Origin of the sequence: Serratia sp. BIGb0163 (genome assembly GCF_024809935.1) — a bacterium.
GTDB lineage: Bacteria > Pseudomonadota > Gammaproteobacteria > Enterobacterales > Enterobacteriaceae > Serratia > Serratia quinivorans.
Genome location: NZ_JANUDZ010000002.1, coordinates 1 through 57,671, shown reverse-complemented (window position 1 = coordinate 57,671; position 57,671 = coordinate 1). Strand labels below are relative to the sequence as shown.

Here is a 57,671-nt window from a genome sequence, read left to right as displayed (position 1 = left end):
ATTACCACCATTAATTAGAATTAAAATCCAAATCAACAAGAAAAATTAAAACCTAACACTCCTTTAATTTCAAAGACATCTAGGTGGGAAAATAATTCTAATGAAAGGTGTTGACGGGCGGTGCGGAACTCTCATAGATTCTATTAATCGCAAGATAAGACTATTCTTATCGTTAATTGCTTTGTTGCTTACATACGAGGAATGACCGGGTAACCACATGAAATACATAATAAATCTAACTATAGTTTTCGACCCGGAAGGTCGACTATTAATGCTTAGAAATAATAACCAACTAACAGTAGGGTTATCTAACCCGGCAACGCGTTTGTTAAGTGAGTTGATAAAAAATAATAAAATCGAATTGCCGCGCGAAACGCTAATCAAGCACGTCTGGGAGGACTATGGGTTTTCCCCCTCCAGCGCTACGCTAAGTAATCATATAAGCGAGTTGAGAAAAGCCTTTGAGGCGCTTGGGGTAAACAAAAATATTCTGGTCACCGTGCCGCGAATAGGTTTCAAAATGGAAGCGGAAATCCACCCCGAGACCAAGGGACCGAAAGAACCTGCCGCGATTGAAAAGAGCGAGAATGCCCCCACACCCCGAGAGCCGGAGCCAGAAAGAAATGCCGGCCCTTTATTAATAGACGCTGAATCAAAGAAAACACCGCGCAGGACAAAAAAGCCGGTGTTTTTTCTCGGCCTTGCGCTGATAACCATTGCAACAGCGGCAACATTCGTTGCCCTGACCAAGGATGACAAACCAACGTTGGTCGGTGTTCAGGATAAATGTAATATTTATACCCTGGATGATAGTAAACAAGGTATCGAACAGTCCGATAGGGCGCGAAAGATGCTGGCCAGAGAGAAGATAGATTGCACACAGAGAGCTCATGATATCTTCTATATGGAAGCTCGCCCCACCAACGAGTTGTTCAAAGTTCATTTTATGGCCGCGTGCACCAAAAATGACAATGTGAATTACAAAAACTGCAACAACTACAAATCGGTCGAGTAAGTTGAAATGAAAAGAATTATTATCGGGCTTTCCGTTTTCTTCGTCGTCATCCTGAGTGGTGTTGCACTTTACGTTAACTACGCGAGCTGGAAACCTTTTCGCTGTAATACCCACGCGAGTTCGCACATTGTTTCCATGGATGGCAGGAAACTTGAGCTCAACCTGGATATCAGTGTTGTCACTGCCCAGGAAGGCAGAAGTGAAGTGCTCGCGGTGGGTTCCCTTAAAGGGTTAAATAAAAATTATGCTATTTCCAGGCGGATGTTCGTTTCCATCAAGGATTCTGACTTTAGAGGCTTTACTAAGGCTATGATTACCCGGGAGGAACGCCAGCCCATCGATAATATTCCGGACGATATTTGGCAGAAGTACGTTCTGCCAGAGGCCCCCGGCGTCGCGTTCTATATGGAAACGAAGCGATTGAGTAAAAACCTTTTTCTTGTTAAAGGGCTAACCAATCCCTTTTTTGTCTGTGCCGTTATAGAGCATTAAATCCTGAGGGCATAATTGTTTATACTGTTAACGATTATGCCCCTCAGGGCCAGGTCTCATCAGACATAACATTACGGGACATATAAAAAACAACCGCAGTTAAGTCATCTAACCAAATCCAACAACATCAATCACGACAAGATAAAATGCTAACAAACAAATAAAAAAAGAATTTAAAACCACATAACCTCAGTGAAATTCATTATGTTGAATACCCGTAGTGCGTTGGGTAGCCTAATAGTGTCGCTGATTAACCGGCATTTATGTGGCCACAAACTAATAATCAATGATGTGACAGCGCCAAAGTAGCCTCCCCTTCAGGGCCATGAGGAGAGTGACGTCGAATAGCAACACCCTCAAAAAATCATTAAAACTGCAAGTCAGCATTTAAAAAATAGAGCGCCGGGAAAATGAAGAGCACGGTATATCCAATCATAAATAAAAAATTAACTATCGCCATCATAGACGATGACAATTTTTACATGGCAGGATTGATCATGGCGTTATCCACCTACTTTAAAAGTAAAAATAGGAAAATTAAATTTATTCTTGGTCGTTCAATGACGGAACCTGCGGATATTATCTTTCAGGCCATCCGCTGTGGTACCTTCATCGCCCCGCGTAGCCAATATCATGCCAACAGCGGTAAATCGCATTATTTTGCCATCGTGGATAATAGGGATTTTCACCTGCAACACCTCTATCGCGACCTGGAAAAAAACAATGTCTTTTACCGGCACCAGTCGGTGAAGACTTTACTGCAACTGATTGAAAAAAAAATTTTCCTATCGCAATCATTACCCGGGAAACATCCGCCCGAAGAACAGGTTTTTCTCCGTGAACCGCTCACCCTGCGCGAGCATGAAGTGTTGTGTCACCTCGTGCAGGGTAAAACACATGCCTGCGCGGCAAATTGCCTGGGCATCAAAGTGAAAACCATAAGCTCTCACAAGCGCGCGGCAATGAAAAAATTAAATTTCAGACGCACTAACGAACTCTTCCATTGGATGCTGCAGGGGGGTTTATCCCGCCACCAGCCAATAAAAGGACATTAAATATGAGTCATAAATCCCTCGCTGTCACCGCCGCGATGATGAGCATGCTATTACTGAGCGGGTGCCAGTCGGCCAAAAAGCCTCTGTCCAAACAAACTTCGGTGGTAACACTGCAAGACGAAAAGGTGAAACGTGAAACCCAGGATTTAAAACAATGCCAACGGAATTTAAACGCACTCGGCACGTTAAAAACGGATAGCTACCTCGCTAAAAAGAAAGTATTCGACGATCTGATGTCCGGTGCTTCCCAATATGCAGGTATTCGCGCTCAGGTTAATGAGCACACACAAGATACCGTCGATGCGCTCTACCGTTACCAGGTGAGCTACCAATGCGCCGAGATCAATCAGGCGCTGCTTGCCGAGCTGGCAAAACGCGGCGGAGCGGTGAAATGATCTCCGGAGGACAAGCCTTCAGAGCTATAGCCGCCTTGTTGGGCAGCCTGCTGCTACCTGCGGCTTCATCAGCGGCATCGCATAATAAAGCCGACATCCCGGCTTTATTACAGTTTGCCGAGCAATATAACGAGCAGACCAATAAACCTAAACAGCACTCTTCTCGTCCCCGTAGCACGCACTCTGGCGACCAAGCCGCAAGCAGTGACACAAAAACCAGCCCTGATAAGCCAACACGGCCGCGAAGCGAATACTGGCAGATCAAAGATAAGGAGATCCAACGCCAAAATACGGAAATCACTCAACTGAAAGCGCAAATCGCCCATTTGCAACAACGCCCCGCGACAACGGCGATAACGGCACCAACACTGGACTTTGCCGCTTTGGGCAAATTAGCCCAGGGGTTGCGCCAGGCTCTGGCGATTACCCCGACGGAACGCCAGGCAAAAGCCAGCATTGCACAGATACAAGAGCAGTGGGACCGGGACCGGGCGGCGTTGCAGCAACAGTTGTCCAGAGTAAAAGCGGATAACCAAACCTTGTCTGCGGCGACCAACAGCCAAAAGAATCTGCTGACGGAGGCGAAAAGCCAGGCTGTGGTGTTGCGGGAAAAGCAGGAAGAAATGAGCGCTCAGCGCCAGCTGATGCAAACCGAGTTGGACAATACAATAAAAGAGCTGGCCAACGCGCGGGCCGACTTTGCGTCTCTGCAAGCCAGAAACCCACGGCTGATCACGGGTGACGCGCTAAAAGCCACTCAGCCGCGAGAAAATTATGCCGCAGGCGTCTCTTTGGGCGAGGAAATCCTGCAAATGCAGGAAGAGCGGCACCGATGGGGGGTGACTTCGGATAAGCAAATGATCCTCGCCGGTATTGCGGATACATTCGCAGGCAAGCGGATGTTGGCCGATGATGAACTCAATAAGGTGCTGGCCGCTGCCGAAAAAAAGGTAGCTGACGCAAGAGAAAAAATCAGCGTAGCTCAACGGCAAAAAGGGCTGGCCTATACTAACGAATTCAAAAAAGATAAACGCGTTCGCCAGGCACCCTATGGGTTTTGGTACCGTATCGATTATGCAGGCGACGTGCAGATCCCCAACACAGCATCCGTCGATGTGGTAGTCAAGGAAACGCTGACCGACGGCACGGTGATTCAGGATATGGAAACCAACGGAGCAACCTTGTCACAGCCAGTGGCGGATTTCCCACCGTTATTTAAAGAAGCCATCTCGCTGTTGAAAAACCACGGCTCGATGACCCTGGTAGTGCCGCCAGAATTGGCTTACGGCGAGAAAGGTTACCCACCGAAGGTGCCGCCGAACGCCACCATGGTATACACATTGCGGATTGCAGAGATGTACCCGGAAGCCCAGGCTAAAAAACACGAAGGCTCATAGCGATCGCCGCAGTATTTTAAATACTCGTAGCTCAACGGGTCGCCGTTTTTCCATAATTCTTATAAGTTCTTAAACACAGCGACCCTTTATTAAAAACATCGACATTAATTAATTTTAAATATCAGACGTAAGAAGTAAATTAATCGACAGATTAGTAATTAAATTAAATCCATAACTGCTAATTTCACTAAAGAATCACCATGGAGATGATTATTGGAATATAGACCATAGGCCACAGCTGGCTCGCGATTACCCCCCTAAAAAACCACTAAATTATTTAATCAAAAAATTATAACTAATTATTATATAAAATTCAGACTTAACCAGCAGAAACAAGAATTTTTAATAAAAAATTAAAAACAAAAAACAAATATAAACCACTGTTTTAGTGTTGACTTTAGAAGGAGGGCCGTTATTTAATCAAAGGGAAGCACTTACCATGAAAAACAACGGCTACTTTTACCTTTCGGGTATTAGCGTATTTCATCATGAAATTCTCGTTGATCTCTATCATACCTGTGCCAATATCCGGCACTCAGGGGAAATAGGCCTGAAGTACCCTATTTTGTTGTTTACGAAAGCGGCAGCACAATGTGTTACTTCCACAATGAAAGGAGTCTTTATGTCAGATCATCAAGTAACCTGCATCCGAAAGTCTAACCGTCAAAGTACTCACGAACGTATTCAGGCTATCGGCGGCGTGAATGCCGACGGCACCCGCTGGTCTTTAACTGAGGCCGATGCCATTGCCGGGATTGAATCCGGAAAATGGCGATTTTGGGTCAGCGCCAATGGCAAATCCGTGTGGATCATCGTGTCGACCAGCGCGGCGGGCAATAAATACCTGAAAACGCAGAATGATGGCGAAGCGCCAAATAACTTGCTCAGCCTGCCTGAGTGCCCGTAATCCCCTATGCTCTCGCGATTCCACCACGGTGAGAGCGGCTATTCCCCCCGATAGCACCTGTTCCCTGCCGTTTTTAGCCTCGCGCTATTCATTATTGCGCGGATGCTGCCATTGAATGAGGAAAGTACCATGACGACACCCATTACCGTCGCAAGGAATTTGCCGACGCAAAAAAAACAACGCATTGCCGACTTACTGTCGCAAATTATTGAAACGTTGGATCTCACTAAAACCCAATACGCCAATATTGAAAGCGCCTATAACGGCGTGGGTCATTATCTTTCCGATGGGGATGACCCGTTGTTGAAAGAGGCGGTTATCTACCCGCAGGGCAGTGTGCGACTTAATACCACCGTCAAACCCAAGAACGAAGAAGAGTACGACATTGATCTGATCTGTTATCTGCCTCATGCCACCGAAACGGATTATACCGGTGTTATTACCGCCATTCGTCAGCGGTTGGAATCGCATAATACTTACAAAGAACTGTTAAGCGATTTACCCCGAGGATTCCGTATCAACTATGCCGGCGATTATCATCTGGACATCACTCCCGGTCGAGATTATCACCACTATAACGAGCGCCTGGGCCAGCCCCTGTGGGTTGTTGATGACAAAACCGACTGGAAAGAATCTAATCCCCGGGGCTACGCCGAGTGGTTCGATGAAAGTGCCAGCAAACAACCGCTCCGCATTGCCCTTCTCACGGACACAGCCAGCCGGGTCGGCACCGAGGCATTGCTTCCCCTGCCTGACCATACGGATAAGCAGCTGCTGAACCGCATTGTGCAGATACTCAAGCGTCACCGTGATGAGTGGGCGTTTGAATTGGATGAAGATACCCAACGTTGCAAGCCGATTTCCGTGATCCTCACTACGCTGGCCTGCCATGCCTACAACCAAATCATTGCCGAACGACGCGCCTACGACAACGATCTGGACGTTCTGCTTGATGTGCTTGAGCTCATGCCCGATTTCATTGATGGCAGCCAGGGGGCAGTTCATGTCAGCAACCCCCATATGCCGGAGGAGAACTTTGCCGAGAAGTGGAACCGGCGGGAAAACGGGGAAGGCCAAAAACGCCGTGATGCCTTCCAGCAATGGCACGTGGCTGCGCTGGCTACGTTCAATACACTGGCCGAGAGCATCGGCGAAGATAACCTGTTCTTAAACCTGCAGAAAGACTTCGGTAAAACGCCAGTTGAGGCCGTCCGGAGCCGCCTGTTGAACGAAGTGAAACAGTCGCGGGAACAGGGGACGTTGCATGTAGACAAGAAAACCGGCGGCTTGCTGGTCGCCGGTGCCAGCGCCACAGCCAACGCCGGTATGCCTAAAAACACGTTCTACGGCACGGAGTCGGTAAGCCAGCCCGTATCCAAAAACACCTTCTATGGTGCCTGAGATGGTTATCAAATATCACCTGCAACCGCTGACCATAGCCCAGCAATACCAAGCGCTGAAAACAAGCGGCCCGTATGAACGGCTTATTATTACCGGCAAAGATCGTACGCTGCTTTGGGAAGGGTGGCTGCAACCTTCATTATTCAGCCGGCGCTATAAAGTCACGGTGCGTTACAACCTTGGTACAGCGCCCATTTGCATAGTGACAGAACCGGATCTCTATTCATTGGCCGGCGCTAAAACCATCCCGCACCTCTATCGAAAAGATAAGCATATCCCCGGAGCCAAACTGTGCCTGTTTCTGCCCAGTTCGCAGAGCGACGACAAACGCAGTGAATGGCGCAGCCAGCTGAAAATCAGCGATACAGTCATTCCCTGGGCTTCTCTGTGGCTGTTTTATTTTGAGCAGTGGTTGCACACCGGCCACTGGGAAGGGGGCGGCAAACATCCGGCGGCCAGTGAGGTTAAGAATGAACGCTAAACAGGAATGCTTCATCTCGGTTGACGTTGAGACTTCCGGGCCAATCCCAGGAGTATGCAGCCTGTTATCCATCGGCGCCTGTGTAATCGGACACCATACAGAGCGCTTTTACATCGAATTGCAGCCGTTGAATATGCACCACGATCCCGAGGCTCTAGCCGTCACCGGCTTTAATCTGCATACCCAGATAATCCGTGGCATTGCCCCCGAGGAAGCCATGAAGCAATTTGCCCATTGGGTATCATCCGTCACCAACGCACGGGTAAAGCCGATTTTTGTCGGTTTCAATGCAGCTTTCGATTGGTCGTTTATTAATTATTACTTTCATGTTTACCTCGGGCACAACCCTTTTGGTTTTGCCGCCGTCGATATCAAGTCACTGTACATGGGAGTGACCGGATGTCATTGGCAAGAAACCAAATCCAGCCGCATCGATACCCGGTTCAACATAAAAAATCCCGGCAGCCACAACGCACTAGATGATGCTCTTTATCAGGCAGAAATGTTTATAAAAATCAGAGAGAAATCTCAAGGAGAAAGCTAACATGGAAACGTTGAAATACATTCTGATCAAGCTGGTTGATTGGAAAACACGGCAACGCAAGATCCAGTACCTTATTATGCTGCTTGGCGCGGGGATGCTGAGTGCAAACAAATATCTGGGGCAGTCTTTAACCCTTCAGAAAGGAGATCTCCAATTCGCCCTGTCGTTGTCTGAAGGCAACATTATCACGGATTACCTCGTCAATATCGCGGCTATCTTCATCATCTTGGGCGGATTTATCTGGTTGATCATCGACGCCTACCAAGAAGCTAAAATCACGGTGCGCAAAAAGGTAGTGGTGATCGAAGGGCGAGGTCTGCGCAAGGTAATAACAAACCCCTTGCATAAGACGGCAGCGAAGCACTTCACTGGCAAAAAAATAGATAGGCTGGATATCGACATTACTCAACGGATTAGGGACGGTGAAGTTATCTATCCGCTGGATACCTTTAACAATAATATCAAAACCATTGTCAGTAATATTGCGACCCGCATCGACGGTATCGATCACCAGGACCTGACGCTGGTGTACGGGGGCCTGTTGCCCGTACCGTTCACTTTCTATATTGGGACGATCCTCGACGACAATGGCCCGGTATCCGTATTTGATTGGGACAGGGCTCAGGAAGATTGGCACCTTATCGATAATAATGCCGACGATGACCATGCCAGCTTTACGATCACAGAAGAACTTCAGGATCACCCATCGCCAGCAGAGGACGTGGTGTTGGCCGTGTCAGTTTCTTACCTGGCCGATATTGCGGGCATCCGTCGCACCTTTCCCAATTATCCGATGTCGCATCTGACGCTGGACTGTATGAAGTTTGGCAACCACTGGTCACTATCCAAACAGAGCAGACTCACATTGCAATTCACTGAATACGCAAAAATACTGACCGCGAAAGGCGCAAAACGCATTCATATCGTCTTAGCCGCTCCCAGCAGCATAGCGCTTAATTTCGGCCGCCGTTATGACAATCGCAATCTGGCACAAGCTCTTGTGTACCAATACGAAAAAGATCACGCTATCACTTACCCTTGGGCAGTTGAAATTCCAGGGCATGGGAAGCGCGAAGGTTCGGTATTAATGACATCCAAACCTGCTGGTACAAGTTAACCCAGATTCAGTATTGGGTATGCACGCTCACACTGATTCAACGATAAGGGGTTTACAGCCCCTTGTTTTTCTCCCGTGCTGACGCCTAATCAACTCAGAACAATTCAATCAACCTGGTGGTTATCGTACCGCAGCAGGCATGCCATTTTTTCTGAAAAACGGTTAAGTATTAATTTAATTAAAAATTAAATACCCCTCACTCGCTTTACTGTTCATGTCGTTTGCCGTGTGTGAATTAAAAAGACAAAAAAACCGGCCTGGGCCGGTTTGGGGGACTGCTTTTATAATGTCAGCCACGGTATGGCCTGTCTAATGCCCTGGTGTTGCGGTATGTATATTGTCCACTTCCACTATAGGCACCTCAGCAACGGACGTCCAATGGGTTCGGCAGATCAATAACCGCCGATTGATCGGCCACACCGATCGTCAATGCCACATCATGCGCTATCACACTTGGGTAACCAGTCCGCCTCGCACTCTTCACTCAACGTCAGGTTGGTTTGCATACCCTGATTGGTTCTGCGTTTAAGCAATGTCAACTCATGCTCCCTGAGCGTTTGTGGTACGGCTAACCCGAAGGAGGTCAGGTTCATGGTATTTTGATGCCCGCGTGCCTCCATAAACGACAGGTAGGCGTGATAGAGGTAACGGCGCGGATTGGCCGGTCTGATATTCCCGTTCCCCATCAACATGCCCACCGGTGTGCTCAGGGTTGTCAGGTAGCCGCAGAAATCCATTAACGGGTCGGATTGGCGCTTTATAGTTAACGCCTCCTCCGAACTCTGCTGCGCCTGCAGCAACTCACGGGCATGGTTCGGGTTGGCAAAGTGTTGCATCAGGTGTCGAACAATCACCGCCAACTCCCCACTGATTTTCTCCAACAGCTGTGGGTCACGTTCCTTCGCCGGTATCGCTTCGGGAAACGTGATAATCACCCGGCGACGCGAGACACCACCGCTACGGTCACTGAAGCGCATCGGGTTGTTATTCACCGCCAAAATCACGGCCGGGATATAGGTTGAGTAGGCATCGCGGTATTTCGGGTCGATAGCCACCGCATCGCCCCCGGTGATGGCCTTGATACCTGCACCGTCACCGCTCCATTTCTCCTGGTCGGGCAGAATAATCAGTGAGAACCCCACCACAGAGGCGCGTTCCCGTGCCGATTCCAGGTTGTCGATGGTCGCAGAGGTGGTGTTATCGGCACCAGCCAGCAAGCGGGCAATGGAGGCCATCACGCTTTTTCCGCTGCCGCCAGGGCCGGTGACTTCCAGGAACAATTGCCAGTCATACCGGTTCGCCAGCACCATAAACAGTGCCGCCAGAATGCGTTCCTGTTTATCGTGACTCTTCCCGGCCGCCCGCGTCAGCCACTGCCAGAAATGCGGCGCATGGTCGGCCAGGTTTTCCCCAGTGCGCGGCGGGGTGTAGTCCACGCTGTTGACGGTGCGCAGCCAGTGTTCTTTACGGTGTGCGCTGAATTGTCCGCTGGCGGTATCAAACACCCCATTGCGAAAGCCTATCAGGCGTCGCACCGGTTCGCCCATCTGCGGCACCATCAGCTTGAGCGTATCCAGAATGCTGTTGATACCCGCCGCCGAGAACGGCGCACGGACCTTCTGAAAGAGCGCGGCAATCTCCCGGCTGAGCTGCCGATGGGGTAACACCTGCCAGGCACCCTGCGTGTAGCGGCACAGTTCCTCACCGACCAACGGCACCGCCAGGGTGTTGCCATAATGTTCAGCCAACAGTTCGGCCTTTTCACTGGCGCTCATGGCTTTCAGGTCAGCATCGCTGAGCGTATCAAACGGGCTGGGTTGCTTGGGCTGGCTGAAGGCCATCAATTGTCCGAGCGCGGCCAGTTTGCCCTGTTGTTGGTAAACGTCGTTCCAGTCACCGGTTTCTGACGGTAATGCCGGTTTACCACCGCTCAATTGGGCTGCCTCGGCCGCGCGGTTCTGGCCGGTGCCGTTTTCGTCATTATCCGCCGCCAACAGCAACGCCGCATCAGGGTAGCGAGTGCGCAGCTGCCGTGCCATTGCGGGCAGGTTATTGGCACTGAGAGCCACGCAGACACTTTCCCCTGTCAATTGATGCACGGTCAGGCCGGTGGCGTAGCCTTCAGTCAGCCAGATAACGTCAGTATTCTGACCAGACAGGAAATGGCAGGTGTTTTTTACCTGCCCTCCCGCCAGCGTACGCTTGTCGCCTGCGGTGTTAATCAACTGGACGTTGACCACCTCACCAGTGCTGTCGGTCAGGGGTAACAGCAGGTCGCCGGGCTGGTAAGTGATGCCGCCCACGCGCAGTTGCGGCCCTTGTAATGTCAGGGTGTCAGTATCCGGCCAGCCTTTGGCGGTCAGATAGGCATTCCCGGCTTGTTGTCGGGCGCTGGCAAGGAGTTGTCTGGCCTGCTGCGCTGCATTATTTCGCACCTGCGCTTTGTCCTGCTGTTCCTGTTGCAAGTTGTACTCCGGCCATGCGGATTCAGTTTGCTCACCCAATACCCCGGCCACCTTCACAGCGGCCTCTTTGGCGGTCACGGCGAGGGCTTTCTCAACCAGATTCAGACCATCGCCACTGCCGCACTGGTTACAGAACCAGGAACCACGCCCCTGTTGGTTATCAAAACGAAAGCGGTCTTTGCCGCCGCAGGCCGGGCACGGCTGGGGTTTGCCGTTCGGTTGCAGGGCAATGCCAAGGGCCGGGAGTATCACCGGCCAGTGGCCGGTGGCGGTGCGTACGGTCTGTGAAACGAAATGGACGTTCATCGTCTTGTTCTCCCTTAATGCACGGTGGCGTGACTGGCAGTTGCCAGGTGGTCGCAGCACAGCTCGTCCATCAGCTTTTGCCCCAGTGTGGTCAGACGCGGCGGTGCCACCAACACATCCGGCTGCACCATATCGCTGAGCATCGTGCACGCCATGTCCATGCCCGCTTCTGCGCCGTGCTGTTGCACAAAGTACCCTTCCAGGCGATTGGCAATCAGCATCTGCAACTCGTCCAGCGTGTAGCCGAGGCTCACCCGGTAAAAGGCACAGGTGTCGCTATAGGCCTGTGCCACGGCGCGACGGAAAACGGCGGTACGGACTTCAATCGGTAAACAGGATTGGGTACTCATGCGGCGGGTGCCTCCATGCTGGCAAGAAGTTGGGGTTCACAGGTGTTGACGACGTGGCCGAGCTGGTCAGTCAGCACGGCGATGACGGAGGCGAAAGCTGCCTGTTGAAAGGTGTCGGGGCGTTGTCCGCTCAGGTCAAGGCTGTCCAGCATGTCGAGGAACAGCACGCCGGTAGAATGCGCGTGCTGAAGACGCAGGAAGTCCGCATGCGGGATGGCATAATGGGTTTCACTGTGGAAACGGGCGGCCAGCGTATTCATGCCACCCCCTGTACGGGCAGGCGACCGGCAAACGCCAGAATGTAGTCACGCGCCAGCAAACGTCGGGCGTTGTGCTCTGAGTCCGCCACGGTGCGCAGCATGCATGGGGTTGCCGTCAGGGCAGTACGGCGAATGGCCGCAAACAGGAAACAGAATTTGGGGTGAGTCTGGGTAAGGGTCGTAGCCATGATGGCAGTCTCCATAGTTAGCTGGTAACAGCTACCACCGGAGTTCCTACACTCAATGGTGGTAGCCCAGACGGGGGTAGGAATACCGGCAACTATGGAAACCGGCCAGCCCGAAGGCTGCCCCGCCTGAGCCACCATTGTTTGATAGCCACAGTAGCATAGAAACCACTGTGCAAAAAATGAGCGCGCAAAGGCTGCGACGAAAAAAAACACGCTTGGCGCGTGTGGTGTCGCCATAGTTAAACACGGGTTCCTACGCCCGGCTGCCGATTGTGCGACAGCGGGGGGACTATAGCGCAGGGCTGGACACAGGGGCAAGCCGTAAGACGCCCCCGGACGTTCAATCGATCGCATAGTGATCAATGACCGGTTTGTAGGTAGTGATGGGGGTCAGCGGCTGCGTCACTCAGAGGCACCGGCCCGGCGCAAAACAGGTGAGGTGCGCCCTGGCGGCTGGTCAGACGGATGACACCGTGTTTAGTGCTGCGGTGTTCCGGTAAGACGATATCCGGGTGCTGGCGCTGCAGCAGGATAGCTTCGGCCACAAACAGCGCGTCGTTATCGTTCAGGGTAAAGCTCTGTCGGCCCAGGGTTAACTGCATCATGCTGTGGCCCCCTGATGACGATTGGCAATGCGCTCATCCATCCACTGCTCCACTTCGGAGGCCAGCCAGGCGACATTTTTGCCACCCAGCGAGAGTTGGGCTGGAAACTGCTTGCGGGTCATCATCTCGTAAACGGTAGAGCGTGAAAGACCGGTGGTGTAAAGCACTTCCGGCAGACGAATAAAGCGTTCGCGTGGGGTGTAATCACTGTGCACAGCAGAGGAAGGTGTGGTGTTAACGGGACGGGAAACTGAAAGCATGTATTGCTACCTCTTTGTGTCCGATCAGCTCTGGCCGGGACTGTGTGAACTCTGGTAGCGCCCTATTATGTGAATATTTTGGGGGTTGGCAACAAGGGGTTGTTGTGTAGTGGATTAGAAAATCGTATATAAAAACAACAAATCACACCGAATCACATTAACCCATCACTCTTCGTCATTCCTCGTTATTACCCCATAATTTTTAGCAATCAATGAGGGGTTATAAATAGGTAGGAACATCAAAAATAAGTCTAACTGCGGCTAGCCAGAGAAGAGGTTATTTTTGGTTGAGTGCACAGTGGTGAACACTGAGTGATGAGTTTAAAACTCACTAGTCACGGTTTTATTTATTGATTTAATTATATTTTTTACTTAAGTGAACAGTAGTGAAGAGTTTATATAAGAACTAAAATTTCAATGGTGGCCTTTCAACCAGCGTTTTGAAGGGATATCCAATACAAAGCTCTACCGGGAAAACTGCGATGCTGCACGGTAGTCGAGTCGATTGGTCTCACATAGGACGCAGGCTAAACCAGAGATAATTCCCGACCATCAACATGATGTGATGACCAGGCGCACTGTCAAACTGATGTTGTCGTACCCTCAATCCTCACCCGAAAACTGCCTTTTTCCTGGCTAGCCTGTGCCAAATTACGCGTGCATGCATAGGGTGCATGATTTTGCATGTAATAAAATGCATGTCGTAGACCCTCCCGCACCAGTACTGGCGCGGTTTGCATCCCTTAATGCACCTGCATGAAAAGCGACACATAAAGCGGGCAGGCGAGGCGGGGGTAGCATTGCGCGCCAGGGGATATTACAAAGAAAAACCATCGTGGAGGGCTTATTTTACTACGGTGCTATTTCTTGAGTTATTAGACGGAGTGCCTTGAGGTGACACTCCCTTAAAGACGAAGCGCTATTGTGAATTGCTCATCTCTTTTCACGGGCAAAATCATAAGGCCCAATGCTTGCTTCTTTATTCGCGTCTAGATAATCAGCCCACCATTGCACCATCAGACGACGTTCATCCAAATGCTCGGAGGTATGGATATACGCCGCACGCACATTATTGCGCTCAGAGTGGCTTAATTGGCGCTCTATTGCGTCGTCACTCCACAACCCAGACTCCCCCAATGCGCCACGAGCCATCGTCCTGAAACCATGCCCACACACCTCCGTTTTGGTGTCATACCCCATTGCACGCAGCGCGTTATTCACTGTGTTTTCGCTCATAACTTTTTTGGGATCATGGTCGCCAGGGAAAAGTCGTTCATTATTGCCACTTAGCTCTTTCAATCTCTCCAGCAAGATCAACGCCTGGCAACTGAGTGGAACAAGATGTTCTTCTTTCATCTTCATACCACGGTGCGAATAGCGTACGCCTTTGATTTCTTCTCGTTGCGCCGGTATACGCCAGCAAGCTCTATCAAAATCGAACTCATCCCAACGAGCAAAGCGTAGCTCGCTAGAACGCACAAAGGTAAGTAAGGAAAGCTCTACAGCAATACGGGTCATCAGACGACCACGATAAGCCGCAAGGCGAGAAAGAAACTCAGGAAAACGATGTGGGGGCAACGCAGGATAGTGTCGGGCTTTGGTCGTTGCCAATGCCCCAGCCATGTCACTGGCAGGATTCGAATCGATATAATCGTTCTGGACGGCATAGCGCATGATGGCCGTAACACGCTGCTGGAGACGCTGCGCAACATCGTGCTTACCGGTGGCATCAACGGCTTTAATCGGTGTTAAGAGGTGGCTGGTTTTTAGGCCGCGAATATCAGCCGCGCCAATACGCGGAAAAATATACAGCTCCAGATAGCGAAGCACACGTGAACGGTGATCCTCACTCCAACGCTTATTGCTGGCATGCCATTCTCTGGCTATGGTTTCAAAAGTATATGCCCCCGCCGCTTCGGCCTGGGTTTCCTTGTGTTCAGCTTTCGGGTCTATCCCCTGCACCAGTAACTTTTTGGCTTCATCTCGTTTACTACGGGCTTCGGCAAGGGTTATTGACGGCCACACGCCAAAAGCTAAGCGGTCTTCTTTTTTGTCGGCAGGTCGGCGGTACTTCATACGCCAGTACTTGGATCCCTTTGCCGTGACTTCAAGGTACAAACCGCCCCCATCAGCCATTTTGTAAGTTTTCTCTTTAGGCTTGGCGGTCTCGACCTGGCGGGCATTGAGCTTCATTTTGGGGGCACATTTCTAATCGAAGTGGGGATGCCCCCAATTATGCCCCCTGAGGGGTCTGGATTGCAACGGATGTGCTCGGACGGATTCAGATCAAAAAAAAAAGCCTTTCGGCTTTAATTTTAGTAACTTGTGGACTGTTACGGACGTTCTCGAACATACTAATGGTGCCGAAGGCCGGACTCGAACCGGCACGTATCTCTACGGTTGATTTTGAATCAACTGCGTCTACCGATTTCGCCACTTCGGCACTGCAAGTAGTATGCGGAAAACGTGGGCATTATACCTTTCAGCGATCCGCGTGCAACACTTATCCGTTGTTCAATGAGTTAAGTGCTGAAAAAATCGTCGCCGGGGTCACATTTGTCTGGTTTTATGGGCGCAGCATGCGGCGCCCCTAGGTATTCATTTCGGCAAGAGCCGCCTCACCAGGCCACCAGAAACAAAAAAGGCGTAACCTAATGGCTACGCCCTCTTAAACTGCCTGCAGTGCCGCTACTTGCGTTTCAGCAGCATATAAACGCTGATTAACAAGAACAGCATGCTTGGCAGCAACGCGCCCAGCACCGGCGGCATGTTGTACACCAGGCTCAGCGGGCCGAATATCTGGTCCAGCACATAGAACAGGAACCCGAAGCTGATACCGGTCACCACGCGCACGCCCATCGGCACGCTGCGCAGTGGGCCGAAGATGAACGACAGCGCCATCAGCATCATCACCGCAACGGAAAGCGGCGAGAACACCTTGCTCCACATGTTCAACTGGTAGCGGTTGGCTTCCTGGCCGCTCTGCTTCAGGTACTTCACGTAGTTGTGCAGGCCGCTGATGGAGAGTGAGGTTGGATCCAGCGCCACCACGCCCAGTTTGTCCGGGGTCAGGTTGGTTTTCCATTCACCTGTCAGGGTTTGGGTGCCGGTGACCTGTTTTTCGTTGGTCAGGTCAGAGGTATCCACCTGCGAAAGCTTCCATACACCGTCTTCAAAGCTGGCGCTGGCGGCATAACGCACCGTCTCCAGCCTGCGCTGGTCGTTGAAGTGGTAGATGTTCACGCCGGAAAGCTCTTTCTCGCCCGCAACGCGTTCGATGTAGATAAAGTCGGTGCCGTCTTTCGCCCACAGGCCGTTCTTGGTGGAAAGCAGCGAGCCGCCGTACATCTGCTGCGCGCGGTAGTTACGCGCCATTTGGTCGCCCTGTGGTGCCACCCACTCGCCAATCGCCATGGTCAACAGCACCAGCGGGATGGCGGTTTTCATCACCGATCCGGCGATCTGCATGCGGGTAAAGCCGGAAGCCTGCATCACCACCAGTTCACTGCGCGTCGCCAGTTGCCCCAGCCCGAGCAGTGCGCCCAGCAGGGCCGCCATCGGGAAGAAGATCTCGATGTCCTTCGGCACGCTCAGCAGGGTAAACATCCCGGCGCTGAGCGCCGTGTACTCACCCTGGCCCACTTTACGCAACTGGTCGACGAACTTGATGATGCCGGAAAGCGACACCAGCATGAACAACGTCATGATGATGGTGTTGAAAATCGTCTTACCGATATATCGGTCTAAAACGCCAAACATCAGGCCGCTCCTCTCAGGCGTGCACGCAGCTTACGCATCGGCACCGTATCCCACAGGTTCAGCGCCAGCGCGATAGCAAAGTACGCCGCGTTGACTACCCACAGCCATACCATCGGATCCAGCTTGCCCTTGCCGCCGTTAGAACGCAGCGAGGTCTGCAGCAGGAAGAATATCAAATACAGCAGGATGGCCGGCAGCATGCTCAGCACGCGGCCCTGACGCGGGTTCACCACGCTGAGCGGCACCACCAGCAACGCCATAATGACCACGGAAAGCACCAACGTCAGGCGCCAGTGGAACTCGGCGCGCGCGTCCGGATCGTCAGACGCCAGCAGCGTCTTCATCGACATCTGCTCGGCCTGGTTGCCGTCCACGGTGACCGCACGGTGGCCTACCACCGCTTTATAGTCGTTGAAATCGGTAATGCGGAAGTCACGCAGCAGCGCGGTGCCCTCAAAGCGAGTGCCCTTGTCCAGCGTCACCACCTGCGAACCGTCTTTCATCTGGTTAATCTGGCCATGTTCAGCCACCACCACGGAAGGGCGCTGGTTGCCGTTCGGCCGCAGTTGCGCCAGGAACACGTTGTTAAAGGTGCTGCCCTTAACGTTACCGATAAACAGTACTGCGTTGCCGTCTTGCGAGGTCTTGAACTGCCCTTCTGCCAGCCCGGCAATGCTTGGGTTGGCTTTGGCTTCGGAAACCACCACGTCCTGATAGCGCGAAGCCCAGGGCCCGACCCAGAACACGTTGGCCGCCGCAATAACGGAGGTGAAAAGTGCCAATACCATGGCCGCAATGATCAGGGTTCGTTTACCCAATCCGCAGGCGTGCATCACGGTGATTTCGCTGTCGGTATACAGCCGCCCAAGCGTCATCAACAAGCCGAGAAACAGGCTTAATGGCAGGATTAGCTGCGCCATCTTCGGCACACCCAATGCGAGCAAAGAAAGAACTAAATTTGTCGGGACATCGCCGTCCACCGCATCGCCTAACACCCTGACTAAATTCTGACAAAAGAAGATCAGAAGCAGGATGAACAGGATCGCGATTTGGCTCTTTAGCGTTTCCCGTACCAGATATCTTATGATGATCACGCTTATTACGCCTGTGAAAACTTGTCTTTTTGCAGGAAAATCGATAGTTTCATCGCTAATCCGCCATTTATTCTCATCATATGGCAACCGACACAGCTAAAATAGTATTACAACATCTAGCATTTGGGTGTCCTATAGGAACTTGCCTATAGTCGCCAAAACAGAGCAATTTACGCCGTTCAGGTTAACATAACTCGTTAACTCAATGGCGGGAGATCGTTACGGAGTGCGCCATTCTAGCCGTAGCGCCTGCCTTTGTCTTTAAGATTCAGGAGAGTGCATGGAGTTCAGTGTAAAAAGCGGTAGCCCGGAAAAACAGCGCAGTGCCTGTATTGTAGTCGGCGTTTTCGAACCGCGCCGCTTGTCCCCTATCGCAGAACAACTCGACAAAATCAGTGATGGTTATATCAGCGCTTTGCTGCGCCGTGGCGAACTGGAAGGTAAAGTCGGGCAGACGTTACTGCTGCACCATGTACCTAACATTCTCTCCGAACGCATCCTGTTAATTGGCTGTGGCAAAGAGCGCGAGCTCGATGAACGCCAGTACAAACAGGTGATTCAAAAAACCATCAATACCCTTAACGATACCGGCTCCATGGAAGCGGTCTGCTTCCTGACCGAGCTGCACGTGAAAGGCCGCAACACTTACTGGAAGGTGCGTCAGGCAGTGGAAACCGCAAAAGAGACGCTCTACACCTTCGATCAGCTGAAAAGCAACAAAGTGGAACCACGTCGTCCGCTGCGCAAGATGGTGTTCAACGTGCCGACCCGTCGTGAGCTCACCAGCGGTGAACGTGCGATCCAGCACGGTCTGGCGGTGTCTTCCGGCATCAAGGCGGCGAAAGATCTCGGCAATATGCCGCCGAACATCTGTAACGCCGGTTACCTGGCCTCACAGGCTCGCCAACTGGCGGACGCCTTCAGCACCAACATCACCACCCGCGTCATCGGCGAACAGCAGATGAAAGAGTTGGGGATGAACGCCTATCTGGCGGTTGGCGCCGGTTCGCGTAACGAATCATTGATGTCGGTGATGGAATATAAGGGCAATCCTAACCCGGACGCTAAGCCAATTGTGCTCGTCGGTAAAGGCCTGACCTTCGATGCCGGCGGCATCTCGATCAAACCTGCCGAAGGCATGGACGAGATGAAGTACGACATGTGTGGCGCTGCCACCGTGTACGGCGTGATGCGCGTGGTGGCGGAACTGAACCTGCCGCTGAACGTGATCGGCGTGCTGGCTGGCTGTGAAAACATGCCGGGCGGCAGCGCTTATCGTCCGGGCGACGTGCTGACCACCATGTCCGGCCAGACCGTCGAGGTGTTGAACACCGACGCCGAAGGCCGTCTGGTATTGTGCGACACCCTGACCTACGTTGAGCGTTTCGATCCGGAGCTGGTGATTGACGTTGCCACCCTGACCGGTGCCTGCGTGATCGCCCTGGGCCACCACATCACCGGCCTGATGTCGAACCACAACCCGCTGGCGCATGAACTGATCGGCGCGTCCGAACAGGCCGGCGACCGTGCGTGGCGCTTGCCGATGTCCGACGAGTACTACGAGCAGCTGGACTCCAACTTTGCCGATATGGCGAACATTGGTGGCCGTCCGGGCGGGGCTATCACCGCAGCCTGCTTCCTGTCGCGCTTTACCCGCAAGTACAGCTGGGCGCACCTGGATATCGCCGGCACCGCCTGGCGCTCCGGCAAGGCCAAAGGGGCCACCGGTCGTCCGGTTGCCTTGCTGTCGCAGTTCCTGCTTAACCGTGCGGGGCTGAACGGCGACGATTAAATCTGAGCGGTAATTCAGGTATAATCCCGAGGGGCACAGCATGCTGTGCCCCTACACTTTTTATAGGCAGCGGTGAATCAGACCATGAAACAGGCAACGTTCTATCTAATCGAACACGCGGAACCCGCTGGTGCGCTCAGCGCGCATGAGGCCGTGGCCTGCGCCGTTGCCGCCGAACGCTGGCGTTCCGGCAAGCGGGTGTTGATCGCCTGCGAGAGCCAGGAACAGGCCCAACGGTTGGACGAAGCGCTATGGCAGCGCGATCCACACCAGTTCGTGCCGCACAACCTGGCCGGTGAAGGCCCGCATTATGGCGCCCCGGTCGAATTGTGCTGGCCCGGCAAACGCGGCAACTCCCCGCGTGACCTGCTGATCGCCCTGCTGCCGCAGTTTGCAGATTTTGCTACTGCTTTCCATGAAGTGGTAGACTTCGTCCCATACGAAGACACCTTAAAACAGTTGGCGCGCGACCGATATAAAGCTTATCGCAGCGTCGGCTTCCATTTGACCACGGCCACGCCGCCAACTCACTGAACAACGATATAAAATGGAAAAGACAAACAGTCACCTCGATACCGCCTACGACCCGAAAGAGATCGAACAGAAGTTGTACGATCACTGGGAAAACCAGGGTTACTTCAAGCCAAATGGTGATACCAGCCAGGAAAGCTTCTGCATCATGATCCCGCCGCCGAACGTCACCGGTAGCCTGCACATGGGCCACGCCTTCCAGCAGACCATCATGGACACCATGATCCGTTACCAGCGCATGCAGGGCAAAAACACCCTGTGGCAGGCGGGTACCGACCATGCCGGTATCGCCACCCAGATGGTGGTTGAGCGCAAGATCGCCGCAGAAGAAAACAAAACCCGCCATGACTATGGCCGCGATGCGTTCATCGACAAAATCTGGCAGTGGAAGGCAGAATCCGGCGGCACCATCACCCGTCAGATGCGCCGTCTGGGCAACTCCGTGGACTGGGAGCGTGAACGCTTCACCATGGACGAAGGCCTGTCCAACGCGGTACGTGAAGTGTTTGTTCGTCTGCACAAAGAAGATCTGATCTACCGTGGCAAGCGCCTGGTGAACTGGGATCCGAAACTGCGCACCGCCATCTCCGATCTGGAAGTGGAAAACCGCGAGTCCAAAGGCTCCATGTGGCACCTGCGCTATCCGCTGGCCGACGGCGCCAAAACCGCCGAGGGCAAAGATTACCTGGTGGTCGCCACCACCCGTCCGGAAACCGTGCTCGGTGATACCGGCGTAGCGGTGAACCCGGAAGATCCACGCTACAAAGACTTGATCGGCAAAGAAATCCTTCTGCCGCTGGTTGGTCGCCGTATCCGCATCGTCGGTGACGAACACGCCGATATGGAAAAAGGCACCGGCTGCGTGAAAATCACCCCGGCGCACGACTTTAACGACTACGAAGTCGGTAAACGTCACGGCCTGACGATGATCAACATCCTGACTTTCGACGGCGATATCCGTCAGGAAGCGGAAGTGTTCAACACCCTCGGCGAAATCTGCACCGATTACTGCAACGAGATCCCGGCCCAGTTCCGTGGCCTGGAGCGCTTCGCGGCGCGTAAAGCGGTAGTGGCTGCCTTTGAAGAGTTGGGTCTGCTGGAAGAAATCAAACCACACGACCTGACGGTGCCTTACGGCGACCGCGGCGGCGTGGTGATCGAACCTATGCTGACCGACCAATGGTACGTGCGTACGGCTCCGCTGGCGAAAGTGGCGGTGGAAGCGGTTGAGCAAGGCGAGATCCAGTTCGTGCCGAAGCAGTACGAAAACATGTACTTCAGCTGGATGCGTGACATTCAGGACTGGTGTATCTCACGTCAGCTGTGGTGGGGTCACCGTATCCCGGCCTGGTACGACGTGAACGGCAAAGTCTATGTTGGCCGCAACGAAGCAGAAGTGCGCAGCGAGAACAACCTGGGCCCTGACGTGGTGCTGAACCAGGACGAAGACGTGCTGGACACCTGGTTCTCTTCCGGCCTGTGGACCTTCTCTACCCTGGGCTGGCCTGAGCAGACCGACGCGCTGAAAACCTTCCACCCGACCAGCGTGATGGTCAGCGGCTTCGACATCATCTTCTTCTGGATTGCGCGCATGATCATGCTGACCATGCACTTTATGAAGGATGAAAACGGCAAGCCACAGGTTCCGTTCAAGACCGTCTACATGACCGGTCTGATCCGCGACGACGAAGGGCAGAAAATGTCCAAGTCGAAAGGTAACGTGATCGACCCGCTGGACATGGTTGACGGCATCTCGCTGGAAGACCTGCTGGAAAAACGCACCGGTAACATGATGCAGCCACAGCTGGCGGAAAAAATCCGCAAGCGCACCGAGAAGCAGTTCCCGAACGGCATCGAGCCGCACGGCACCGACGCCCTGCGCTTCACCCTGGCGGCACTGGCTTCTACCGGCCGTGACATTAACTGGGACATGAAGCGCCTGGAAGGCTACCGCAACTTCTGTAACAAGCTGTGGAACGCCAGCCGCTTTGTGCTGATGAACGCAGAAGGCCAGGACTGTGGCTTTAACGGCGGCGAGAAAGTGCTGTCGCTGGCGGACCGCTGGATCCTGGCTGAATTTAACCGCACGGTGAAGGCATACCGCGAAGCGCTGGACACTTACCGCTTCGATCTGGCCGCCAACATCCTGTACGAATTCACCTGGAACCAGTTCTGTGACTGGTATCTGGAACTGACCAAGCCGGTGGTGACCAACGGCAGCGAAGCGGAACAGCGCGGCACCCGCCATACGCTGATCACCGTGCTGGAAGCCCTGCTGCGCCTGGCGCACCCGGTGATCCCATTCATTACCGAAACCATCTGGCAGCGCGTGAAAACCCTGACCGGCGAAACCGCAGACACCATCATGCTGCAGCCGTTCCCAGAGTACGACGCCGCGTTGGAAGATACGCAAGCGCTGAACGACCTGGAGTGGATCAAGCAGGCGATCACTGCGGTGCGTAACATTCGCGCCGAGATGAACATCGCCCCGAGCAAACTGCTGGAAGTGCTGCTGCGCAACTGCAATGCCGACGCCCAGCGCCGCGTGCAGGAGAACCAGAGCTTTATTCAGCGTCTGGCACGTCTGGAGTCGATCGCCCTGCTGCCTGCCGGTGATAAAGGCCCGTTATCGGTCACCAAACTGGTGGACGGTGCCGAGCTGCTGATCCCTATGGCCGGCTTTATCGATAAAGACGCCGAGATTGCGCGTCTGTCGAAAGAGATGGGCAAGCTGGATGCGGAAATCGCCTCGATCGAAGGCAAGCTGTCTAACGAAGGTTTTGTGGCGCGTGCGCCAGAAGCCGTGGTCGCCAAAGAGCGCGAACGTCTGACCGCCTGCAAAGAAGGCAAAGTGAAGCTGCAGGAACAGCAGGCGACCATCGCCGCGCTGTAATCTGTCGGTTCACTGTAACAGCTGAAAACAGCGGGGATTTCCCCGCTGTTTTTTTATCGCCGTTGCATCTGGCCCGCTTAAGATGTTATTACAATATATTAATATATGCCGCATGGATGCCGCCGGGGAATCAACCCAGGCGCGTTTTGTGCTGCGATAAAAACGAATGTGGTTCCTTTTAATGGCGAGTGTAAACATGACAACAGCAACCCCAGTACGTCTTCTGGTGCGCCCAATAACGGCTGACGATAATGCCGCTATTGCCAATGTCATTCGCGAAGTCTCCGCCGAGCACGGTTTGACGGCGGACAAAGGCTATACCGTTTCCGACCCCAATCTGGACGTCTTGTATCAGCTCTACAGCCTGCCTCGCAGCGCTTATTGGGTGATAGAAGTCGACGGTCAGATTGCCGGGGGTGGCGGTGTTGCGCCGCTGCAGGGCGGTGAAGTGGATATTTGCGAATTACAGAAAATGTATTTCCTGCCGGTTTTACGCGGCCAGGGTCTGGCAAAACGCCTGGCGCTGCAGGCACTGGAGTTCGCCCGTCAACAGGGTTTCCGCTGTTGTTATTTAGAAACCACCGCCAGTCTGACCCAGGCTATCGGCCTGTATGAGCATTTGGGCTTTGAGCATATCGACCAGGCCATGGGCACCACCGGCCACGTCGACTGCGAAGTCACCATGCTGAAGACGCTGTGATCAGCGCTTACTGTTCAGCCCGAGATACCCGGGCCTAGCGCACCGAGGGGCGCTCCGGCAGCCAAGGCTGCTACGACCCCTTCGGCACGCTCTCCCTAATAACAAACATTGTTCGTCTTCTGAGAGAACACACAAATGATCTCTTTTCTTATCCAGCTTACCCCGCCTTCTGCTCTTTCCCCGTCATTCCACCCTTGATAGCCAATTCAATCCGGCTCAGCACCAGGCTGGTCAGGTAGGATACGGCAATTAACAACAGCAGGATCAGCGGCGTATAGCGCGGCGCAAAGATCAGCTTCTGGGTGAAGTAATAGCAATAGAAACTGTGGGTCAGCCACATATACATCGAATGCTTGCCCAACTCGCCCACTACCCGGTTCACCCTGCTGCCCAGCCCATCGGCCGTATTCATCAGCGCAATAATAAACAACGGCGTCACCAGCAGCAGCCCAGGATTATGCGCGACGATAAATACCGCCACCGTCACCATCAGCAAGATCAGCGGATGGGTGCGGCTCAGGATGGCGATCAGTTTCACCAGCCACGAGTTCGGCGGCATTTTCTGGCTACGGCCAAACACCATGCCAAAGCCAAACGGCAGCAACCAGGTGCAATATTCGATCAACACCTCTGGCGCCCAGCCAACATACTGCAGCCCCTTGCCGCAAAGTGCTGCCAGAAACAGCAGCCCCAGCAACGGGCCGATATTCAGCCGCGACAGCAGCGGCAAAGAGAGCACATACAACACGTAGAGTTTAAAGAACCACCACTCGCTGTTATAAGTGGATTTTATGCCCATCAGGTTTTCGAGAAACAGCAACAGCGACAGGGAATATCTTTCGCCCGGAAAGAAAATGATGCCAATCGGCACAAAGATAAACAGCACTATCCAGTAGCTGATATATAAGTTCTTCAGCTTGCCCCAGATATATTTAAACGACACTTCTTTTTTTAGCGAGAATCCGTAGCCGGATAAAAACAGGAACATCGACACACAAATCTTGCCGAACAGGCCAACAAATATCTCAATATCGACACTGTTAACCATATGATAAACATGGATATCTTGGCTAATGCGGCTTGGGTAAGCAAATAGATGGTGGATTAACATCAGAATGATGGCAATCCCTTTTAAATAATTAGACTTATTAATCGAAATTTCCATATTTCTTAATATCTTATCCGATAATAGAGTGGATCATCATATAGCAGCATTTTTGCTCTGACACTCTCTTTCCTGCTCGGATAAGTCTCATAATTAATATTCCTTTAAGAAACAATGCGCCGTTTGTTTATAAAACCGCATTTTCTCTCGCCAGCCTGTGCCCGCAGACAAGCAACATACAAACATTAATATGGTTACATTATTTTTTATCCATAAAAATCATGAATATGATAAAAAATACAAATATTTTTTGTGATATTCGTTAATAAATTAATGATTGCAAATTGACCTCTGACCCGCTTGGGATACTCTGCCAGAACAGGCTAATGCCGCAATCGCACAGGGAGCAGTCATGTCGGAAAACGCTTTTGATTACATCATTGTCGGTGCCGGTTCTGCCGGTTGCGTGCTGGCGGCGCAGTTGATCCGCCGCACCCAGGCGCGGGTACTGCTGCTGGAAGCCGGTGGCGACGACAATAATCTGTTCATCAAGATGCCGGCCGGCGTGGCGAAAATCATCGCCAAAAAAAGCTGGCCGTATGAAACCGAGCCGGAGCCGCATGCCAATAACCGCCGCATGCAAATCGCCCAGGGCAAGGTGTTGGGCGGCAGCAGCTCGGTCAACGGCATGATCTATATTCGCGGCCAGCGACAGGATTACGACGAGTGGGCCGAACGCTATGGCTGTGTTGGTTGGGGCTATCAGGACGTGCTGCCCTACTTCAAACGCGCCGAGGCCAACGAGAGCCTGTCGGATACCTATCATGGTGGCGAGGGGCTGCTGCCGGTCAGCGAGAACCGCTATCGTCACCCGCTCAGCATGGCGTTTATTCGCGCCGGCCAGGAGTTGGATCTCCCCTACCGCAACGATTTCAACGGCGACAGCCAACAGGGCGTCGGCTTCTACCAAACCACTACCCACAACGGCGAGCGCGCCAGCACTGCACGTACCTATTTGAAAGCCGTGCGTAACGAACAGCGGCTGGTGGTGAAACTCAATGCGCTGGTACACCGGGTGGTGTTCGACAACAACGTCGCCACCGGCGTGGTGTATAGCCAAAACGGCGGTGCCGAAGTCACGGCCCATGCCGCGCAGGAAGTGATCCTCAGCGCCGGCGCGGTAGGATCGCCAAAGATCCTGATGCTATCCGGCATCGGGCCACGCGAACATCTGCAGCAGTTGGGGATCGAACCGCTGGCGGATCTGCCGGTCGGCAAGAACTTTCACGATCACCTGCATATGTCGATCAACGTCAGCACCCGCGAGCCGATCAGTTTGTACGGTGCCGATCGCGGCCTGCAGGCGCTACGCCACGGCACCGAATGGCTGGCGTTTCGCAGCGGCGTGCTGAGTTCCAACGTGCTGGAAGGGGCCGCCTTCACCGACAGCCTGGGCGACGGCCGGCCGGACGTGCAGATCCACTTCCTGCCGATGCTCGACAGTTGGGACGACGTACCCGGCGAACCACTGCCCAATATCCACGGCTTCACGCTCAAGGTTGGCTATCTGCAACCCAGGGCGCGCGGTGAAGTGCTGCTGCGCAGTCGCGATCCCAAGGATCCGGTGAAGCTGCACGCCAACTATCTTGGCCATCCGGAAGATTTGGCCGGCAGCGTGCGTGCGGTGAAGTTCGGCCTGCGTTTTCTGCAAACCGCCGCCCTCAAACCGCTGATCAAAGATTTGCTGATGCCACAGCCGGTATGGCTGAACGATGAGGCACAACTGGAAGAGTTCGTACGCAACTTCTGCAAAACGGTGTATCACCCGGTGGGCAGTTGCCGCATGGGCCAATCCCCGCAGGACTCGGTAACCGATTTACAACTGCGGGTGCATGGATTTGAACGGTTGCGGGTGATCGACTGCTCGGTGATGCCACAGGTGACCAGCGGTAATACCAATGCGCCGACCATCATGCTGGCGGAAAAAGCGGTGGATTTACTGCTGGGCACGCCACAATAAAATTATCTGGGTGCCCGGCTGTCAGGCGATGGCAGGCACGCCGCTGTGGAAGCGGAATTCGCTGTCCGGGGTTTGGATCAGCGCCGCTTCTATGCGGCCAAAATGGGCCACCCGTTCGCTGATATCGCCACCGGCTATCTGTTCGGCCAATGTCAGGTAGTCCTGGTAGTGACGCGCTTCGGAGCGCAGCAACGAAACGTAGAAGCGGTTGAGCTCGTCGTCCAGGTGCGGCGCCAGGCGGGCGAAACGTTCGCAGGAACGCGCTTCGATATAAGCGCCGCAAATCAGTTTATCAATCAGCGTGGCCGGATCGTGGGTGCGGATCTCACGGATCATTCCTTTGGCATAGCGGCTGGCGGTGATTTTCTTATACGGGATCTGCCGCGCCAGCATAATCTCCAGCACCTGCGAGAAATGATGCAGCTCTTCTTTGATCAGCAGCACCATTCTGTCCGCCAGATCCTGACCGTAGGCCGAGCCGTTTTTTGGCAGGATCTTGCGGGTGAAATTGTTCTGCTGGAACAGCGCTTCCGGCACGCCCTGCGCTTCATGCAAAAATGCCTCGTAAGGCCTGAGCAGCGCCAGCAGTGCGTCACCGCTCTCCTTGTCAGCCACGTAACGACGGATCAGCCACATGCCGGTCTGCGCGGCTTTTAGCTCGCAAACCATATGGTCAGTCAGCAACAGCGGCAGGTTTTCCGGGCGGCGCGCAGCATCAATCCAGGCGTCTGGGGTTTCACAGTGCAGGAAGTTTAAAATCGGGGCTAACAGGGATTGGTATTTCATGTGTTCTTATCAGGGGCCAACAAGCGCCGGCCCACAGGAATTAAGCAGAAGTTAATTAATGGCGTTTACCGTCGTCGTCTTCGTCGATGAAGTCACCTTCTTCTTCATCATCGTCACCTTCTTCGCCGTTCGGATCTTCGAAGTAGGTGCCCCAGCCGTCGTAGTTAACGCCGCAACGTGCTGCCAGTGCGACCAGTTGCTCAACCTGAGCGTCGATCACTTCGGCGTTCAGACCCACTTCGCTGATCACGTCACAACACATCACCAGGGTACCGTCTTCCACTTCCAGCTCTTCGGCGTCGGTCACTTCAAAGCCTAACTTGAAGGCTTCGACAGCGGCTTTCTCCAGCACTTCAAACTTCTCGGCAGAGAGATGGTGTTCGATGGTGTAGAGCGCCTCTGGATCGCTGCCGTCTTCCAGCAGTTCTTCGATGATCAGGCGGGTCTCTTCACGTTGTTCGTCTAGCTGTTCGCTGTTTGCCATGCCTATATCCTCAAGTCAAATGGCCTGTATTGCGCCTATTTTCACACACCGTCGGCATTGCTTCCACGATAAACGTGAAAGATTTCCACTCCGGGGTTGAAATTGAATATTCATACATATAAAGTGAATTTAAATTCAATTTAAACGATAAGGATATACGGCAATGAGTAGCATAAACCCGTTCTACAAACGTCACTTCCTGAGGTTAATGGATTTCACCCCGGCACAGCTGCATGCGCTGCTGAAACTGTCGGCCGACTTGAAGCAGGCCAAGAAGCAAGGCAAGGAAGTACGCCACCTGCAGGGCAAAAACATCGCGCTCATCTTCGAAAAAGACTCGACCCGTACCCGATGCTCTTTCGAAGTTGCCGCATTCGATCAGGGTGCTCAGGTCACCTATCTCGGCCCGAGCGGCAGCCAGATTGGCCACAAGGAATCGATGAAAGACACCGCCCGCGTGCTGGGCCGGATGTATGACGGTATTCAGTACCGCGGGTACGGCCAGCATCTGGTGGAAACCCTGGCCCAGCATGCCGGCGTGCCGGTGTGGAACGGGCTGACCAATGAGTTCCACCCCACCCAATTGCTGGCAGACCTGCTCACGGTACAGGAACAGTTGCCGGGCAAGCCGCTGAGCGAAGTGAAGTTCGCCTACCTCGGCGATACCCGCAACAATATGGGCAACACCCTGCTGGAAGCCGCCGCACTGGCGGGAATGGATCTGCGTCTGGTGGCGCCAAAGGCCTGCTGGCCGCAGCCGGAACTGGTGGCAGAGTGCCAGGCATTAGCCAAACAGACCGGGGCCAAAATCACCCTGACCGAAGATATTGCCGAAGGAGTGAAGGACGCGGACTTTCTGTATACCGACGTCTGGGTGTCGATGGGTGAACCCAAAGAAACCTGGCACGAGCGTATTGGGCTGTTGAAACCCTATCAGGTCAATATGGCGATGGTGAAACTGACCGGCAACCCGAACGTTAAATTCCTGCACTGTCTGCCGGCGTTTCACGACGACCAAACCACCCTCGGCAAGCAGATGGCAGAGCAATACGGGCTGCATGGCGGCATGGAAGTGACCGATGAAGTGTTCGAGTCCGCGCACAGCGTGGTGTTCGATCAGGCAGAAAACCGTCTGCACACCATCAAGGCGGTGATGGTCGCCACCCTGAGCGAAACGCTTTAACCATTAACTCCCACACATATTGCCGGGGCGCGTCACGCACGGGCAATGGGGAGCGCGGGTTTGCAGACTCGCGCTCCCCTCCTCTCTGGCAACCCCTGCCAATCCGTCTAAGATGTTTAAGGCATATCAAATAGCCGATTAGCCTTTGTCAGCCACCAGCAAAGGTTCTACCGTGGCATTCTGGCGGCGAAAACGCCGTGAAAACAAACGATAACAATAATTTCTTGTAGTGCCTTCAAGGGAAAACACATCGATGAAAGCCAAAGTCCTGCCGCTGTTAATGCTTGCCGCCCTATCCACCGCCACGTTGGCCGCCACTCCACCCAATACGCTGGTGGTGGTGCAATCGCTGGATGACATCGTCAGCCTCGATCCGGCGGAAGCCAACGAACTGTCCAGCATCCAGACCGTGCCAAGCCTGTATCAGCGGCTGGTGCAGGCGGATCGCGACGATCCGGCGAAGGTGGTGCCGGTGCTGGCGGAAAGCTGGCAGGGCGACGCCGCCGCCAAAACCCTGACGATCAAATTGCGTCCACAGGTAGTATTTGCCTCCGGTAACCCGCTGACTGCCGATGACGTGATCTTTTCCTACAGCCGCGCGGTGAAGATGAACAAGTCACCGGCATTTATCCTCAACGTGCTCGGCTGGCAGCCGGATAACATCGACGCACAGCTGAAGAAAATCGACGACCATAGCCTGCAACTGAGCTGGACGGCAGACGTCAGCCCGGCGGTGGCGCTGAATATTCTCTCTACGCCGATCGCCTCGATCGTCGACGGCAAGGCGGTGCAGGCCAACATCAAAGACGGTGACTACGGCAACGCCTGGCTGAAAATGCACTCCGCCGGTAGCGGGCCGTTCAAAATGCGCGTCTACCAACCGCATCAGGCAATTGTGCTGGATGCCAACCCGACGTCGCCGGGCAGCAAGCCGCTGCTGAAAAGCATCATCATTAAAAGCGTGCCAGACTCCGCCACCCGCCGCCTGTTGATCCAGCAGGGCGACGCCGACGTAGCACGCGAACTTGGCCCGGACCAGACCGTGGCGCTGAAAAATCAGCCGGGCGTGAAGGTGCTGGAAATCCCTTCCGCCGAGCAAAACTATCTGGTGTTCAACACCGGCAATACTGCCAATCCGCTGCTGAAAAATCCGGCCTTCTGGGAAGCGGCGCGTTATCTGGTCGACTATCAGGGCATCACCAAAGATCTGCTGAAGGGCCAGTATTTTGTCCACCAGAGCTTCCTGCCGGTCGGCTTGCCGGGCGCGCTGAAAGACAATCCGTTCAGCTTCGATCCGGCCAAAGCCAAGGCGATCCTGGCCAAGGCCGGCATCACCAACGCCGCTCTGACGCTGGACGTGGAAAACAAACCGCCGTTTATCACCATCGCCCAGGCGCTGCAGGCCAGCTTTGCCGAGGGCGGCGTGAAGCTGGAACTGTTGCCGGCGGCCGGCAGTCAGGTCTATTCGCGGGTGCGCGCCCGTCAGCATCAGGCAGCAATCCGTCTGTGGATCCCGGACTACTTCGACGCCCACTCCAATGCCAGTGCCTTCGCCTATAACGACGGCAAGACCAGCACGGTCGCGGGCCTCAACGGCTGGCAGATCCCGCAGCTAAGCCAACAAACATTGGCGGCGGTGGCCGAGGCCGATCCGGCCAAACGCACCGCACTCTATACCGCCATGCAGCAGGAACTGCAGCGCAGTTCGCCGTATGTGTTTATCGATCAGGCAAAAACCGAAGTGGTGCTGCGCGATAACGTCAAAGGCTACCAGCAGGGTCTGAATGCCGACATGGTCTACTACGATCGCGTCAGCAAATAAGCGGCTCCCGGCGCAGGGTGACTTAACGCCTTGCGCCGGGCCATTCCGGCGTTTATCGGGTAATGCGCGCCGCGTTATAACAGGTGATATCCACTTCAACTTTGCAATCCACCACCAGATCGGCAACCGCACAAATACGCGCCGGTGGATGAGCAGCAAAAAACTCGCGGAAGACTTTATTGAATGACTGGAAATAACGCGCATCGGTCAGAATGACCTTAACGTGCACCACGTCTTCCAGGCCGTATCCCGCCTCCACCATAATATCCAGACAGTTTTGGATCGCCAGGCGCGACTGCTCGATAATGCCGCCCTCCACCACTTCACCGTCTTTCATCGGTGTCTGGCCGGAGATATACAGCCAGCCACCGGCTTCAACCGCTCTGGAAAAGGGCAGGTGTTGCCCACCCGTGCCGGTTCCGCCATCAATTCCGTATCTTTTAATCGTCATGCCTTGCTCCTGTCGATTTATTTGCCCTGGCGGCACAAAAACCGCCCGGCGCGCAGGCCGGTAACGGCCTGATGTTCATAACTCAGTACGCCGTTCACCCACACCGCGTCAATCCCGGCGGCGGGTTGTTGGGGCTGGCTGAACGTCGCGCTGTCTTTTACTTTCAACGCATCGAACAACACCAGATCGGCGAAATAACCCGTTTTGATCAGCCCACGCTGCGGCAGTTGATAGCGCGCCGCGGACATACCGCTCATTTTGTGCACCGCCACGGTCAGGGGGAAGAGACCTTCGTCACGGCTGTAATGCCCCAGTACGCGCGGGAAGGCTCCCCACAGGCGCGGATGCGGCATCGGATCGTTCGGCAGGCCATCCGACCCCACCATGGTCAGCGGATAACTCAACACCCGGCGTACATCCTGCTCGTCCATATTGTAGTAAATCGCCCCTGCCGGCATCAGCCGCTTGCCGGCCTCATGCAGGCTCATCGACCAGCCTCCGGCGATGTCGCGCAAAGACTGCCCCGCCATTTCCGGGTGCGTTTCGGACCAGGTGATGACGATGTCGAAATCATCGGTGATCTGTTTTAAATCCAGCGTCGAAGAACTGGCGGAATAAGGGTAGCAGTCACAGGACACATCCTGTGTCTGGCGCACCTTGTCGAACAGTTTTAAGGTTTCCTGCGTGCGGCCCCAGTTTTTGGCCCCGGCACATTTATGATGCGAAATCACCACCGGCACCCGGCCGTGGCGGCCAATGCGGAAGGCCTCGTCCATCGCCTCAAGGATAGGTTCAAACTCCGAGCGCAGGTGAGTGGTGTAAATACCCTGCTCATCCGCCAGCTCTTCCGCCAGTGCCATCACCTCTTCGGTGGGGGCCGAAAACGCCGAGGCATAGGCCAGACCGGTGCTCAAGCCCAACGCGCCCTGTTGCAATGCGCTGCGCAACTGCTCGCGCATGGCAACGATCTCTTCGCTATTGGCTGGGCGGAACAGGTCATCCATCTGGTTGCTGCGCAAGGTGGTATGCCCGATCAGCGTCGCCACATTCACCGCGGGTGTTACGGTTTCCACCTGCTGACGGTAGGCGGCAATCGTCGGGTAAACGAAATGTTCTTTCTCACCCAGCAGGTTCATCGGGTCCGGCACCTGGGTTCTGATCGTCGCACCGGCCGCGCTGATACCACAGTTGCCGACAATCACCGTGGTCACGCCCTGTGAAATCTTCGGCAGCATTTCAGGCATGCGGATCACGTTGGTATCATCATGGGTATGCACGTCGATAAACCCTGGCGACAATACCCGTTCGTGCCCCTCAATCACCACCTCGGCGTCGGCCTCGATGGCAGGCGCAATCGCCGCAATGCGATCGTTTTTGACCGCAACATCCGCCCGGTACTGTGGCCCACCGCTGCCGTCGATCACCGTGACATTTTTAAACAGATACTGATACCGCATGAATCATTATCCTTCCGTTATTGTCTGTGGGATCCGGCTCAGTCACCCAATGGTTGCCGATCGGCCCCTCCGCGATGGCTGTCCAGCGCCAGCTTGATGCGGCGTAGCCGATCTCTGGACTGGCGTTTATTTGCCATGGCCAGCGCCGTCGCCAGCACGTCCACCATCGCCAGCATGGCGTAGCGCGAGCTGCTGGGTTTGTAAATGTAATCATTTTCCTGCACCACCAACGCCAACAGCACGTCAGCCTGCGCCGCCAGTGGCGTTCCGGCGGGAGCAATCACCACCACTTTGGCCCCGTACTGGCGGGCAATGGCGGCACTTTCCACCACTTCCTGCGTGTAGCCGCCCAGTGACAGCGCCACCACCACATCCTGCCGGCTCACCACCGCCGCCATCATGCGCACCAGCAAGCCATCACTTTGTGCCGTCACCGGCAACCCCAGACGAAACAGCCGATGCTGGATCTCTGCTGCGCAGAGGGTCGAGCCGCCGCCCATACCCATCGCCACAATTTGTCGCGCACCACTGAGTAACTCCACCGCCTTGGCCAGCGCTGCGTCATCGAGGCTCCGCCGATTTATATTCAGGACATTGATGATGCTTTCATAAATCCCCTGAATTCCTTCGAGGTCCGGCTCTTCGTGAATGAAGCGTTGCCCCACCGCCAGCGACTGCGCCAACTTCACCTTAAGGTCACGCACGTCCCGGCAGCCCAGCGCTTTGGCGAAACGAGTGATCGAAGCCTGGCTAACGTTAGCCTGCCGGGCCAATTCGGCAATCGGCAGGGCAGTCACCGCCTCCGCATCATCCAGAATGAATTGTGCGATGCGTTTTTCGGCGCTGCTCAGCTCGATAAAACGCTCCGTAATGCGCGAGATAATGTCGATTTCAACACCCATCGCCTGACCTCATAGTGGTTAAATTTTGTCATTTACAATGCAAGAAAACAGTGGAAGACTACACAAAAAACAGCTCTAAAAATGATACTTTGTACCCAACTCAAGATAATAAATATTTAAAAATCATTTAAATCAATAATTTTAGTCACGATACTCATTTTAAAAAAAGATAGAGCACCTAAAGGATAATGTTATGAAATACCAAACAGATTTCACCGTTACCCACAAAGCCGCCGTGATGCACAGCGCCCCAAACGGCCCGGCGAACCTGCTCAATGAAGATGTCTGCCTGCCGGCTGCCGCCATCAAGCGCAGCAGCCTGGAAAACAATATTGCCTGGATGCAAAACTATGCCGATGCGCGCGGCGTCTCTTTAGCCCCGCACGGTAAAACCACCATGACACCGTGGATCTTCCAGCGTCAGGTAGCGCAAGGTGCCTGGGCAATTGGCGTCGGCTCCGCCTGGCAGGCCAAGGTGGCCATGGAAGCCGGCGTGCCTCGGGTGCTGATGGCAAACCAACTGGTCGGCAAGGCCAATATGCAACTGATCGCCGAACTCAAGGCGCAGCATCCCGCTAGCGGTTTCTTTTGCTGTATCGACAGCCTGAGCAATGCGCAAACCCTCGCGGCATTTTTCAGCCAGCGCGGGCAAACGCTGGATGTGTTGGTGGAATTGGGCGTCCCCGGCGGGCGCTGCGGTTGCCGCAGCGTGGCGCAGGCAGAACGGCTGGCGCAGGAGATAGCCGCACTGCCGGGTTTGCGTCTGCAAGGTATCGAACTGTATGAAGGCGTGATGCACGGCGACGATGCCCAGAGCAAAATCGAACAATTCCTGCATGAAGCCGCCGGTCTGCTGCGCAGGCTACACCAGCAAGGCTTGTTGAACGCTGAACAAGCGATCCTGACCGGTGCCGGTTCCTCCTGGTATGACGTGGTTTGCAACGTCTGGAGTGAAGAGGCGCTGCCGGCAAACTGTCGCGTAGTGATCCGCCCCGGCTGCTATATCACCCACGATCAGGGAATTTACCAGGACGCGCAAAATGCGGTGCTGGCCCGTGACAGCTACGCCTGCGATTTGGCGGGGGAATTAACCTCGGCATTGGAACTGGTGGCGCTGGTGCAGTCGGTGCCTGAGCCGGGCCGGGTTATCGTCAACTTCGGCAAACGAGATGCCGCCTTCGACGCCGGTCTGCCGCAACCAGTCGCCCATTACCGCAATGGGGTTCGCCAGCAGAGCGACACACAGCACCTGATTACCCATGGCATCATGGATCAGCATGCCATGTTAAGCTGCCCGGCAGAGTTCCCGGTGCAGGTCGGTGATATTCTGGTGTTCGCCACTTCTCACCCGTGCCTGACCTTTGATAAATGGAAAACGCTGTTTTTGATTGACGATAATTACAACGTTATAGAAACCATTGAGACGTTTTTCTGATAACGGAAAAGGATACCTGATGAATAACCTGCCCACCGACCGTCTTTTATCGGTGCAGAATCTTTCCCTGGCGAGCCCTGGGAAAGTCCCACGGATTAATCGGGTCACCTTTACCCTGCAGCAAGATGAATCCGTCACCATCATAGGTCCAAACGGCAGTGGAAAATCCACGCTATTACGGTTAATTACCGGTGAGCTAAAACCGAGTGAAGGTGAGATTCTCTTTCAGGGAACGCCCTTATCGGCCATCAAACCCCAACAGCGCGCCCGTTCCATTGCCTTACTTAGCCAACACGATAATGCAGATTTACGGCTTAAAGTTAATGAGTACGTGGCCCTGGGACGCCTGCCCTGGCAGGCCGATCGCGTGCCATCCGAGCACCAACGCATTATCGCAACGGCGATGGATGACGTAGGCATCCGCCATCTGCAACATCTTCCGTTGGCCAGGCTTTCGGGGGGCGAACGTCAACGTGCCGGGTTTGCCCGGGTTCTGGCGCAGCAGCCGGTGCTGTTATTACTTGATGAGCCGACCAATCATCTCGATCCCCTGGCCCGGCACCAACTGCTGTCACTGATCCATCAAAAAAAGATAGCCAGCTTGAAAGTGCTGCATGATCTTGAGTTGGTCCAACCCTTTTCCGACCAGGTCATCATGATGCATCAAGGGAAAATCCTTTGTTATGGGCCCCCCGATGCGGTGCTGGAGTCAGCGCACCTGCAACAGGTATTTGGTATGAAGTCGCTGCAAGCCCGCCATCCGCTAACTGGCGAAGCCCTGCGCTTTTTCGAGGCGTTGCCGACATCACCCTGCTGAAATTCATCCCAATCGACGGTTGTTTGATCTAACTACATTTGTCATACGAATTATTCAGGTATGTTGCCCCGGTTCCCAATGAGCCGGGTTACTGACTCCGGTTTATCAATCTGGAGTCGATGTGAAAAAGTTAATCCTCGCCGCCTTACTGGCATTAGCCTCAGAAAGCGTCGCAGCCTCTGGTTTTCCTGTCACCGTAGACAACTGCGGCCAGCCACTGACCTTTGTCCAGGCCCCGCAGCGGGCGGTTATCCAGGACATTAATATGTCGCAAATGGCATTTGCCCTGCAGCTACAGCCTGCGATGGTTGGCGTGACCGGTATCTCCGGCTGGTATAAAAATATCCCTGAGTTTACGCAACAGCGGGGAACCATCCCTGAGCTGGCACCGAAATACCCGACTGTCGAAAATCTTCTCGCCGTTAATCCTGACCTGTTTTTCGCTGGCTGGAACTATGGCCTGCGCGGTGACGTCACCCCGCAGGCGCTGGCGAAATTTAATATCAAAACGCTGATACTGAGCGAAAGCTGCATCCACGTAGACAGTCATCGCCCACGCGCCAGCCTGGATTTGTTGTATGACGACATGATTAGGCTCGGCAAAGTCTTCGGCAAACAGGAACAGGCGGAAACGCTGGTCAGTGGCTGGAAGCAGCAAGTGACCGATATCCATCGAAAAATTGCGACGCAAAAGCCGATAAAGGTGTTTCTTTATGATTCCGGCGAAGACAAGCCCTACACCAGCGGGGCCTACGCGATGCCGACGGCAATTATTGAAGCCGCCGGGGCGAAGAATGTGATGGATAGCCTGAACACCAGTTGGGCAACCACCAACTGGGAAAGTGTCGCGGCGGCAGAGCCTGAATTTATCATTCTGGTGGATTACCAGGCAGAGACGACCGACGATACCGACCAAAGGCAGCTTTTCCTTGAACAGCACCCATTGATGAAACACACCCGGGCAGTGCTCCATCATCGTTATTTGAAATTGAAATATCAGGAGCTGACGCCGGGGCCGGTCAATATTGATGCCATCCATAAACTGGCGCACGCCCTTTACCCCGCAGCCTTTACCTAATGTCGGAAAAAATGCGTTTCAGGCTGGCATGGACAGTCGCCCCACTGTTGCTGGCAGGGTTGATGTTCGCCAATGTCGCACAAGGCAGCGTGTCGCTCTCTTTCTCTCAGGTGGTGACCGCACTGGGTATCACCCCTGGCGAAGTGCCACCGATGATTAAAAGTATTGTGCTGGATCTGCGGCTGCCCCGCACGCTGCTGGGATTACTGGCCGGTGCCGGGCTGGCGCTGGTCGGGGCGCTATTACAAACCACCACCCGCAATGACCTGGCCGATCCTTTTCTGTTCGGCCTTTCCTCCGGTGCCTCTGCCGGCGTGGTCATGGTCATTACCCGCCTCGGTAATAGCCTCGGGGCCTGGGCATTACCGGTGTCTTCTTTTGTCGGTGGGATACTCTCCGCGGCGGTGGTGATGATTATTTTTATGACTCAATCGCAGAAAGGCACCGATAAACTGATTATCTGTGGCCTGGCGGTCTCTTTTTTATTCGGGGCCTTCACCAATTATCTGGTGTTTTCCGGCGATCAACGCACCGCCAGCAGCGTGCTGTTCTGGACGCTGGGCGGGCTGGGGCTGGCGCGTTGGGACAATTTGATTTTTGCCTTGCTGGCGCTACTGATATTGGTGGTATTGATTGCCTTGCGCTGGCGATCGCTGGATGGCTTGCTGGCGGGCGAACAGACAGCAGGCACCCTGGGCATCAACACCAGCCGCTTACGCACCGAAGTCTTTCTGTGCTGTTCGCTGGCGACCGCGTTACTGGTGGCATTAACCGGGGTGATTGGGTTTGTCGGTTTAATGGTCCCCCACCTGGTTCGCCCCTTTACCGGCGTACGTCACCGGCGTCTGCTGCCGTTGGTTGGCGTATTGGGTGCCGTACTGCTCTCTGCCGGCGACCTGCTCAGCCGGGTCATTACCGCGCCGCAGGAACTGCCTATCGGCATTATTACTGCCGGTCTGGGCGGTATTTTCGTGCTGGCCATTTTGCTACGACGAACCCAGTGATCGTCAATTGATATGGCCTGTCTCTAAAGGCCACCAGCCAATCGATTGCGAAAGGGCAAAAAACGGCGCTTTAGCGCTTGCAGTGATCAAAAGCGCGAGTATAATGCGCGACAATTTGCCAGGAGAAAGCATGAAAAACGACGCTTGTTTTGTTAGCCACAACCGACAAAACCGACTGCCAAGCGGCAGCCAACTGCCGTTGTTTCTCCTGTTGCTAAACCGATCGTTTCAAGCCCCTCGTTGAGGGGCTTTTTTTTGCCTGAAAAGTCCCGCGCCACGGGCACGAGTCGAGGAGAGTGAAAAATGGCCAACCCGCTGTATCACAAACATATCATCTCTATTAACGATCTCAGCCGCGAGGATCTGGAGCTGGTGCTGCGCACCGCCGCCAGCCTGAAAGCCAATCCGCAGCCCGAGCTGCTAAAGCACAAGGTGATCGCCAGCTGCTTCTTTGAAGCCTCTACCCGTACCCGTCTGTCGTTTGAAACCTCGATGCACCGTCTGGGCGCTTCGGTCGTGGGCTTTGCCGACGGCAGCAATACCTCGCTCGGCAAGAAAGGCGAAACCCTGGCCGACACCATCTCGGTGATTGGTACCTACGTCGATGCCATCGTGATGCGTCACCCGCAGGAAGGCGCGGCGCGGCTGGCAACCGAGTTCTCCGGCGGCATTCCGGTGCTCAACGCCGGTGACGGTGCCAACCAGCACCCGACCCAGACGCTGCTCGACCTGTTCACCATTCAGGAAACCCAGGGCCGCCTGAACAACATCAATATCGCCATGGTCGGCGACCTGAAATACGGCCGCACCGTACACTCGCTGGCGCAGGCGCTGGCCAAGTTTGAAGGCAACCGCTTCTTCTTCATCGCCCCGGACGCGCTGGCGATGCCGGCCTACATCCTGCAGATGCTGGAAGAGAAAGGTATTCAATACAGCCTGCACAGCAGCATTGAAGAAGTGGTGCCGGAGCTGGACATTCTCTACATGACCCGGGTGCAGAAAGAGCGCCTGGATCCTTCCGAATACGCCAACGTGAAGGCGCAGTTCGTACTGCGCGCGGCAGATCTGGCCGGGGCACGTGACAACCTCAAGGTGCTGCACCCGCTGCCGCGCATTGATGAGATCACCACCGACGTGGATAAAACGCCGTACGCCTACTACTTCCAGCAGGCGGGCAACGGTATTTTCGCCCGTCAGGCGCTGTTGGCGCTGGTATTAAACGCAGATTTGGCTCTTTAAGGGGGAACCGTCATGACTCACGATAACAAACTGCAGGTTGAAGCGATCAAGTGCGGTACGGTGATTGACCATATTCCGGCGCAGATAGGTTTTAAGCTGCTGACGCTGTTTAAGCTGACCGCCACCGACCAGCGCATTACCATCGGCCTGAATCTGCCTTCAGGCGAGCTGGGCCGCAAAGACCTGATCAAAATCGAGAACACTTTCCTGACCGAGCAGCAGGCCAACCAACTGGCGATGTATGCACCCAAAGCCACGGTTAACCGCATCGACAATTACGAAGTGGTGCGCAAACTGACCCTCAGCCTGCCGGACCATATCGACGGCGTGCTGACCTGCCCGAACAGCAACTGCATCAGCCGCAGTGAGCCGGTGTCCTCCAGCTTTAGCGTGAAATCCCGCGACGGCGACGTACATCTGAAATGCCGCTACTGTGAGAAAGAGTTCGAACATCAGGTAGTGTTGCAGGCAGACTGAGTCTGCGGTTTTCGCCGGGAGACGGCGCTGTTATTCTCCCGGCGACGCCCTATAATGGGGTTTCTGGATAGAACAACCCTCGATTATCAGGAGAAAAAATGTCACGTAACATTAGCACTGAACTCGCCCCGGCAGCCATTGGTCCTTACGTGCAGGGCGTTGATCTGGGCAGCATGATCATCACTTCCGGTCAGATCCCGGTCGATCCTAAAACCGGCGCCGTTGCCGACGACGTGGCCGCTCAGGCACGCCAGTCACTGGAAAACGTTAAAGCGATCGTTGAAGCTGCCGGCCTGAAAGTCGCCGACATCGTGAAAACCACGGTGTTCGTCAAAGACCTGAACGATTTCGCCACCGTTAACGCCGCTTATGAAAGCTTCTTCACCGAGCACAACGCGCCGTTCCCGGCCCGTTCTTGCGTCGAAGTGGCCCGTCTGCCAAAAGACGTGAAAATCGAAATCGAAGCCATCGCCGTTCGTCGTTAATTCCACGACCGCGCACGCGCCCAACGGTCAGCCATCGGCTGGCCGTTTTTATTTCAGGAAAATTATTATTCCAGTTATTTTATAAAGATAACCTCACTTTCAACACATTTACATTCCCACAATAAAAATGCATCTATAATTATTTTTCACCCGGCCGGGACATGACTCTTTGCGGTTTGTTAATCAGACTAATAATCTCAGGAGAATAACCCCATGGCTCAAAGCGTATTGGATTATTTTATCCAACAGGTGACCTATTCCCCCGAAGCGCTGGCGATCGTCAGTCACAATAAACGCCTCACTTATCGGCAGTTGGATGACGCCAGTAACCAGCTGTGCGGATACCTGCAACAGCAAGGCGTCCGCCCCGGTGACTGCGTGCCGCTCATAGCATTACGTACTGCAGAATTCCCGATCGGTATTCTGGCCATCCTGAAAGCCGGAGCCAGTTATATTCCCATTGATGCCCGATATCCTGAAAAAAGAATTCAGGATATCCTCAGACAAAGCGCATCTAACACAATAATATTGAGCAACTTATCAATCGAACTTGCAATTAAATCCCCTGGCGTACAAGCCTTTGCCATTGATAATATTACCTCGAATGAACCGTTACCCTTTGAATTAATAAAACCGCAGGGTGATGCGACTGCCTATATTATTTTCACCTCCGGCACCACCGGCAATCCCAAAGGGGTCATGATTGCCCATCATTCACTGTTGAATATTGTCCTCTGGCATAACCAAAAGTTCGCCATGAACCACACAAGCCGTTCAACGCTGATAGCCGGTATTGGTTTTGACGTGGCGCAGTGGGAAATTTGGGCAGCATTGACCAGCGGCGGTACGTTGTATTTGCCAGAGGAAGAGACTCGCTTGCAGCCTTCTGCCCTGCTCGACTTCTTCGCGCACCACCAAATCACCCATGCTTTTGTGCCCACAGTGTTGGTGGCTGAAATTGTCAGTGCGCCACAGCCGGAAAACCTGGCGTTGCGCTACCTGTTTACCGCAGGGGAAAAGCTCAACCCGGTCGATCTCAGCGGGGTGAGCTACCCGTTGGTGGATTACTACGGCCCGACAGAAGCCACCATCTTCGCCACCTGGAATTTGGTCAGTTGCGCCACACAACACGCTCCTGCCACTATCGGTCGGCCGGTGGCAGATACCGAGATATTCATTCTCGATGATAATCTGCAACCCGTCAGCGGGCAGCAACCCGGCGAGCTTTACATCAGCGGCAGTTGCCTGGCTCGCGGCTATCTGAATGATTCGCCGCTCACCGCCGAAAAATTTATTACCCCCGCGCATTTTGCCGGAAAACGGCTCTACCGCAGCGGCGATCGGGCGCGCTGGCTGCCGGATCATCGTGTCCAGTTCCTCGGCCGTATCGACGACCAGATCAAGATCCGTGGTAACCGCGTGGAGCTGGGCGAAATAGAAAGCGTCATGGCACAGGTGACCGGCGTGAAGGCCGCCGTTGCTGCCGTTACCCAGCCGCAGGATCCGGCTAACAAACAGATAGTGGCCTTTCTGGCGGCCAACCGGAACGACGCTGGAGTGATCGAACGCGTGAAGCAACATCTGAAAACCACATTGCCATCTTACTTCCTGCCCGCCGAGTACCGGCTGCTGGAACGTCTGCCGATCAACGCCAACGGCAAAACCGATAAGGCTGCGCTGCTGGCCCTTTCCCGCGCGGATCAACCTCCGACAGCAGAAACGCTGACCGGCAGCCGGCAGACCCTTGCCGCTATTTGGTGCCAGCTGTTGGGGACGGAGAATATCCGTGCCGAAGACAATTTTTTCGACATTGGCGGCCATTCACTGCTGGCGGCAAAGTTGGCGACGGCCATCGCCCAGCAAATTGGAGGGAAGGTTTATGTTCGCGATATTTATGAATACCCGACGATAAATCGTCTGGCGCAGGCGCTGGATGAACGCAGCGGCCATGCACTGCCGACGGTGGACAGCGAACCGGTGCGTGCTCTGCAGGACGACGTCTGGTTACCCGCAGACCTCACCATCAATCCGCATTACGACGTATGGCAGATAAGCTCGCCCAGGGCCATTTTGCTCACCGGTGCCACCGGGTTTATCGGTGCGCATCTGCTGGCAGAGCTGCTGACCACCACCCGTGCCGAGTTGTATTGCCTGGTGCGGGAGCGCAGCCGGATATCCCCGCAACAACGACTCGACGAGATCCTGACTCGCTATCAGATTGCTTTATCCTCCGAGCAGCGCGGCCGCATCCATCTGGTCCCCGGCGACGTGGCCGAGCATGATTTCGCCCTGTCACCTGAGCGCTACCGTGAACTCAGCCAGCGGGTCGATATCATTTATCATTCGGCAAGCGCGGTGAACTTTATCCAACCCTATTCTTATATGAAACGCGACAATGTGCAGGGGCTGCGCGAAATCATTCGCTTTGCCGCGCATCAGCGCACCAAACCACTGATGTTGATGTCGACGATTTCGGTCTATAGCTGGGGGCATCTGCACACCGGCAAACGGGTGATGCTGGAAAGTGACGACATCGACCAGAACCTGCCGGCGGTGAGCACCGATATTGGCTACGTCCGCAGCAAATGGGTAATGGAAAAAATTGCCGATCTGGCGGCATCGCAAGGCCTGCCGCTGATGACCTTCCGTCTGGGGTACGCCACCTGCCATAGCCGCACCGGCGTCAGTGCCAGCTATCAATGGTGGGGGCGACTGGTGAAAACCTGTATTGCCAGTGGCACGCGGCCTGCGCTGCAGGATTTACGCGAGGGCCTGACGACGGTGGACTATATGACCCAGGCCATTGCACACGTCAGCCGTAATCCGCTGGCTCTGGGGAAGAAATTCAACCTGATCCACCAGCACCGCAATAACCTGACGCTGCAGGACTTCTTCAGCCTGCTGGAGCGTGAGTTTGGCTACTACTTCCATCCGCTGCCCTTCGATCAATGGCGGGCGCAGTGGGAACACAATGGCGATGCGCCGCTCTACCCGTTGCTCAGCCTGTTCAGGGACAATATGGTGAATGGACAATCGACGGTACAGCTCTACCAAAACACCTACCAGTGGGATTGCAGCAACCTGCAGCATTTCCTGCAGCACAGCGGGATAGAAGAACCACACTTTACCCGGCAGGTGCTACTGAATTATCTGCAGCAGTCTATCGGCGCTCCACAGCCGTCATTGCAGGTATAAGGACCAGGGCGCCCGGAAATGTGAAAGGTGATTATTGAACTGAATAATCCAATGGCCGCTATTGCGGCCATTGCTGATTACTTATGGGTTCGGTTTCGACGGACACCGCCGGCGGCTTCCATGATCGGAGCAGTTTGAGGTTTAATGCGCTTTGCGGCCTGTTTCAACACGGCTATCACTTCTTCACGTGAAGCGCTAATCGGCATCCCTCGGGGCGTCAGGTTGTTAATCTCTTCAGAAGTATAGGTTTTTACAACTGTCAGCCCTTCCCCTTCGGCTTTGTACACTTCCAGCTCATAGGAAGCAGTTTCCGCTACAATCCGACCTGTAGTTTTAATGACCATATCACCCCCTATAATCCCGTCAGCAGGTCATCATTGTCGCTCAAATATTGTGCAGCGCCAACAGACTAGTCTTTGATTCGCATCCAAAATCTTAAAGCTAAATTTGAAAGCGTCAGGGTTATTCAGCGCGGTACCACTCAACTCCCAAGGGATACGCTGGCTTACTGGTTGCCGACGCGTCTGCACTATGCACCATTCCAAATCCTCTGCGGTTAACATTTGCACCCGAATGTTATGTTCACCGGCAGCAAAGATTTCATTGGTTGTTGCTAATACCCTTTGTCCCAGCTCCTGAACATTAAAATCATGCGGCATTATCAGTCCCTTGAATGCTTTTATAAATTAAGGCGTTAGAAATACGGCTTCAATTTTATAACGCACTTTTCATTCTGTCGTCGAGGCATCCACTTCTGGGTTTAGAGTCTGAGGCACGCGCCGCAGTTTTGCCCCGTTTTAAGGCAGCGTCCGGTTGGGTTGCACCCAAAGCGGGCCGTCTCCTGCCACAACCTGGCGTTTTCGCGCCATTATCGCCCCTTTATCACCTTGGCACATTTTATGCTGGATCCGTCTACAGCCTGCAATGTCGACGAGGTGACGATGCTAAATATCGATCTGTCCGCTTCACCGTTTTTTGATGAGATGCTTCTGGCTGAGGGTAAACACCGGGGTCATTACGAAGCTTACTGCCATTGGCTGCAACAGGCCGATCACAAGGCCATTCAGCGTAAAAGGGAAGAGGCTGCACTGCTGTTCCATCGGGTGGGAATTACCTTTAACGTTTATGGTGAGGATGATGGTGCCGAACGGCTAATCCCGTTCGACAGCGTGCCGCGCATCATTCCCGCCGGCGAATGGGCGATGCTCGATCGCGGCATCCGCCAGCGCGTCCAGGCGCTGAACGCCTTTCTGCACGATATTTACCATCAACAACATATTCTGAAGGCCGGGATCATTCCGGCGGAACAGGTGCTGGCCAACGATCAATATCAACCCTGCATGCAAGGGGTCGATTTGCACCGCAATATTTACGCGCACATTGTCGGCGTGGATATGGTGCGCGGCGGCGACGGCCAGTATTACGTGCTGGAAGACAACCTGCGTACCCCGTCCGGCGTGTCCTACATGCTGGAAAACCGCAAAATGATGATGCGCCTGTACCCGGAACTGTTCGCCCAGCAGCGTATTGCACCGGTGGAACGCTACCCGTCGCACCTGCTGCAAACCCTGCGTGAAAGCTCGCCGATTAACGATCCGACCGTGGTGGTGCTGACGCCGGGCCGCTTTAACAGCGCCTATTTCGAACACAGTTTCCTGGCGCAGCAAATGGGGGTTGAACTGGTGGAAAGCGCCGATCTGTTCGTCAAGGACGGCGCGGTGTTTATGCGCACCACCGCCGGGCCTTGCAAGGTGGACGTGATCTATCGGCGGGTAGACGATGCCTTCCTCGATCCGCTGGCGTTCCGCCCGGACTCGATGCTCGGCGTGCCGGGGCTGCTGTCGGTATATCGCACCGGTAACGTGGTGCTGGCCAACGCCATTGGCACCGGCGTGGCCGACGACAAGTCGATCTATCCTTATGTGCCGGAGATGGTGCGCTTCTATCTGCAGGAGGAGCCGATCCTCAACAATGTGCCGACCTGGCAATGCCGTCACAAAAATGAGCTGTCGTATGTGCTGGCGAACCTGGAACAGATGGTGGTGAAAGAGGTTCACGGTGCCGGTGGCTACGGCATGCTGATCGGCCCGGCGGCGAGCAAAGACGAAATCGCCCACTTCCGCACCCTGCTGCTGGCCAAACCGCACAACTATATTGCGCAAAACACGCTGGCACTGTCGACCTGCCCGACCTTCGTCAACGACGGCCTCGCGCCGCGGCATATCGATCTGCGGCCGTTTGCCCTCAGCGGTGCGGAAATTCGCCTGGTGCCCGGTGGCCTGACGCGCGTAGCGCTGGCGCAAGGCTCGCTGGTGGTCAACTCGTCGCAAGGCGGGGGAACCAAGGATACCTGGGTGTTGGAGGACGACGCATGCTGAGCCGAACTGCCAGTGAACTCTATTGGATGGCCCGCTATCTGGAGCGGGCAGAAAGCATCGCCCGGGTACTCGACGTCACCAACAAGCTGTCGATGATGCCGATCCGCGACAGCGAAGATCAGGATCTGCAGGTGCCGCTCAATCTGACCAGCACCGGGGAGCTGTATGCCGCAGCCTATCCCGACCTGACCATGGCCAATCTGGTCAGTTTTTTTGCCCTCGACAGCCGCAACCACAGCAGCATTTACAGCTGTTTGCAGATGGGCTGGAACAACGCTCACGCGGTACGCGGCAGCCTGTCTTCCGAGGTTTGGGAGTGCATTAACTCCACCTGGATCGAGATGAAGCTGATCCGCCGTCAGGGCATTGGCTCGGTGGGCGCCGATGCTTTCTTCGACTGGGTAAAAGAACGTTCTCACCTGTTTCGCGGCGCCATGTTCGGCACCCTGCTGCGCAGCGACGCCATGTGCTTTATTCGCCTCGGCACCCTGCTGGAACGGGCCGACAGCACCGCCCGCCTGCTGGGGGTGAAAAACGCGCTGATGGACAGCGACGGCGACCCGGTCCGCGAGTATTACCGCATGGATACGCTGCTGCGGGCGGTCAGCGCCCGCGAAGCCTATCACAGTATCTACAAACAGCAGCTCAGCCGCGACACCATCGCCGAACTGATGATCCTGCGTAATGAGATCCCACGCTCCCTACTGGCCTGCGTCGGCGATATGGTGCAGCAACTGGAGCAGATTGGTGGCAACAGCGCCAATCAACCGCGCCGGCTGGCACATACGCTGCACGCCGAACTGCGCTTCAGCAGCATGAAGGATCTGAACCGGGTCGGGCTGAACGACTGGCTGGACGCGTTTCTTGGGCAAATTGGCGGCATCGCGGAAAGCATCCATCACACCTATCTGGAGGCACAATGAAACTCAACATTGAGCACAATACCCATTATACCTACGCCCAGCAGGTGCAGCGCAGCACCCAGTATCTGCGCCTGACGCCACAGAATTCCCGGCACCAGCGCGTTATCTCCTGGCAACTGACGCTGCCGGAAGATGCGGTGTGCACCACCGATGCTTTCGGTAACGTACTGCACGTGCTGACGCTGGATCACCCGCATCAGGCGATCACCATTCAGGCCCACGGCGTGGTGGAGATTGAAGACGGCGTAGAGGATCAGGTGATGGGGCATCTGTCACCGCTGGTATTCCTGCGCCACAGCCCCTTGACCCAGCCCGACAGTGCGATCCAGGCCTTTGCCCTGCGCTATTATCAACCGCAAGCGGTGCTTGCCGGGCTGGAGAACCTGATGGGCGAACTGCTGCTGAAAATGCCTTACAGCCCAGGCTCCACCAGCGTTACCGACAGCGCGGCCCAGGCGTTCGCCACCGGTACCGGCGTCTGTCAGGATCACACCCACGTATTTCTGGCCTGCTGCCGTAGCCTGAATATTCCGGCGCGCTATGTCAGCGGTTATCTTTACAGCGAAGACTCGACGCACGTCGCCACCCACGCCTGGGCGGAAGCCTGGGTCGACGAACGCTGGCACAGTTTTGACGTTACCAACAACACCCGTCTGCCGAACCAGCACCTTAAGCTGGCGGTAGGCATCGACTATCTGGACGCCTGCCCGGTGCGCGGCATGCGGCTGGGCGGCGGCTGCGAGAATATGCAGACTATCGCCGAAGTGCAGATGATGCCCAGCGGGCAATAGCCTGTTGCCGAAAGTGAAGGTTTACGGCACGCTGGCGTTTGGCGGCGTGCCAGTCTTGATTTGAGGAATTGTGGAATGACCTATTGTGTGGCCATGCGCTTGTCATCCGGGCTGGTCTTTGCTTCAGATTCGCGTACCAATGCCGGAGTGGACCATATTTCCACCTTCCGCAAGCTGCACGTGTTCCAGCAGGACGGCGAACGTTTGCTGGTGCTGCAAAGCGCCGGCAATCTGGCGACCACCCAGAGCATCATCAGCCTGCTGCAGCGCCGCTGCAAAGACGCCGAAAGCCCCAATCTGCTGAATGCCCCCAGTCTGTACGAAGCCGCCACGCTGGTGGGCGAAACGGTGCGGGAAGTGATCCAACGCGACAGCGAAGCCCAGCAGAGCGGCAGCACCACCGATTTTAGCTGCAGCCTGTTGCTCGGCGGCCAGATCCATGGCGAAGAGATGCGGCTGTTTCATATCTATCCGCAGGGTAACTTTATCGAAGCCACCCGCGATACGCCCTATTTCCAGATTGGCGAAAGCAAATACGGCAAACCAATTATTGATCGGGTGCTGAACTACGATACCCCGCTGGAACAAGCGATGCAGTGCGCGCTAATCTCCCTCGATTCTACGCTACGCAGTAACCTGTCGGTCGGCCTGCCGCTCGACGTGATGATTTATCCGCGCGACAGTTTCAGCAGCGCACAACAATACCGTATTACCGAAGATCATCCGCATTTCAACGCCATCCGCAAAGGCTGGGGCGAAGGACTGGTCAGCATTTTCAAACAGTTGCCGCCGCTGCAGCTGTAGGTGCTGTGAGGGCTCGGCATGCAGACCCCCTACGCATGCTGAGCCCGACGATGCAGAAAATTATTCGATCGCGCTGGCACGCAGCAGGGCTTCCAGCGGATAAACCGCCGCAATCACCACTTCGTCACGTATTTGCGCCGCCGTATCCAGCTGTTGCTGTATTTGCCCGGCTTCGGCTTTGCTCAAGGGTTTGTTCTGCTGATAACGTTCCAGCAGCATCAGCCCCAGTGCCGACAGCGCGCCGACATCCTGCGCTACCGGAGCCAGATCCTGCATCACCCGGTTACCGGCAATCACCGTTTTCACCGGCGCGGTATTCAACTGCCAGCGTTGCAAACGTTCGCGCAGCGCCTGTGCCGCCGCACTGTTATTGCGATCTTTCACCAGGGCCACGACCTGCAGCCCCATCTCGCGCACTGCGTTGCTTTCCGCCGGCAGAGCGTCGGCAAAGCGGTTCAGCGGTTCGAACTGATGATAATTACCGGCTTTGAATTTCAGATGCTGACGGGTGTAGTACTGGCCCGGCTCGACCGCCTCGGCCAGGGTTTGCAGCGGTGCAATCTGCACGCTGTTCGCCAGCCGGGTGAATTCACGGGCGGTCTCAGCATGCTGCTGCAAGCCCACCGAAACTACCGACCAGGCGTCAACTGCCGCCAGCCGCCGGTACATGTTGTTTTCATCGGTTACGTCCTGCGCCGACCATAAGCGCTCCGCCACCGCGAACCCGCGCGGCCACAGCTTGAGATCGAGGATCGGTGCCCTGATGTTTTCCGCCCACAGCGCCGCCTCGCCGCCAAGAATATTGGCCTGCTGCTTCGCGTCCGGTACCACCGGCATCTTGCCCGCCGGGATCGCCGTCAGCTTGCCGCCGCTGGTCGGGTAACGCACGTTGCCAACCAGCGTATACCCACTGAGCTTATCCTGTTGCAGCGTGAACACCGGACGCGTCTCGCCCATCCAGGTATCGACGCGGAAGCTCACCTGCTGCGGCGAACGCCAGACGATATCCTGCAACGCACGGCGAGATTTGCCGTTGAAGTCGATAAAACCACGCCAGCCTTGTTTGCCTTCAATCAGGGTAAAACTGCCCTCCACCGCGCTGCCCTTCAGTCGCGGCATGCTGAACTGCCAGCTCTGCGCCTTTTCATCGGGTTGCACCTCGGTGGCGACGCCCAGCGGCTGCGGCAGGATCTCGTTGCGATAGTGATAGGCGCTGCTCTGCGGTTGATCGAGGTAGAAGCCGGTGGACAGAATGCCCTGATAGCCGTCCTGCGCGCTGGCCCCCAGTGAGCCCTGACCCTGCCAGGATTGGATCACAATGCTGCGTGGTAGCGACGGGTGATAAATCTCATCCCAGCCGACCATCTGCCGTTGGTGCTGTTCGAGGATTTTTTCCAGCTTCTGGTTGAAGTAGGCCTGCAATGCATGGGTGTCCGCCAACTGATGTTGCTGCATAAAGGCCTGAATGGTTTTCGATTGCTTCCATTGGCTGGCATCCACCTCGTCACCGCCGATATGCAAGTAAGGATCGGGAAAGATCGCCGCCAGTTCGCCAATAATAGCGTCTACAAATTGATAAACTTCTTCACGGGTCGGATCGAGCGTTGGCTTATGGACACCCCACTTGCGCTCCATCTGATACGGCCCCGGCGCGCTCATCAATTCCGGGTAAGCCACGGCGATGCTGGAAGCATGGCCCGGCAGATCGATTTCCGGTACCACCCGGATGCCGCGCGCGGTGGCATAGGCCACCACCTGTTGCATCTGTTCGCGAGTATAAAACTGGCCGTCACTGGCCTGCTGTTGCAGCTTGGGATAATGCTCAGAAGCAAAGCGCCAGCCCTGATCGTCGGTCAGGTGCCAGTGAAACACGTTGAGCTTGGCTGCTGCCATGCCGTCGAGCTGGCGCAAAATATCCGCCAGCGGCAGGAAATGACGCGCCGAATCCAGCAGCACGCCGCGCCACGGGAAACGCGGTACGTCAGTGATACTCACCAGCGGCAGGAAGGTGTTCTGGCCGTCGGTCTGCACCAGTTGCAGCAGGGTTTCCATGCCACGCAGCGCACCGAAACGGGTATTGGCGGTCAGGGTGACGCCATCTTGCATCACCAGCAGTTTATAGCTCTCGTCGCTGCCCGGCAGCGGCTGTGCCGCCACCTTGTCTTTGATGTTCACGTTAATCACCACGCCTGCGGCTTTTGCCGCCTGCGGTGCCAACGTCCAACCGGTTTGCAGTTCAATACGTTGCCGCCAGCGCTGCAGCGCATCACCCAAATCGTCACCCTGCAGGTTAATCGACAAACGGTGATCCAGCACCAGCCTGTCCGCCGGTTGGGTCAGTTCCACCTGCTGCGGCCAGGGCATCAGCGGCAAATCGCCGGCCGGCTGCGCCAATGCACCCAGGGAACACAATAACGATGAAGCCAGTAGCGTATAACGCAGAGATCTGTGCATCAGAAATTCCTCAGAGGAAAAAAATCAATAAAAACAGCGAAGCTATAAATAAAGACTGAGCACAGTACAGATGTCCAACGGCGAGGGTGAAAAGCCGGGTTGGATCACAGATGCCCCTCTTCCAGACGAAAGAGGGGCGCGGGAATCACTGCCAGCCGTAACGGCGCACAAACCAGCCTTTCACACACTGGGTCAGCACCATATAACCGGTCAGGATCAGCACCAGCCATGGGAAGTAGCCTAGCGGTAGCGCCTGCAGCTGCAGGAAACTGGCCAGCGGCGAGAAGGTCAGGCCGATACCGGTGGCGATCACCACCAGGGTCATGATGCACAGCGGCCACGAAGGACGACTCTGGATAAACGGAATTTTGCGCGTGCGGATCATATGCACAATCAGCGTTTGCGACAGCAGCCCTTCAACGAACCAGCCGGACTGGAACAACGTCTGCATTTCCGGCGTATTCGCTTTAAACACCCACCACATCAGGCTAAAGGTCAGCACGTCAAAGATCGAACTGATCGGCCCAAAGAACACCATAAAGCGCCCAATATCGCCGGAGTTCCAGCGCTGTGGCTGGGTGATCTGATCGTCATCGACGTTGTCGAACGGAATAGCGACCTGCGAAATGTCATACATCAGGTTCTGGATCAGCAGGTGCAGCGGCAACATCGGCAGGAACGGCAAAAAGGCGCTGGCGATCAGCACGCTGAAAACGTTACCGAAGTTAGAGCTGGCGGTCATTTTGATGTACTTGAGCATATTGGCGAAGGTGCGACGCCCCTCAATCACCCCCTGCTCCAGCACCATCAGGCTTTTTTCCAGCAGGATAATATCTGCGGCTTCCTTGGCAATATCCACCGCAGAGTCGACTGAAATCCCGATATCCGCCGCACGCAGCGCCGGGGCATCGTTAATCCCGTCGCCCATAAAACCGACCACATGGCCCTGTTGGCGCAGCAGCTTGACGATACGTTCCTTATGCAACGGCGTCAGCTTGGCGAACACCGTGGTACGCGCCGCCGCCTGCGCCAACTGCTGGTCGTCCATCTGTTCGATTTCACTGCCGCGCAGCACGTGATCCGCCGCCAGCCCAACGTCTTTACACACCTTGGCCGCCACCAGCTCGTTGTCGCCGGTGAGGATCTTCACCGTTACGCCGCTGTTTTTCAGCGCCGCCAGCGCCGGTGCGGTGCTCTCTTTTGGCGGATCGAGGAAGGCCACATAACCTTCGAGGATCAGATCCGATTCGTCGGCCACGCCGTATTCATAAGCCTGCGCCGGCAGGATCTTGTTGGCTACCGCCACCACCCGCAGCCCCTGCTGGTTAAGATCGTCGGTAACGCGCCGAATGCGTGCCAACAACGCCTCGGTCAGCGGGATCACTTGATCTTCCTGCCGCACATGGCTGCAAATCGCCAGCATCTCTTCCAGCGCGCCCTTACAGATCAGCTCGTGGTATTGCGCGTCTTTGGCCACCACCACCGACATCCGGCGGCGTTCAAAATCAAACGGGATCTCATCCACCTTGTGGTAATGCTGCAACGCATCCGGCTGTTGGTTTTGTTCCGCACAGCTCAGCACCGCCACATCGAGCAGGTTTTTCAGCCCGGTCTGGTAGAAGCTGTTCAGCCAGGCGTAATGCAGTACCCGGTCGCTGGCGACGCCGAACACGTCGGTATGGCGCTCCAGCACGATTTTATCCTGGGTCAGGGTGCCGGTTTTATCGGTGCACAGAATATCCATGGCGCCAAAGTTCTGAATGGCGTCCAGGCGTTTGACGATCACTTTCTGTTTGGACAGCTTCACCGCCCCTCTGGCCAGGGTAGAAGTGACAATCATCGGCAGCATTTCCGGGGTCAGCCCCACCGCCACCGACAGCGCGAACAACGCCGCTTCCCACCAGTCGCCCTTGGTGTAGCCGTTGATCAGCAGCACAATCGGCGTCATCACCAACATAAAACGGATCAACAACCAACTGACTTTACTGATCCCACTCTGGAAGGCATTGGGTTGCTGATCCTGACCGATCACGCGCTGCGCCAGTTGACCGAAGTAAGTGTCGCCACCGGTACCGATCACCATCGCCAGCGCGGTGCCACTCACCACGTTGGTACCCATAAAGCACAGGTTTTGGCATTCCAGCGGATCTTCCGCCTGACCGCGCAGATCGGCGACTTTCTCCACCGGCAAGGACTCACCGGTCAGCGCCGCCTGGCTGATAAACAGATCCTTTGCCGACAGCACGCGCAGATCCGCCGGGATCATGTCGCCCGCCGCCAGTTTGATGATGTCGCCCGGCACCAGTTGCGAGATCGGCAGTTCCAGGTGTTCGCTTTTACCGGTCAATGCGTCACTACGAATTACTGTAGCGGTATTGCTGACCATGGCTTTCAGCGCATCCGCCGCCTTGTTGGAGCGCGCTTCCTGAATGAAATTCAGCAGCGTGGAGATCACCACCATCAGGGCGATCACCAGTGCCCCGGTCAGATCCTCGGTGGCATAAGAGATCATGCCAAGCGCGGTCAGCAACAGGTTGAACGGGTTGCGATAGCAGTGCCACAGGTGCTGCCACCAGGCCTCTTGCTGCTGATCGTCAATAACGTTCTCACCGCAGCGTTCGCGCACCCGCTCCGCCTCATGGGCGGTTATGCCTTCCGGATGACTTTGAAAGCGCAGATAAAGCTCGGTGGTGTTCGCGGCAGCGCATTCCAGCCGCTGCTGCGCCAGACCGGCGGGCAACCCCTGCGCTTTGCCGCCAAGGCCGTCCAACAGGCTGTCACGGTGCACCAAACGGCGCGGTAAATTACGGCTGAGCAGACCCAGCAGCTGACGGGGGATATTTTTTAGTTTCATTTTTTTGCACCTCGTCGCCCATTGCCTCACGGCAGCGGGTGAACGCGGGATCGCCCCCGGCCAGGCTTTCGGACACGCCAAAAAGCCTCTGCCGGGGCAGATCCTTGTCTTTTTTTATAGCAGCAGGAGCGAACGACGGGCGCGCGCTACCGGTTACCGTTTATTACTTCACCGGTAAAACAGCAGCGCAAAGCGGGCAGGTTTTACCGGGGAGCCGAGTCAGGGTCTAACGGGGTCGGATCGGGATCCATAGGGTTGATAACCTCCGGTAAATGAAAAGATCGAACGACAAGAGCGGCCGTTCAGCGCAGTACGTAAATCCCTGCATTAGCCTATAGCTTTCAAGTTGCAGCTAGGCGACCAGCTTGCTCATCCCCAGGCGCTTACTTAAGTAAGTAACTGGGGTGAGCAAGTGCAGGTAACAACGCTGCAACTTGAAAGATGACGGATATGGCGCCAAGATCCGTTGCGGAAAATAGGCTATGCTGACGGGCATTCAGCGTAGGCCGCCAGTTTACGCCTTTTAACCTCAATGAAAATTAAACCATGCAAAACCGGCTGACCATCAAGGACATCGCACGCCTGAGCGGCGTAGGTAAATCCACCGTATCACGCGTGTTGAACAACGAAGGCAGCGTGAGCCCGCAGACCCGCGAACGGGTGGAAGCGGTGATCCGTCAGCAGGGGTTCACCCCGTCCAAGTCTGCTCGCGCCATGCGCGGCCAGAGCGACAAAGTGGTCGGCATTATCGTTTCCCGTCTCGACTCTCCGTCTGAAAACCAGGCGGTACGCACCATGTTGCCACTGCTGTATCAGCACGGCTTCGACCCGATCGTGATGGAAAGCCAGTTCGAGACCCGTCTGGTGGAAGAGCATTTGCACGTTCTGCAACAGCGTAATGTCGACGGAGTGATCCTGTTCGGTTTCACCGGCCTGACGGCGGCCATGCTCAGCCCATGGCAGGATAAAATGGTGGTGCTGGCACGCGAATACGAGGGGTTTTCTTCGGTTTGCTACGACGACGACGGTGCCGTGCGGCTGCTGATGGAACGCCTGCAGCAACAGGGCCACCGGCATATCGGCTACCTGGGGGTGCAACTGTCGGATGCCACCACCGGTATGCGCCGCCATCAGGCCTATCTCGACGCCTGCCGGCAACAGCAGATTACCCCAAGCGTGGCGCTGGGCGAACTGAGCTATCAGAGCGGCTTCCAACTGGCTGCCTCGGTCATCGATGCCCAGACTACCGCCCTGGTGTGCGCCTCCGACACTATCGCCCTTGGTGCGATCAAATACCTGCAACAGCAACATATTGCCCCGCTGCAAGTGTGCGGCATCGGCAACACGCCGCTGCTAAACTTCCTGTTCCCCGAGACGTTTTCGGTTGATCTGGGCTACGGCACGGCCGGGCTGCAGGCCGCGCAACAGCTGCTGGGCCAGCTCAGCGGCGAACAGGGCATCCGCCAGATCATCGTACCCAGCCAACTCGCCTAACGGCGGTTAGTTGTTTATCCGCATACATTCCCCAGTCTGAAATCTCCTGTTGATGCTCACACCCAGTGAGCGTCAATTCATCGCTATTTTTGTGCCCGCCACCACACAACAACCACTAATCGACCTTCCTCACCCAGCCAAGTAAATTACTGTTTATACACACAGTGCTATCTGTGTGTTTTAGCGGTTTTTCAGCACACGGAATGTGTACCTCCCCAGACCTGCCATTCAGGAGCAACGGAGGGTACCGGACGCTGTTAACCATCAGGAAACAGAGAGTCGAAAAGGAAGATAATCATGGCTGAAGAAAAGAAAAATGCTCAGGTGGCTAACGGCGTTAATGACGATGTGACTGAGCTGAAATCACTGACCACCCTGCGTAAACGTGTCGTCAGTGACGGTGAAATTGTGTCTAAAGCAGCAAACGGTTTTCGCCTGGCAAACGGCAATACCGGCGTGATGCTACGTAACGACGGTAAGGATTTTTACGCCCTGACTACACCCAACGGTCAGGCGCAGGACGGGCAGTGGAACACCCTACGCCCCTTCTCCTTTAACCTCTCAACTGGCCGCGTGTCGCTGCGTAACGGCGTGGATATTTCCGGCGGCGCGATGGTGTCACACAATGCAGGCATCTCTACGGCAACCACCGGCCCAGCGCAGCTTATCAACGGGCAAATCTATAATTCCGCGCCGGTGCATAGCGATTTCACCAGCGGCAACGTAACCACGACCATGGTGATGGGAACTCGGATTATTGCTGACAAGGATAATTTTGGATTGATTTCTTACCGCGACTGGCAGGGAAACTGGAATGAGCTCCAGGTCAGGACCAACGCCGAGCTTTCAGTGGGGCAATTAATCAAACGCAATGCCGATGGTTGGATTTGGGCTGCTGGCAATAAAAACGTTAACAATAATGCCGACCGCATTACCAACGGCCTGCATATACAGGGAGCAGGAGATCTGTCCGCCGACCTATACCACTATGAACGTATCGGCAAGCACCACCTACTGGCGCTGCACGTTGCCAACGGTGGCGGCGACGGCTGGTATGAATTCCGGGACAAAGGCAATGCCTACACCAATGGCACCTGGAACAGCAGCTCCGATGCCCGAATGAAAACCGACATCGAGAAAATTGACGGTGCGCTGGAGAAGCTGGGGAAAATTGGCGGTTATACCTACCTGAAACAGGGCGTTCCGGAAGCCGGGGTCATTGCCCAGGAAGTAGAGAGCGTATTACCTCAATCCGTCACCACCACCGAACTGAAATTAAATGACGGCAGCGTTCTGAAAGACGCCCGCGGAATTAATATCAACGGCGTGGTCGCCCTTCTGGTCGAGGCGTTAAAGGAAGAACGTGAGGCCCGGCTTGCGCTGGAATTACGACTAGCGGCATTGGAATAGATAAGAATAATATTTAACTTATATTATCCGAAGGCAAACCAGAATCTAAATAAGTTAATAAAAGGATTTATATGGGAAACTCCAGTAATAATAACGGCACCCCACCTGAGACAGGTCAGGTATGGGACGGGGCACAGTGGGGATGGCCAACTTCAGGTAGTTGGAACGGTGACATACTAACAGTAAACCCTAATAATAATGGTAATTCCAACCATACAGGAGGTACAGGCATTGGATTTCCAAATACCCCAACAAATAACCCGTGGACAGGTATTCTTGGTGGTAACTCTTGGGACATGCTTGATGCATATCAACAAATATGGCAAGAACAGCAGGAAATATTAAAACAGGAAAAAGAGGAGCAGATACGGAAAACCGAGGAAGCTCGCAGGGCCGAGGAAACTCGTAAGGCCGAAGAAGTCCGTAAGGCCGAGGAAGCCCGTAAGGCCGAAGAAGCCCGCAAGGCCGAAGAAGCCCGCAAGGCCGAAGAAGCCCGCAAGGCTGAAGAAGCCCGCAAGGCCGAAGAAGCCCGCAAGGCCGAAGAAGCCCGCAAGGCCGAAGAAGCCCGCAAGGCCGAAGAAGCCCGCAAGGCCGAAGAAGCCCGCAAGGCCGAAGA

Annotated in this window: 51 protein-coding genes and 1 tRNA gene; 32 read left to right on the top strand and 20 right to left on the bottom strand. The window is 55.0% G+C overall.

All coding sequences use genetic code 11. The features are described from left to right. Positions 1–271 precede the first annotated feature (271 nt). From M2406_RS11115 to M2406_RS11070, 10 genes are all read left to right on the top strand, one after another. The gene (locus M2406_RS11115) at positions 272–1,015 is read left to right on the top strand and encodes a transcriptional regulator (protein WP_259190008.1); all 744 of its coding nucleotides are present in this window, start codon (positions 272–274) and stop codon (positions 1,013–1,015) included. Between the two features lie 6 nt (positions 1,016–1,021). After that, the gene (locus M2406_RS11110; protein WP_197810126.1) at positions 1,022–1,507 is read left to right on the top strand and encodes a hypothetical protein; all 486 of its coding nucleotides are present in this window, start codon (positions 1,022–1,024) and stop codon (positions 1,505–1,507) included. Positions 1,508–2,004: 497 nt separating this feature from the next. After that, positions 2,005–2,562: a response regulator transcription factor gene (locus tag M2406_RS11105; RefSeq protein WP_197810125.1), complete on the top strand. Its 558-nt coding sequence runs from the start codon at positions 2,005–2,007 to the stop codon at positions 2,560–2,562. A 2-nt stretch (positions 2,563–2,564) separates the two neighbouring features. Beyond that, positions 2,565–2,957: a hypothetical protein gene (locus M2406_RS11100; protein ID WP_259190007.1), complete on the top strand. Its 393-nt coding sequence runs from the start codon at positions 2,565–2,567 to the stop codon at positions 2,955–2,957. Further along, on the top strand, positions 2,894–4,354 hold the full coding sequence (locus M2406_RS11095) for an FKBP-type peptidyl-prolyl cis-trans isomerase N-terminal domain-containing protein (protein WP_259190006.1): 1,461 nt from the start codon (positions 2,894–2,896) through the stop codon (positions 4,352–4,354). Before M2406_RS11100 ends, M2406_RS11095 begins: the two co-directional genes overlap by 64 nt. A 439-nt stretch (positions 4,355–4,793) precedes the next feature. Beyond that, positions 4,794–5,261, top strand: coding sequence for a DUF3892 domain-containing protein (locus tag M2406_RS11090; RefSeq protein ID WP_259190004.1), 468 nt, complete (start codon positions 4,794–4,796; stop codon positions 5,259–5,261). A 129-nt stretch (positions 5,262–5,390) separates the two neighbouring features. Continuing rightward, positions 5,391–6,662, top strand: a complete 1,272-nt coding sequence (locus tag M2406_RS11085; RefSeq protein ID WP_259190003.1) for a nucleotidyltransferase — start codon at positions 5,391–5,393, stop codon at positions 6,660–6,662. 1 nt (position 6,663) lies between these two features. Then, on the top strand, positions 6,664–7,143 hold the full coding sequence (locus M2406_RS11080) for a hypothetical protein (RefSeq protein ID WP_065426417.1): 480 nt from the start codon (positions 6,664–6,666) through the stop codon (positions 7,141–7,143). After that, a complete protein-coding gene (locus M2406_RS11075; RefSeq protein WP_197810122.1) occupies positions 7,133–7,687 on the top strand; it encodes a 3'-5' exonuclease in 555 nt (184 codons plus the stop codon). Before M2406_RS11080 ends, M2406_RS11075 begins: the two co-directional genes overlap by 11 nt. Before the next feature lies 1 nt (position 7,688). Next, complete coding sequence (locus M2406_RS11070) at positions 7,689–8,804, top strand: SAVED domain-containing protein (RefSeq protein WP_197810121.1); 1,116 nt, start codon at positions 7,689–7,691, stop codon at positions 8,802–8,804. 437 nt (positions 8,805–9,241) lie between these two features. Here the strand turns inward: M2406_RS11070 and M2406_RS11065 are convergent, their stop codons facing one another. The 10 genes from M2406_RS11065 to lptF form a co-directional block, all read right to left on the bottom strand. Beyond that, the gene (locus M2406_RS11065; protein WP_197810120.1) at positions 9,242–11,575 is read right to left on the bottom strand and encodes a primase-helicase zinc-binding domain-containing protein; all 2,334 of its coding nucleotides are present in this window, start codon (positions 11,573–11,575) and stop codon (positions 9,242–9,244) included. Positions 11,576–11,589: 14 nt separating this feature from the next. After that, on the bottom strand, positions 11,590–11,925 hold the full coding sequence (locus tag M2406_RS11060; RefSeq protein WP_151415990.1) for a DUF5375 family protein: 336 nt from the start codon (positions 11,923–11,925) through the stop codon (positions 11,590–11,592). After that, entirely contained in the window at positions 11,922–12,185 is a 264-nt protein-coding gene (locus M2406_RS11055) for a hypothetical protein (RefSeq protein WP_197810119.1), read from the bottom strand. The genes M2406_RS11060 and M2406_RS11055 overlap by 4 nt, the downstream gene beginning before the upstream one ends. After that, a complete protein-coding gene (locus M2406_RS11050; protein WP_197810118.1) occupies positions 12,182–12,727 on the bottom strand; it encodes a host cell division inhibitor Icd-like protein in 546 nt (181 codons plus the stop codon). Before M2406_RS11050 ends, M2406_RS11055 begins: the two co-directional genes overlap by 4 nt. Before the next feature lie 5 nt (positions 12,728–12,732). Continuing rightward, positions 12,733–12,978, bottom strand: a complete 246-nt coding sequence (locus M2406_RS11045; protein WP_197810117.1) for a hypothetical protein — start codon at positions 12,976–12,978, stop codon at positions 12,733–12,735. Beyond that, a complete protein-coding gene (locus M2406_RS11040) occupies positions 12,975–13,238 on the bottom strand; it encodes an AlpA family transcriptional regulator (RefSeq protein ID WP_259189997.1) in 264 nt (87 codons plus the stop codon). Before M2406_RS11040 ends, M2406_RS11045 begins: the two co-directional genes overlap by 4 nt. Before the next feature lie 933 nt (positions 13,239–14,171). After that, a complete protein-coding gene (locus M2406_RS11035) occupies positions 14,172–15,431 on the bottom strand; it encodes a phage integrase central domain-containing protein (protein ID WP_259189995.1) in 1,260 nt (419 codons plus the stop codon). A 165-nt stretch (positions 15,432–15,596) separates the two neighbouring features. Next, a tRNA-Leu gene (locus tag M2406_RS11030) sits at positions 15,597–15,681 on the bottom strand. Positions 15,682–15,926: 245 nt separating this feature from the next. After that, positions 15,927–16,997, bottom strand: coding sequence for an LPS export ABC transporter permease LptG (gene lptG, locus M2406_RS11025; RefSeq protein WP_012005020.1), 1,071 nt, complete (start codon positions 16,995–16,997; stop codon positions 15,927–15,929). Further along, positions 16,997–18,091: an LPS export ABC transporter permease LptF gene (gene lptF, locus M2406_RS11020; protein WP_012005019.1), complete on the bottom strand. Its 1,095-nt coding sequence runs from the start codon at positions 18,089–18,091 to the stop codon at positions 16,997–16,999. The genes lptG and lptF overlap by 1 nt, the downstream gene beginning before the upstream one ends. A 280-nt stretch (positions 18,092–18,371) precedes the next feature. On the opposite strand from lptF, the gene pepA reads away from it, so the two are divergent. The 4 genes from pepA (at position 18,372) to M2406_RS11000 (ending at position 24,007) form a co-directional block, all read left to right on the top strand. After that, positions 18,372–19,883 (top strand): leucyl aminopeptidase, encoded by a 1,512-nt coding sequence (gene pepA / locus M2406_RS11015; protein WP_012005018.1) that lies wholly within the window; start codon positions 18,372–18,374, stop codon positions 19,881–19,883. Between the two features lie 84 nt (positions 19,884–19,967). Continuing rightward, complete coding sequence (locus tag M2406_RS11010; protein WP_012005017.1) at positions 19,968–20,417, top strand: DNA polymerase III subunit chi; 450 nt, start codon at positions 19,968–19,970, stop codon at positions 20,415–20,417. A gap of 13 nt (positions 20,418–20,430) precedes the next feature. After that, positions 20,431–23,307: a valine--tRNA ligase gene (locus M2406_RS11005; RefSeq protein ID WP_012005016.1), complete on the top strand. Its 2,877-nt coding sequence runs from the start codon at positions 20,431–20,433 to the stop codon at positions 23,305–23,307. A 196-nt stretch (positions 23,308–23,503) separates the two neighbouring features. Next, positions 23,504–24,007: a GNAT family N-acetyltransferase gene (locus M2406_RS11000; protein ID WP_026142174.1), complete on the top strand. Its 504-nt coding sequence runs from the start codon at positions 23,504–23,506 to the stop codon at positions 24,005–24,007. 157 nt (positions 24,008–24,164) lie between these two features. Here the strand turns inward: M2406_RS11000 and M2406_RS10995 are convergent, their stop codons facing one another. Further along, positions 24,165–25,172, bottom strand: a complete 1,008-nt coding sequence (locus tag M2406_RS10995; RefSeq protein WP_259189993.1) for an acyltransferase — start codon at positions 25,170–25,172, stop codon at positions 24,165–24,167. Positions 25,173–25,524: 352 nt separating this feature from the next. On the opposite strand from M2406_RS10995, the gene M2406_RS10990 reads away from it, so the two are divergent. Next, positions 25,525–27,132 (top strand): GMC family oxidoreductase, encoded by a 1,608-nt coding sequence (locus tag M2406_RS10990; protein WP_259189992.1) that lies wholly within the window; start codon positions 25,525–25,527, stop codon positions 27,130–27,132. 21 nt (positions 27,133–27,153) lie between these two features. Here the strand turns inward: M2406_RS10990 and miaE are convergent, their stop codons facing one another. Together miaE and rraB are read right to left on the bottom strand one after the other, a co-directional pair. Beyond that, positions 27,154–27,918 carry a tRNA isopentenyl-2-thiomethyl-A-37 hydroxylase MiaE gene (miaE, locus tag M2406_RS10985; RefSeq protein WP_012005012.1) on the bottom strand — a complete coding sequence of 255 codons (765 nt, stop codon included), beginning with the start codon at positions 27,916–27,918 and terminating at the stop codon, positions 27,154–27,156. A gap of 55 nt (positions 27,919–27,973) precedes the next feature. After that, positions 27,974–28,402, bottom strand: coding sequence for a ribonuclease E inhibitor RraB (gene rraB, locus M2406_RS10980; protein WP_012005011.1), 429 nt, complete (start codon positions 28,400–28,402; stop codon positions 27,974–27,976). Between the two features lie 163 nt (positions 28,403–28,565). On the opposite strand from rraB, the gene argF reads away from it, so the two are divergent. Next, on the top strand, positions 28,566–29,585 hold the full coding sequence (gene argF, locus M2406_RS10975) for an ornithine carbamoyltransferase (protein ID WP_012005010.1): 1,020 nt from the start codon (positions 28,566–28,568) through the stop codon (positions 29,583–29,585). A 253-nt stretch (positions 29,586–29,838) separates the two neighbouring features. After that, positions 29,839–31,407: an ABC transporter substrate-binding protein gene (locus tag M2406_RS10970; RefSeq protein ID WP_259189991.1), complete on the top strand. Its 1,569-nt coding sequence runs from the start codon at positions 29,839–29,841 to the stop codon at positions 31,405–31,407. Between the two features lie 52 nt (positions 31,408–31,459). Here the strand turns inward: M2406_RS10970 and M2406_RS10965 are convergent, their stop codons facing one another. From M2406_RS10965 to M2406_RS10955, 3 genes are read right to left on the bottom strand one after another with little or no spacing between them, the layout of a single operon-like run. After that, the gene (locus tag M2406_RS10965) at positions 31,460–31,858 is read right to left on the bottom strand and encodes a RidA family protein (RefSeq protein ID WP_259189989.1); all 399 of its coding nucleotides are present in this window, start codon (positions 31,856–31,858) and stop codon (positions 31,460–31,462) included. A gap of 17 nt (positions 31,859–31,875) precedes the next feature. Further along, the gene (locus tag M2406_RS10960) at positions 31,876–33,315 is read right to left on the bottom strand and encodes an amidohydrolase family protein (RefSeq protein WP_259189987.1); all 1,440 of its coding nucleotides are present in this window, start codon (positions 33,313–33,315) and stop codon (positions 31,876–31,878) included. 38 nt (positions 33,316–33,353) lie between these two features. Then, positions 33,354–34,217, bottom strand: a complete 864-nt coding sequence (locus tag M2406_RS10955) for a MurR/RpiR family transcriptional regulator (protein WP_017891424.1) — start codon at positions 34,215–34,217, stop codon at positions 33,354–33,356. Between the two features lie 193 nt (positions 34,218–34,410). Here M2406_RS10955 and M2406_RS10950 point away from each other — a divergent pair, with 193 nt between their 5' ends. The 8 genes from M2406_RS10950 (at position 34,411) to M2406_RS10915 (ending at position 43,947) form a co-directional block, all read left to right on the top strand. Beyond that, positions 34,411–35,652, top strand: a complete 1,242-nt coding sequence (locus M2406_RS10950; RefSeq protein ID WP_259189986.1) for an amino acid deaminase — start codon at positions 34,411–34,413, stop codon at positions 35,650–35,652. Between the two features lie 19 nt (positions 35,653–35,671). After that, the gene (locus tag M2406_RS10945) at positions 35,672–36,469 is read left to right on the top strand and encodes an ABC transporter ATP-binding protein (RefSeq protein WP_259189985.1); all 798 of its coding nucleotides are present in this window, start codon (positions 35,672–35,674) and stop codon (positions 36,467–36,469) included. A gap of 121 nt (positions 36,470–36,590) precedes the next feature. Continuing rightward, a complete protein-coding gene (locus M2406_RS10940; RefSeq protein WP_259189984.1) occupies positions 36,591–37,547 on the top strand; it encodes an ABC transporter substrate-binding protein in 957 nt (318 codons plus the stop codon). Then, positions 37,547–38,551: an iron ABC transporter permease gene (locus tag M2406_RS10935; protein WP_259189983.1), complete on the top strand. Its 1,005-nt coding sequence runs from the start codon at positions 37,547–37,549 to the stop codon at positions 38,549–38,551. Before M2406_RS10940 ends, M2406_RS10935 begins: the two co-directional genes overlap by 1 nt. Positions 38,552–38,854: 303 nt before the next feature. Continuing rightward, entirely contained in the window at positions 38,855–39,790 is a 936-nt protein-coding gene (gene pyrB, locus M2406_RS10930; RefSeq protein ID WP_012005001.1) for an aspartate carbamoyltransferase, read from the top strand. Positions 39,791–39,802: 12 nt separating this feature from the next. Beyond that, complete coding sequence (gene pyrI, locus M2406_RS10925; RefSeq protein WP_012005000.1) at positions 39,803–40,267, top strand: aspartate carbamoyltransferase regulatory subunit; 465 nt, start codon at positions 39,803–39,805, stop codon at positions 40,265–40,267. A gap of 98 nt (positions 40,268–40,365) precedes the next feature. Continuing rightward, positions 40,366–40,752, top strand: a complete 387-nt coding sequence (gene ridA, locus M2406_RS10920; protein ID WP_012004999.1) for a 2-iminobutanoate/2-iminopropanoate deaminase — start codon at positions 40,366–40,368, stop codon at positions 40,750–40,752. Between the two features lie 213 nt (positions 40,753–40,965). Next, on the top strand, positions 40,966–43,947 hold the full coding sequence (locus M2406_RS10915; RefSeq protein WP_259189982.1) for an amino acid adenylation domain-containing protein: 2,982 nt from the start codon (positions 40,966–40,968) through the stop codon (positions 43,945–43,947). Positions 43,948–44,024: 77 nt separating this feature from the next. Here the strand turns inward: M2406_RS10915 and M2406_RS10910 are convergent, their stop codons facing one another. Both M2406_RS10910 and M2406_RS10905 read right to left on the bottom strand, forming a co-directional pair. Next, positions 44,025–44,291, bottom strand: a complete 267-nt coding sequence (locus M2406_RS10910; RefSeq protein WP_112363034.1) for a hypothetical protein — start codon at positions 44,289–44,291, stop codon at positions 44,025–44,027. Between the two features lie 30 nt (positions 44,292–44,321). After that, positions 44,322–44,606 (bottom strand): hypothetical protein, encoded by a 285-nt coding sequence (locus M2406_RS10905; RefSeq protein ID WP_259189981.1) that lies wholly within the window; start codon positions 44,604–44,606, stop codon positions 44,322–44,324. A gap of 282 nt (positions 44,607–44,888) precedes the next feature. Between M2406_RS10905 and M2406_RS10900 the strand changes: the two genes are divergently transcribed. The 4 genes from M2406_RS10900 (at position 44,889) to M2406_RS10885 (ending at position 48,843) form a co-directional block, all read left to right on the top strand. Further along, positions 44,889–46,325 carry a circularly permuted type 2 ATP-grasp protein gene (locus tag M2406_RS10900; RefSeq protein WP_026142171.1) on the top strand — a complete coding sequence of 479 codons (1,437 nt, stop codon included), beginning with the start codon at positions 44,889–44,891 and terminating at the stop codon, positions 46,323–46,325. After that, positions 46,319–47,248, top strand: a complete 930-nt coding sequence (locus tag M2406_RS10895; protein WP_012004997.1) for an alpha-E domain-containing protein — start codon at positions 46,319–46,321, stop codon at positions 47,246–47,248. Before M2406_RS10900 ends, M2406_RS10895 begins: the two co-directional genes overlap by 7 nt. Then, the gene (locus tag M2406_RS10890) at positions 47,245–48,039 is read left to right on the top strand and encodes a transglutaminase family protein (protein ID WP_012004996.1); all 795 of its coding nucleotides are present in this window, start codon (positions 47,245–47,247) and stop codon (positions 48,037–48,039) included. Before M2406_RS10895 ends, M2406_RS10890 begins: the two co-directional genes overlap by 4 nt. Positions 48,040–48,114: 75 nt before the next feature. Further along, entirely contained in the window at positions 48,115–48,843 is a 729-nt protein-coding gene (locus M2406_RS10885) for a proteasome-type protease (protein WP_017891413.1), read from the top strand. 60 nt (positions 48,844–48,903) lie between these two features. Here M2406_RS10885 and M2406_RS10880 read toward each other — a convergent pair whose 3' ends face one another. Further along, positions 48,904–51,297, bottom strand: a complete 2,394-nt coding sequence (locus tag M2406_RS10880; protein WP_259189978.1) for a beta-N-acetylhexosaminidase — start codon at positions 51,295–51,297, stop codon at positions 48,904–48,906. Between the two features lie 145 nt (positions 51,298–51,442). Further along, a complete protein-coding gene (gene mgtA / locus M2406_RS10875) occupies positions 51,443–54,151 on the bottom strand; it encodes a magnesium-translocating P-type ATPase (RefSeq protein ID WP_012004993.1) in 2,709 nt (902 codons plus the stop codon). 546 nt (positions 54,152–54,697) lie between these two features. Between mgtA and treR the strand changes: the two genes are divergently transcribed. From treR to M2406_RS10860, 3 genes are all read left to right on the top strand, one after another. After that, a complete protein-coding gene (gene treR, locus M2406_RS10870; protein WP_012004992.1) occupies positions 54,698–55,645 on the top strand; it encodes a trehalose operon repressor TreR in 948 nt (315 codons plus the stop codon). Positions 55,646–55,942: 297 nt separating this feature from the next. After that, complete coding sequence (locus M2406_RS10865; RefSeq protein WP_259189977.1) at positions 55,943–57,055, top strand: tail fiber domain-containing protein; 1,113 nt, start codon at positions 55,943–55,945, stop codon at positions 57,053–57,055. A 296-nt stretch (positions 57,056–57,351) separates the two neighbouring features. Further along, positions 57,352–57,671, top strand: a 320-nt coding sequence (locus tag M2406_RS10860) for a hypothetical protein (protein WP_259189975.1), incomplete at its 3' end; no start/stop codon positions are given.

Coding starts and splice junctions, on each gene's coding strand:
- M2406_RS11085 (WP_259190003.1), top strand. CDS start 5,391: ATGACGACACCCATTACCGTCGCAAGGAATTTGCCGACGCAAAAAAAA.
- M2406_RS11010 (WP_012005017.1), top strand. CDS start 19,968: ATGAAACAGGCAACGTTCTATCTAATCGAACACGCGGAACCCGCTGGT.
- M2406_RS11090 (WP_259190004.1), top strand. CDS start 4,794: ATGAAAAACAACGGCTACTTTTACCTTTCGGGTATTAGCGTATTTCAT.
- M2406_RS11005 (WP_012005016.1), top strand. CDS start 20,431: ATGGAAAAGACAAACAGTCACCTCGATACCGCCTACGACCCGAAAGAG.
- M2406_RS10995 (WP_259189993.1), bottom strand. CDS start 25,172: ATGGAAATTTCGATTAATAAGTCTAATTATTTAAAAGGGATTGCCATC.
- ridA (WP_012004999.1), top strand. CDS start 40,366: ATGTCACGTAACATTAGCACTGAACTCGCCCCGGCAGCCATTGGTCCT.
- pepA (WP_012005018.1), top strand. CDS start 18,372: ATGGAGTTCAGTGTAAAAAGCGGTAGCCCGGAAAAACAGCGCAGTGCC.
- M2406_RS10910 (WP_112363034.1), bottom strand. CDS start 44,291: ATGGTCATTAAAACTACAGGTCGGATTGTAGCGGAAACTGCTTCCTAT.
- M2406_RS11075 (WP_197810122.1), top strand. CDS start 7,133: ATGAACGCTAAACAGGAATGCTTCATCTCGGTTGACGTTGAGACTTCC.
- lptG (WP_012005020.1), bottom strand. CDS start 16,997: ATGTTTGGCGTTTTAGACCGATATATCGGTAAGACGATTTTCAACACC.
- M2406_RS11080 (WP_065426417.1), top strand. CDS start 6,664: ATGGTTATCAAATATCACCTGCAACCGCTGACCATAGCCCAGCAATAC.
- M2406_RS11070 (WP_197810121.1), top strand. CDS start 7,689: ATGGAAACGTTGAAATACATTCTGATCAAGCTGGTTGATTGGAAAACA.
- argF (WP_012005010.1), top strand. CDS start 28,566: ATGAGTAGCATAAACCCGTTCTACAAACGTCACTTCCTGAGGTTAATG.
- M2406_RS10945 (WP_259189985.1), top strand. CDS start 35,672: ATGAATAACCTGCCCACCGACCGTCTTTTATCGGTGCAGAATCTTTCC.
- pyrB (WP_012005001.1), top strand. CDS start 38,855: ATGGCCAACCCGCTGTATCACAAACATATCATCTCTATTAACGATCTC.
- M2406_RS10880 (WP_259189978.1), bottom strand. CDS start 51,297: ATGCACAGATCTCTGCGTTATACGCTACTGGCTTCATCGTTATTGTGT.
- M2406_RS10900 (WP_026142171.1), top strand. CDS start 44,889: ATGCTAAATATCGATCTGTCCGCTTCACCGTTTTTTGATGAGATGCTT.
- mgtA (WP_012004993.1), bottom strand. CDS start 54,151: ATGAAACTAAAAAATATCCCCCGTCAGCTGCTGGGTCTGCTCAGCCGT.
- pyrI (WP_012005000.1), top strand. CDS start 39,803: ATGACTCACGATAACAAACTGCAGGTTGAAGCGATCAAGTGCGGTACG.
- M2406_RS10885 (WP_017891413.1), top strand. CDS start 48,115: ATGACCTATTGTGTGGCCATGCGCTTGTCATCCGGGCTGGTCTTTGCT.
- M2406_RS11035 (WP_259189995.1), bottom strand. CDS start 15,431: ATGAAGCTCAATGCCCGCCAGGTCGAGACCGCCAAGCCTAAAGAGAAA.
- M2406_RS11115 (WP_259190008.1), top strand. CDS start 272: ATGCTTAGAAATAATAACCAACTAACAGTAGGGTTATCTAACCCGGCA.
- M2406_RS11105 (WP_197810125.1), top strand. CDS start 2,005: ATGGCGTTATCCACCTACTTTAAAAGTAAAAATAGGAAAATTAAATTT.
- M2406_RS10950 (WP_259189986.1), top strand. CDS start 34,411: ATGAAATACCAAACAGATTTCACCGTTACCCACAAAGCCGCCGTGATG.
- M2406_RS11040 (WP_259189997.1), bottom strand. CDS start 13,238: ATGCTTTCAGTTTCCCGTCCCGTTAACACCACACCTTCCTCTGCTGTG.
- M2406_RS11050 (WP_197810118.1), bottom strand. CDS start 12,727: ATGCGATCGATTGAACGTCCGGGGGCGTCTTACGGCTTGCCCCTGTGT.
- M2406_RS10990 (WP_259189992.1), top strand. CDS start 25,525: ATGTCGGAAAACGCTTTTGATTACATCATTGTCGGTGCCGGTTCTGCC.
- rraB (WP_012005011.1), bottom strand. CDS start 28,402: ATGGCAAACAGCGAACAGCTAGACGAACAACGTGAAGAGACCCGCCTG.
- M2406_RS11000 (WP_026142174.1), top strand. CDS start 23,504: ATGACAACAGCAACCCCAGTACGTCTTCTGGTGCGCCCAATAACGGCT.
- M2406_RS11055 (WP_197810119.1), bottom strand. CDS start 12,185: ATGAATACGCTGGCCGCCCGTTTCCACAGTGAAACCCATTATGCCATC.
- M2406_RS10935 (WP_259189983.1), top strand. CDS start 37,547: ATGTCGGAAAAAATGCGTTTCAGGCTGGCATGGACAGTCGCCCCACTG.
- M2406_RS10955 (WP_017891424.1), bottom strand. CDS start 34,217: ATGGGTGTTGAAATCGACATTATCTCGCGCATTACGGAGCGTTTTATC.
- miaE (WP_012005012.1), bottom strand. CDS start 27,918: ATGAAATACCAATCCCTGTTAGCCCCGATTTTAAACTTCCTGCACTGT.
- M2406_RS11065 (WP_197810120.1), bottom strand. CDS start 11,575: ATGAACGTCCATTTCGTTTCACAGACCGTACGCACCGCCACCGGCCAC.
- M2406_RS11110 (WP_197810126.1), top strand. CDS start 1,022: ATGAAAAGAATTATTATCGGGCTTTCCGTTTTCTTCGTCGTCATCCTG.
- M2406_RS10970 (WP_259189991.1), top strand. CDS start 29,839: ATGAAAGCCAAAGTCCTGCCGCTGTTAATGCTTGCCGCCCTATCCACC.
- M2406_RS10965 (WP_259189989.1), bottom strand. CDS start 31,858: ATGACGATTAAAAGATACGGAATTGATGGCGGAACCGGCACGGGTGGG.
- M2406_RS10915 (WP_259189982.1), top strand. CDS start 40,966: ATGGCTCAAAGCGTATTGGATTATTTTATCCAACAGGTGACCTATTCC.
- M2406_RS10865 (WP_259189977.1), top strand. CDS start 55,943: ATGGCTGAAGAAAAGAAAAATGCTCAGGTGGCTAACGGCGTTAATGAC.
- M2406_RS10960 (WP_259189987.1), bottom strand. CDS start 33,315: ATGCGGTATCAGTATCTGTTTAAAAATGTCACGGTGATCGACGGCAGC.
- M2406_RS11095 (WP_259190006.1), top strand. CDS start 2,894: ATGCGCCGAGATCAATCAGGCGCTGCTTGCCGAGCTGGCAAAACGCGG.
- M2406_RS10905 (WP_259189981.1), bottom strand. CDS start 44,606: ATGCCGCATGATTTTAATGTTCAGGAGCTGGGACAAAGGGTATTAGCA.
- M2406_RS10890 (WP_012004996.1), top strand. CDS start 47,245: ATGAAACTCAACATTGAGCACAATACCCATTATACCTACGCCCAGCAG.
- M2406_RS11060 (WP_151415990.1), bottom strand. CDS start 11,925: ATGAGTACCCAATCCTGTTTACCGATTGAAGTCCGTACCGCCGTTTTC.
- M2406_RS11045 (WP_197810117.1), bottom strand. CDS start 12,978: ATGATGCAGTTAACCCTGGGCCGACAGAGCTTTACCCTGAACGATAAC.
- M2406_RS11100 (WP_259190007.1), top strand. CDS start 2,565: ATGAGTCATAAATCCCTCGCTGTCACCGCCGCGATGATGAGCATGCTA.
- M2406_RS10895 (WP_012004997.1), top strand. CDS start 46,319: ATGCTGAGCCGAACTGCCAGTGAACTCTATTGGATGGCCCGCTATCTG.
- treR (WP_012004992.1), top strand. CDS start 54,698: ATGCAAAACCGGCTGACCATCAAGGACATCGCACGCCTGAGCGGCGTA.